Origin of the sequence: Herbaspirillum frisingense GSF30 (genome assembly GCF_000300975.2) — a bacterium.
In the GTDB taxonomy this organism is placed as follows: domain Bacteria; phylum Pseudomonadota; class Gammaproteobacteria; order Burkholderiales; family Burkholderiaceae_D; genus Herbaspirillum; species Herbaspirillum frisingense.
Window position 1 is genome coordinate 1 of sequence record NZ_AEEC02000035.1, and the last position, 56607, is coordinate 56607.

Annotated in this window: 54 protein-coding genes, 1 tRNA gene and 1 pseudogene (1 of these 56 only partly in view); 39 read left to right on the forward strand and 17 right to left on the reverse strand. The window is 63.9% G+C overall.

Annotated features, from left to right (window positions below; genetic code table 11):
- The 10 genes and pseudogenes from HFRIS_RS19570 to lpxC all read left to right on the forward strand — a co-directional run.
- The coding region (locus HFRIS_RS19570) for a glutamate ligase domain-containing protein (protein ID WP_006713153.1) at window positions 1-629 on the forward strand (629 nt) is incomplete at its 5' end.
- Entirely contained in the window at window positions 626-1891 is a 1266-nt protein-coding gene (gene ftsW, locus HFRIS_RS19575) for a putative lipid II flippase FtsW (RefSeq protein ID WP_006713154.1), read from the forward strand. The genes HFRIS_RS19570 and ftsW, both read left to right, overlap by 4 nt.
- The gene (gene murG, locus HFRIS_RS19580) at window positions 1888-2970 is read left to right on the forward strand and encodes an undecaprenyldiphospho-muramoylpentapeptide beta-N-acetylglucosaminyltransferase (protein WP_006713156.1); all 1083 of its coding nucleotides are present in this window, start codon (window positions 1888-1890) and stop codon (window positions 2968-2970) included. Before ftsW ends, murG begins: the two co-directional genes overlap by 4 nt.
- Complete coding sequence (gene murC, locus HFRIS_RS19585) at window positions 2967-4394, forward strand: UDP-N-acetylmuramate--L-alanine ligase (protein WP_006713158.1); 1428 nt, start codon at window positions 2967-2969, stop codon at window positions 4392-4394. Before murG ends, murC begins: the two co-directional genes overlap by 4 nt.
- Window positions 4391-5395: a D-alanine--D-alanine ligase gene (locus HFRIS_RS19590; RefSeq protein ID WP_006713161.1), complete on the forward strand. Its 1005-nt coding sequence runs from the start codon at window positions 4391-4393 to the stop codon at window positions 5393-5395. The genes murC and HFRIS_RS19590 overlap by 4 nt, the downstream gene beginning before the upstream one ends.
- Before the next feature lie 30 nt (window positions 5396-5425).
- Window positions 5426-6196 (forward strand): cell division protein FtsQ/DivIB, encoded by a 771-nt coding sequence (locus HFRIS_RS19595; RefSeq protein ID WP_006713162.1) that lies wholly within the window; start codon window positions 5426-5428, stop codon window positions 6194-6196.
- A gap of 10 nt (window positions 6197-6206) precedes the next feature.
- Window positions 6207-7443 (forward strand): annotated as a pseudogene (ftsA, locus tag HFRIS_RS19600) (cell division protein FtsA).
- Window positions 7444-7787: 344 nt separating this feature from the next.
- A complete protein-coding gene (gene ftsZ, locus HFRIS_RS19605; protein WP_006713164.1) occupies window positions 7788-8975 on the forward strand; it encodes a cell division protein FtsZ in 1188 nt (395 codons plus the stop codon).
- 182 nt (window positions 8976-9157) lie between these two features.
- The gene (locus HFRIS_RS19610) at window positions 9158-9664 is read left to right on the forward strand and encodes a peroxiredoxin (RefSeq protein ID WP_006713165.1); all 507 of its coding nucleotides are present in this window, start codon (window positions 9158-9160) and stop codon (window positions 9662-9664) included.
- A gap of 179 nt (window positions 9665-9843) precedes the next feature.
- Window positions 9844-10779, forward strand: a complete 936-nt coding sequence (gene lpxC / locus HFRIS_RS19615) for a UDP-3-O-acyl-N-acetylglucosamine deacetylase (protein WP_006713168.1) — start codon at window positions 9844-9846, stop codon at window positions 10777-10779.
- A 130-nt stretch (window positions 10780-10909) separates the two neighbouring features.
- On the opposite strand, the gene HFRIS_RS19620 is transcribed toward lpxC, so the two are convergent.
- Window positions 10910-11464, reverse strand: coding sequence for a DciA family protein (locus HFRIS_RS19620; RefSeq protein WP_039876583.1), 555 nt, complete (start codon window positions 11462-11464; stop codon window positions 10910-10912).
- 53 nt (window positions 11465-11517) lie between these two features.
- Between HFRIS_RS19620 and HFRIS_RS19625 the strand changes: the two genes are divergently transcribed.
- The 7 genes from HFRIS_RS19625 (at window position 11518) to mutT (ending at window position 19980) form a co-directional block, all read left to right on the forward strand.
- A complete protein-coding gene (locus HFRIS_RS19625) occupies window positions 11518-12495 on the forward strand; it encodes a M23 family metallopeptidase (protein WP_006713171.1) in 978 nt (325 codons plus the stop codon).
- A 244-nt stretch (window positions 12496-12739) separates the two neighbouring features.
- Window positions 12740-15493 (forward strand): preprotein translocase subunit SecA, encoded by a 2754-nt coding sequence (gene secA / locus HFRIS_RS19630; protein ID WP_006713173.1) that lies wholly within the window; start codon window positions 12740-12742, stop codon window positions 15491-15493.
- A gap of 166 nt (window positions 15494-15659) precedes the next feature.
- A complete protein-coding gene (locus tag HFRIS_RS19635; RefSeq protein ID WP_006713174.1) occupies window positions 15660-16460 on the forward strand; it encodes a DUF2272 domain-containing protein in 801 nt (266 codons plus the stop codon).
- A 12-nt stretch (window positions 16461-16472) separates the two neighbouring features.
- A complete protein-coding gene (locus HFRIS_RS19640; RefSeq protein ID WP_006713176.1) occupies window positions 16473-17231 on the forward strand; it encodes an SGNH/GDSL hydrolase family protein in 759 nt (252 codons plus the stop codon).
- A gap of 35 nt (window positions 17232-17266) precedes the next feature.
- Window positions 17267-18502 (forward strand): bifunctional glutamate N-acetyltransferase/amino-acid acetyltransferase ArgJ, encoded by a 1236-nt coding sequence (gene argJ / locus HFRIS_RS19645; RefSeq protein ID WP_006713178.1) that lies wholly within the window; start codon window positions 17267-17269, stop codon window positions 18500-18502.
- Between the two features lie 189 nt (window positions 18503-18691).
- Window positions 18692-19567 carry an ATP-binding protein gene (locus tag HFRIS_RS19650; protein ID WP_006713179.1) on the forward strand — a complete coding sequence of 292 codons (876 nt, stop codon included), beginning with the start codon at window positions 18692-18694 and terminating at the stop codon, window positions 19565-19567.
- Window positions 19567-19980 (forward strand): 8-oxo-dGTP diphosphatase MutT, encoded by a 414-nt coding sequence (gene mutT, locus HFRIS_RS19655; RefSeq protein ID WP_006713181.1) that lies wholly within the window; start codon window positions 19567-19569, stop codon window positions 19978-19980. Before HFRIS_RS19650 ends, mutT begins: the two co-directional genes overlap by 1 nt.
- Before the next feature lie 87 nt (window positions 19981-20067).
- Here the strand turns inward: mutT and yacG are convergent, their stop codons facing one another.
- From yacG to HFRIS_RS19700, 9 genes are all read right to left on the reverse strand, one after another.
- Window positions 20068-20253 carry a DNA gyrase inhibitor YacG gene (gene yacG / locus HFRIS_RS19660; RefSeq protein ID WP_006713182.1) on the reverse strand — a complete coding sequence of 62 codons (186 nt, stop codon included), beginning with the start codon at window positions 20251-20253 and terminating at the stop codon, window positions 20068-20070.
- Between the two features lie 29 nt (window positions 20254-20282).
- On the reverse strand, window positions 20283-21038 hold the full coding sequence (zapD, locus tag HFRIS_RS19665) for a cell division protein ZapD (RefSeq protein WP_006713184.1): 756 nt from the start codon (window positions 21036-21038) through the stop codon (window positions 20283-20285).
- 191 nt (window positions 21039-21229) lie between these two features.
- Window positions 21230-21850, reverse strand: coding sequence for a dephospho-CoA kinase (gene coaE, locus HFRIS_RS19670; protein WP_006713186.1), 621 nt, complete (start codon window positions 21848-21850; stop codon window positions 21230-21232).
- 9 nt (window positions 21851-21859) lie between these two features.
- The gene (locus tag HFRIS_RS19675; protein ID WP_006713188.1) at window positions 21860-22723 is read right to left on the reverse strand and encodes a prepilin peptidase; all 864 of its coding nucleotides are present in this window, start codon (window positions 22721-22723) and stop codon (window positions 21860-21862) included.
- A gap of 80 nt (window positions 22724-22803) precedes the next feature.
- Window positions 22804-24048: a type II secretion system F family protein gene (locus tag HFRIS_RS19680; RefSeq protein ID WP_006713191.1), complete on the reverse strand. Its 1245-nt coding sequence runs from the start codon at window positions 24046-24048 to the stop codon at window positions 22804-22806.
- Window positions 24035-25180, reverse strand: coding sequence for a GspE/PulE family protein (locus tag HFRIS_RS19685; protein ID WP_051110944.1), 1146 nt, complete (start codon window positions 25178-25180; stop codon window positions 24035-24037). The genes HFRIS_RS19680 and HFRIS_RS19685 overlap by 14 nt, the downstream gene beginning before the upstream one ends.
- Window positions 25181-25292: 112 nt before the next feature.
- Window positions 25293-26585, reverse strand: coding sequence for an HlyC/CorC family transporter (locus HFRIS_RS19690; RefSeq protein ID WP_006713195.1), 1293 nt, complete (start codon window positions 26583-26585; stop codon window positions 25293-25295).
- Between the two features lie 157 nt (window positions 26586-26742).
- Window positions 26743-27699, reverse strand: a complete 957-nt coding sequence (locus HFRIS_RS19695; protein WP_006713196.1) for a 2-hydroxyacid dehydrogenase — start codon at window positions 27697-27699, stop codon at window positions 26743-26745.
- A complete protein-coding gene (locus HFRIS_RS19700; protein ID WP_006713197.1) occupies window positions 27696-28553 on the reverse strand; it encodes an IclR family transcriptional regulator in 858 nt (285 codons plus the stop codon). Before HFRIS_RS19700 ends, HFRIS_RS19695 begins: the two co-directional genes overlap by 4 nt.
- Window positions 28554-28821: 268 nt before the next feature.
- On the opposite strand from HFRIS_RS19700, the gene HFRIS_RS19705 reads away from it, so the two are divergent.
- From HFRIS_RS19705 to HFRIS_RS19745, 9 genes are all read left to right on the forward strand, one after another.
- The gene (locus HFRIS_RS19705; protein ID WP_006713198.1) at window positions 28822-29907 is read left to right on the forward strand and encodes an ABC transporter ATP-binding protein; all 1086 of its coding nucleotides are present in this window, start codon (window positions 28822-28824) and stop codon (window positions 29905-29907) included.
- Window positions 29904-30821: an ABC transporter permease gene (locus HFRIS_RS19710; RefSeq protein WP_006713199.1), complete on the forward strand. Its 918-nt coding sequence runs from the start codon at window positions 29904-29906 to the stop codon at window positions 30819-30821. Before HFRIS_RS19705 ends, HFRIS_RS19710 begins: the two co-directional genes overlap by 4 nt.
- Window positions 30822-30824: 3 nt before the next feature.
- Window positions 30825-31619, forward strand: coding sequence for an ABC transporter permease (locus HFRIS_RS19715; RefSeq protein ID WP_006713200.1), 795 nt, complete (start codon window positions 30825-30827; stop codon window positions 31617-31619).
- Complete coding sequence (locus HFRIS_RS19720; protein ID WP_006713201.1) at window positions 31616-31930, forward strand: (2Fe-2S)-binding protein; 315 nt, start codon at window positions 31616-31618, stop codon at window positions 31928-31930. The genes HFRIS_RS19715 and HFRIS_RS19720 overlap by 4 nt, the downstream gene beginning before the upstream one ends.
- The gene (locus HFRIS_RS19725; protein ID WP_039876591.1) at window positions 31927-33378 is read left to right on the forward strand and encodes an FAD/NAD(P)-dependent oxidoreductase; all 1452 of its coding nucleotides are present in this window, start codon (window positions 31927-31929) and stop codon (window positions 33376-33378) included. The genes HFRIS_RS19720 and HFRIS_RS19725 overlap by 4 nt, the downstream gene beginning before the upstream one ends.
- Window positions 33375-34583, forward strand: a complete 1209-nt coding sequence (locus tag HFRIS_RS19730) for an NAD(P)/FAD-dependent oxidoreductase (protein WP_006713205.1) — start codon at window positions 33375-33377, stop codon at window positions 34581-34583. The genes HFRIS_RS19725 and HFRIS_RS19730 overlap by 4 nt, the downstream gene beginning before the upstream one ends.
- A complete protein-coding gene (locus tag HFRIS_RS19735; RefSeq protein WP_006713207.1) occupies window positions 34580-35632 on the forward strand; it encodes an ABC transporter substrate-binding protein in 1053 nt (350 codons plus the stop codon). The genes HFRIS_RS19730 and HFRIS_RS19735 overlap by 4 nt, the downstream gene beginning before the upstream one ends.
- 532 nt (window positions 35633-36164) lie before the next feature.
- On the forward strand, window positions 36165-36428 hold the full coding sequence (infA, locus tag HFRIS_RS19740) for a translation initiation factor IF-1 (RefSeq protein ID WP_006713209.1): 264 nt from the start codon (window positions 36165-36167) through the stop codon (window positions 36426-36428).
- Window positions 36429-36529: 101 nt separating this feature from the next.
- On the forward strand, window positions 36530-36787 hold the full coding sequence (locus tag HFRIS_RS19745) for a hypothetical protein (RefSeq protein ID WP_006713211.1): 258 nt from the start codon (window positions 36530-36532) through the stop codon (window positions 36785-36787).
- Between the two features lie 118 nt (window positions 36788-36905).
- Here HFRIS_RS19745 and HFRIS_RS19750 read toward each other — a convergent pair.
- Window positions 36906-36982, reverse strand: a tRNA-Pro gene (locus tag HFRIS_RS19750).
- 17 nt (window positions 36983-36999) lie between these two features.
- A complete protein-coding gene (ispB, locus tag HFRIS_RS19755; RefSeq protein WP_310011971.1) occupies window positions 37000-37950 on the reverse strand; it encodes an octaprenyl diphosphate synthase in 951 nt (316 codons plus the stop codon).
- Between the two features lie 360 nt (window positions 37951-38310).
- Between ispB and rplU the strand changes: the two genes are divergently transcribed.
- The 4 genes from rplU (at window position 38311) to proB (ending at window position 41489) form a co-directional block, all read left to right on the forward strand.
- On the forward strand, window positions 38311-38622 hold the full coding sequence (rplU, locus tag HFRIS_RS19760; RefSeq protein WP_006713215.1) for a 50S ribosomal protein L21: 312 nt from the start codon (window positions 38311-38313) through the stop codon (window positions 38620-38622).
- A 48-nt stretch (window positions 38623-38670) separates the two neighbouring features.
- Entirely contained in the window at window positions 38671-38928 is a 258-nt protein-coding gene (gene rpmA, locus HFRIS_RS19765) for a 50S ribosomal protein L27 (RefSeq protein WP_006713216.1), read from the forward strand.
- 220 nt (window positions 38929-39148) lie between these two features.
- The gene (cgtA, locus tag HFRIS_RS19770; RefSeq protein WP_006713217.1) at window positions 39149-40258 is read left to right on the forward strand and encodes an Obg family GTPase CgtA; all 1110 of its coding nucleotides are present in this window, start codon (window positions 39149-39151) and stop codon (window positions 40256-40258) included.
- A gap of 112 nt (window positions 40259-40370) precedes the next feature.
- Entirely contained in the window at window positions 40371-41489 is a 1119-nt protein-coding gene (gene proB / locus HFRIS_RS19775; protein ID WP_006713218.1) for a glutamate 5-kinase, read from the forward strand.
- A gap of 112 nt (window positions 41490-41601) precedes the next feature.
- Here proB and HFRIS_RS19780 read toward each other — a convergent pair whose 3' ends face one another.
- The gene (locus tag HFRIS_RS19780; protein ID WP_006713219.1) at window positions 41602-42180 is read right to left on the reverse strand and encodes a CNP1-like family protein; all 579 of its coding nucleotides are present in this window, start codon (window positions 42178-42180) and stop codon (window positions 41602-41604) included.
- Window positions 42181-42185: 5 nt separating this feature from the next.
- Window positions 42186-42776, reverse strand: coding sequence for an RNA pyrophosphohydrolase (locus HFRIS_RS19785; protein ID WP_006713220.1), 591 nt, complete (start codon window positions 42774-42776; stop codon window positions 42186-42188).
- Window positions 42777-43003: 227 nt separating this feature from the next.
- Between HFRIS_RS19785 and HFRIS_RS19790 the strand changes: the two genes are divergently transcribed.
- Window positions 43004-44731 carry a proline--tRNA ligase gene (locus HFRIS_RS19790; protein ID WP_006713221.1) on the forward strand — a complete coding sequence of 576 codons (1728 nt, stop codon included), beginning with the start codon at window positions 43004-43006 and terminating at the stop codon, window positions 44729-44731.
- A gap of 93 nt (window positions 44732-44824) precedes the next feature.
- Here HFRIS_RS19790 and HFRIS_RS19795 read toward each other — a convergent pair whose 3' ends face one another.
- The 3 genes from HFRIS_RS19795 to ffh all read right to left on the reverse strand — a co-directional run bounded on the left by HFRIS_RS19795 (window position 44825) and on the right by ffh (window position 47906).
- Window positions 44825-45232, reverse strand: coding sequence for a hypothetical protein (locus HFRIS_RS19795; RefSeq protein ID WP_006713222.1), 408 nt, complete (start codon window positions 45230-45232; stop codon window positions 44825-44827).
- Between the two features lie 380 nt (window positions 45233-45612).
- Window positions 45613-46116 (reverse strand): SWIB/MDM2 domain-containing protein, encoded by a 504-nt coding sequence (locus HFRIS_RS25000; RefSeq protein ID WP_077235781.1) that lies wholly within the window; start codon window positions 46114-46116, stop codon window positions 45613-45615.
- Window positions 46117-46535: 419 nt separating this feature from the next.
- Window positions 46536-47906 (reverse strand): signal recognition particle protein, encoded by a 1371-nt coding sequence (gene ffh / locus HFRIS_RS19810; protein ID WP_006713226.1) that lies wholly within the window; start codon window positions 47904-47906, stop codon window positions 46536-46538.
- A 334-nt stretch (window positions 47907-48240) separates the two neighbouring features.
- Between ffh and HFRIS_RS19815 the strand changes: the two genes are divergently transcribed.
- The 8 genes from HFRIS_RS19815 to HFRIS_RS19850 all read left to right on the forward strand — a co-directional run.
- A complete protein-coding gene (locus tag HFRIS_RS19815; protein ID WP_006713228.1) occupies window positions 48241-49200 on the forward strand; it encodes an ABC transporter substrate-binding protein in 960 nt (319 codons plus the stop codon).
- A 15-nt stretch (window positions 49201-49215) separates the two neighbouring features.
- Entirely contained in the window at window positions 49216-50037 is an 822-nt protein-coding gene (locus HFRIS_RS19820; protein WP_006713230.1) for an ABC transporter permease, read from the forward strand.
- A 1-nt stretch (window position 50038) separates the two neighbouring features.
- Window positions 50039-50848 carry an ABC transporter ATP-binding protein gene (locus tag HFRIS_RS19825; RefSeq protein ID WP_006713231.1) on the forward strand — a complete coding sequence of 270 codons (810 nt, stop codon included), beginning with the start codon at window positions 50039-50041 and terminating at the stop codon, window positions 50846-50848.
- 125 nt (window positions 50849-50973) lie between these two features.
- The gene (locus tag HFRIS_RS19830; RefSeq protein WP_006713233.1) at window positions 50974-51786 is read left to right on the forward strand and encodes a cytochrome C assembly family protein; all 813 of its coding nucleotides are present in this window, start codon (window positions 50974-50976) and stop codon (window positions 51784-51786) included.
- Window positions 51783-52073, forward strand: a complete 291-nt coding sequence (locus HFRIS_RS19835; RefSeq protein WP_006713235.1) for a PP0621 family protein — start codon at window positions 51783-51785, stop codon at window positions 52071-52073. The genes HFRIS_RS19830 and HFRIS_RS19835 overlap by 4 nt, the downstream gene beginning before the upstream one ends.
- Window positions 52074-52076: 3 nt before the next feature.
- Complete coding sequence (gene ampD / locus HFRIS_RS19840) at window positions 52077-52727, forward strand: 1,6-anhydro-N-acetylmuramyl-L-alanine amidase AmpD (protein WP_006713236.1); 651 nt, start codon at window positions 52077-52079, stop codon at window positions 52725-52727.
- Between the two features lie 385 nt (window positions 52728-53112).
- Window positions 53113-56097, forward strand: coding sequence for a ribonucleoside-diphosphate reductase subunit alpha (locus HFRIS_RS19845; RefSeq protein WP_006713238.1), 2985 nt, complete (start codon window positions 53113-53115; stop codon window positions 56095-56097).
- A 215-nt stretch (window positions 56098-56312) separates the two neighbouring features.
- Window positions 56313-56607 carry the 5' portion of a ribonucleotide-diphosphate reductase subunit beta gene (locus HFRIS_RS19850; RefSeq protein ID WP_006713240.1) on the forward strand. The gene runs 881 nt beyond the window's last position, so only the first 295 of its 1176 coding nucleotides appear in the window; it begins with the start codon at window positions 56313-56315; the stop codon falls past the right edge of the window.

The window sequence follows — 56607 nt, forward strand, 5'->3', positions numbered from 1 at the left end:
AGGACATGCTGCCGCCGCCGGTCACCCTGAAGCGCCTGATGCCGGCTGATGCCCTCAAGATCCGCGGCGCCCACAACGCCATGAATGCACTGGCCGCGCTGGCCCTGTGCCGCGCCATCGACCTGCCGATGGCGCCGCTACTGCACGGCCTGCGCGACTACACCGGCGAGCCGCACCGGGTGGAGCTGGTCGGCGTGATCCAGGAAGTGGATTACTACGACGACAGCAAGGGCACCAATGTCGGCGCCACCGTGGCGGCCCTGAACGGACTGGGCCTGGGTGGTCGTCCGAACCGCATCGTGCTGATCGCCGGTGGCGATGGCAAGGGCCAGGACTTTTCGCCGCTGGACCTGCCGGTGCAGAAATATGCCCGCGCCGTACTGCTGATCGGCCGTGACGCCCCCGCCATCCGGGCAGCGCTGGCCGACAGCGGTGTCGATCTGATCGATTGCGCCAGCCTGGAAGCGGCCGTCGAAAAAGCTGGCGAGATCGCGCGCGCCGGCGACATCGTGCTGCTGTCCCCGGCCTGCGCCAGCCTGGACATGTTCCGCAACTACGCCCATCGTGCCGAGGTCTTCGTGGATGCGGTGCGTGAGCTGGCGCTCTCGCGTGGCGAGGTACTGGCATGAAACTGAACCTGTCCTCGATGCGCAGCTTGCTGGGTGGCCTCAAGGAGGCTGCGCCGGTAGCAGCCGGCCGGGTCCGTGCCGGTCGTGGCAGCGCATCGGGCAGCATCGGTCTGGAGCAGCGTTCGCGCATGATGGAATACGACCAGCCGCTGATCTGGGTGGTCTTGCTGCTGATGCTGTTCGGCATGGTGATGGTGTATTCGGCCTCGGTGGCCTTGCCGGATTCGCCCAAGTACGCGTCCTATTCGAATTACCACTTCCTGATCCGCCAGGCGATCTTCATCGTGGTCTCCATCATCGCTGGCGCGCTGGCCTTCCGCGTGCGTATCGAGACCTGGCAGAAGTGGGCACCCTACCTGTTCGGCATCACCCTGATCCTGCTGCTGATGGTGCTGGTGCCGGGCGTGGGCAAGGGCGTCAACGGCGCCAAGCGCTGGCTCTCGCTGAAGATCATCAACCTGCAGCCTTCCGAACTGATGAAGCTGTTCATCGTCCTCTATGCGGCCGACTACACGGTGCGCAAGCAGGCGGTGATGCACAAGCTGGTCAAGGGTTTCTTCCCGATGGCCGCGGCCGTCGGCCTAGTGGGTCTGTTGCTGCTGCTGGAACCCGACCTGGGTGCATTCGGCGTGATCGTCTGCATCGCCATGGGCATCCTGTTCCTGGGCGGTATCAATGGTGTCTGGTTCGGCGGCATCGGCGCCACGCTGGTGGGCGTGTTCTCGCTGGTCATCGTGACCTCGCCCTGGCGGCGCGAGCGCATCTTCGCCTACCTCAATCCCTGGGAAGAAGAAAATGCACTGGGCAAGGCCTACCAGCTGTCGCACTCGCTGATCGCCTTCGGGCGGGGCGAGCTGTTCGGCGTGGGCCTGGGCAGCAGCGTGGAAAAATTGCATTACCTGCCGGAGGCGCACACCGACTTCCTGCTGGCGGTGATCGGCGAGGAACTCGGTTTCGTCGGCGTGCTGGTGGTGGTGCTGCTGTTCTACTGGCTGGTCAAGCACGCCTTCGAGATCGGCCGCCAGGCCATCGCGCTGGACCTGACCTTTGCCGGCCTGGTGGCCAAGGGCATCGGCATCTGGCTGGGCGTGCAGGCTTTCATCAACATGGGCGTGAACCTGGGTCTCTTGCCCACCAAGGGCCTGACCTTGCCGCTGATGAGCTACGGGGGATCGGGCGTGCTGTTGAACTGCGTCGGCCTGGCCATCCTGTTGCGCATCGATTACGAAAACCGGGTCCTGATGCGCGGAGGTCGCCTATGAGCGCGCCGCGCAAGTTGCTGATCATGGCGGCCGGGACCGGTGGTCATATCTTCCCCGGCCTGGCCATTGCCGAGACCATGCGCGCGCGTGGCTGGCAGGTATCCTGGCTGGGTACCACCCACGGCATGGAGCGCGATCTGGTGCCGCGCCACGGCGTGGAGATGGACAGCATCGTCTTCGCCGGTCTGCGCGGCAAGGGCCTGATGCATACGGTCAAGGGCGTGTGGCGCCTGGCGGCCAGCTTCTTCCATTGCTTCAGCATCCTCGGTCAGCGTCGCCCGGACGTGGTGCTGGGCATGGGGGGCTACGTCACCGTGCCGGGTGGTGCGATGGCGCGCCTGCGCGGCAAGCCGCTGGTGCTGGTCAATGCCGACGCGGCGCTGCTGCTGTCCAACAAGACCTTGACGCCGCTGGCCGACAAGGTGCTGTTCGGTTTCCCCGCCGATTTCGGCCGGGCGGCCGGCAAGGCCGAGGTCACCGGCAATCCGGTGCGCAAGGAAATCATCGCCCTGCCGCAACCGGGCGAGCGTTATGCCGCGCGCACCGGCCCGCTGAAGATCCTGGTGGTGGGTGGCAGCCTGGGTGCCAAGGTACTGAACGACAACGTGCCTGCCGCACTGGCCCGGCTGCCTGCCGAGTTGCGCCCGCAAGTCACGCATCAGTCCGGCAAGCAGCATATCGTCGCGCTGCGCGCGGCCTATGACGCTGCCGGTGTACAGGCCGAGGTGCTCGATTTCATCGACGACATGCCGCGTCGCTACGCCGAGGCCGATCTGGTGATCTGCCGCGCCGGCGCGATCACGGTCTCCGAGCTGACCGCCGCTGGCGTGGCCAGCGTGCTGGTACCGCTGGCGGTCTCGACGACCTCGCACCAGATCGACAACGCCAGGTGGATGGCTGCCAACAAGGCGGCGATCCACCTGCCCCAACGCGAACTGACGCCGGAACACCTGGCCGGTTTGCTGCAGAAACTGGACCGCGCTGCATGCCATGAAATGGCGCAGGCGGCATACGAACAAGGCCGGCGCGATGCCAACGAGGCAATCGCGCGCGTGCTGGAAGGACTGGTAACACCATGAAGCATCGCGTCAAGAACATCCACTTCGTCGGTATCGGCGGCTCCGGGATGAGCGGCATCGCCGAGGTTCTGCTGAACCTGGGCTATGGCGTCTCCGGCTCCGATCTGGGCAGCAACGCCGCCACCCAGCGCCTGGCGCAACTGGGTGCCTGCATCCGCTACGGCCATGCGGCCGAGAACATCGAGGGCGCCGACGCCCTCGTCACTTCCACCGCCGTCAAGGGCGACAATCCGGAAGTGCTGGCAGCGCGCAAGAAACACATCCCCATCGTGCCGCGTGCGGTGATGCTGGGCGAGCTGATGCGCCTGAAGAAGGGCATCGCCATCGCCGGCACCCACGGCAAGACCACCACCACCAGCCTGGTGGCCAGCGTGCTGGCGCAGGGCGGGCTGGACCCCACCTTCGTCATCGGCGGTCGTCTCACCAGTGCCGGCGCCAATGCCAAGCTGGGTACCGGGGAATTCATCGTGGCCGAGGCCGACGAGTCCGATGCCTCGTTCCTGAACCTGATGCCGGTCATCGAGGTGATCACCAACATCGACGCCGATCACATGGAGACCTACAACCATGACTTCGCGCGTCTGAAGCAGGCCTTCGTCGAATTCACCCAGCGCCTGCCGTTCTACGGCGTGGCCGTGCTGTGCCTGGATGATCCGCATGTGCGTGAGATCATGCCGATGGTCTCCAAGCCCATCCTCACCTATGGTTTCCATGAAGATGCCGATGTGCGTGCCATCGACGCCAAGGCGGTGGACGGCAAGATGGAATTCACCGTGATCCAGGACGGCTATGCACCCATGCAGGTGAGCCTGAACCAGCCCGGCATGCACAACGTGCAGAACGCCTGCGCCGCCATCGCCATTGCCCGCGAGCTGGACGTGGATGACGCCGCCACCCAGAAGGCGCTGACCGAATTCAATGGCGTCGGTCGCCGCTTCACCCGCTACGGCGAAGTGCCGATCACCGATGCCCAGGGCAAGCCGGCCGGCCACTTCACGCTGGTGGACGACTACGGTCACCATCCGGTCGAAACCGCCGCCACCATCGCCGCCGCCCGTGGCGCCTATCCGGGCCGCCGCCTGGTGCTGGCCTTCCAGCCGCACCGCTATACCCGCACCCGCGATCTTTTCGAGGACTTCGTCAAGGTGCTGTCTTCGCCGGACGTGCTGGTGCTGGGTGAGGTCTATGCGGCCGGTGAATCGCCCATCGTGGCCGCCGACGGCCGCTCGCTGGCGCATGCCCTGCGTGCTGCCGGCAAGGTGGAGCCGGTATTCGTCGATGACATCGGCGACATGCCGGAGACCATCCGCAACGTGGTACGCGATGGCGATGTGGTCATGACTATGGGTGCGGGATCGATTTCCGCCGTACCGGCGCGCCTGGTGGCACAGGCCGGTGGCAAGAACGAACAGGGGGGCGCATGATCAGCCAGGACCAGATCAAGGCCTTCGGCCGCGTCGGCGTGCTCTTCGGCGGCCGTTCGGCCGAACGTGAAGTGTCGATGATGTCGGGCAATGGCGTGCTGCAGGCCCTGCGCAGCAAGGGCGTGGATGCGCACCCCTTCGACCCTGCCGTGCGCTCGCTGGGCGAACTGCAGGCCGAGAAGTTCGATCGTGTCTTCATCGCCCTGCATGGCCGCTATGGCGAAGACGGCACCCTGCAGGGTGCGCTGGAACAGATGGGCCTGCCCTATACCGGCCCCGGTGTGATGGCTTCGAGCATCGCCATGGACAAGGTCATGACCAAGCGCATCTGGCTCTCGCACGGCCTGCCCACGCCGCGCTTCCTGACGCTGGACGCCAAGGCCACCAACCGCGAGCAGCTGCGCCTGGTGCCGGACGAACTGGGCCTGCCGCTGATGCTCAAGGCCCCGCACGAAGGCTCGACCATCGGCATCGCCAAGGTCAACGGCTATTCGGACATGCAGGAAGGCTTCGACCTGTGCGCCCGCTACGACAGCGTGGTGCTGGCCGAAGAATTCATCCGCGGCCGCGAGTTGACCGTGCCGGTGCTGGGAACGGGCCGTGAGGCGCGTGCCTTGCCGGTCATCGAGATCCGCGCACCGGAGGGTAACTATGATTACCAGAACAAGTATTTCACCGATGACACGAAATATTTGTGTCCGGCCCCGCTTGACGAGGAACTGACGCGCCATCTGCGTGATCTGGCGGTACAGGCTTTCAATGCGCTGGGTTGCCGCGGCTGGAGCCGGGTCGATTTCATGTTGCGCGAGACCGATGGCAAGGCCGAACCCTATCTGCTGGAAATCAACACCTCGCCCGGCATGACCGGTCATTCGCTGGTGCCGATGGCGGCCAAGGCGGTGGGCATGAGCTATGAGGACCTGTGTTGCGAAATCCTGCAGATGGCGGCGCTGGACATGACGCCTTCCAAGGATTGGACGCCGCAGGCGGGCCAGTCGTGATGGTTCGGGTCTAAGGGAGCGCGCGCGTCGATGTGGCAGGACGTCAAGATGCTCAACGCCATCAGCAGTGCGCTCATTGCGCTGGTGCTGCTGGCCCTGGTGGCATCCGGTTTGTGGTGGGTGGCGCAGCGGCCGATGTTTACGCTGCACACGATACGTATCGAGTCCGCCGGCGAGTTGCCGCTGGAAAAGGTCAATGCGTTGACGGTGCGGGCGACGGCGGTGCCGCGCATCCACGGCAATTTCTTCACCGCCGACCTGACGGCGGTGCGGGCGGCCTTCGAGGCCGTGCCCTGGGTGCGCAAGGCCATGGTGCGGCGCGAATGGCCGGACCGGCTGGTGGTGAAGATCGAGGAACACAAGGCCCTGGGTACCTGGGGTGAAGATGGCAAGTTGTTGTCGCAGAAGGGCGATGTGTTTACCGCCAACCTGGCCGAGGCCGAGGACGACGGTGACCTGCTGGAATTCGATGGCCCGCCCGGCAGCGAGCAGCAGGTAGTGGCGCGGCTGGCGCTGTTCCGCCAGTGGTTCGCACCGATCAAGCTGGAGCCGGAGTCGCTGGTGCTGTCCAATCGCTATGCCTGGACGGTGCGCCTGGACAACGGCATGACGGTCGAACTGGGGCGTGATCAGGGCGATGCGGTCCTGAAGGAACGTGTGGCAAGGCTGGTGGCGGTGTATCCGCAACTGCTGGAAAGATTGCAGGGCAAGATAGAAAGTGTCGACTTGCGCTATCCCAACGGGATGGCGTTGAAGGCGGATGGCATGGTGCTGGCGGCAATGAACGGGAAAAAGAAATAAGCGGAACGCTATGACAAAAGACGCAAAAAATCTGATCGTCGGCCTGGACATCGGCACCTCGAAAGTGGTGGCGGTGGTGGCCGAGGTGCTGCCCGACGGCCGCCACGAAGTGATCGGGCTGGGCCAGTCCGAATCCAAGGGGCTCAAGAAGGGGGTGGTGGTCAATATCGAAGCCACCGTCGAATCCATCCAGCGCGCCCTGGAAGAGGCCGAGCTGATGGCCGACTGCAAGATCCGCAATGTCTATACCGGCATTGCCGGCAGCCACATCCGCAGCTTCAACTCCAGCGGCATGGTGGCCATCAAGGACAAGGAAGTCACGGCGGCCGACGTCTCCCGCGTGCGTGATCGAGACTGCCAAGGCGGTCAACATCCCGACCGACCAGCAATTGCTGCACACGGTGCCGCAGGAATTCATCGTCGACAACCAGGAAGATGTCCGTGAGCCCATCGGCATGAGCGGCATCCGCCTGGAAGTGAAGGTCCACATCGTCACCGGCGCCGTCTCGGCCGTCCAGAACATCGTCAAGTGCGTGCGCCGCTGCGGTTTGGAAGTATCGGACCTGATCCTGCAACCGATGGCCTCGGCCGATTCGGTGCTGACCACCGACGAGCGCGAGCTGGGCGTGGTGCTGGTCGATATCGGCGGCGGCACCACCGACGTGGCGGTGTTCACCGAAGGCGCGATCCGGCACACCGCGGTGATTCCGATTGCCGGCGACCAGATCACCAACGACATCGCCATGGCCCTGCGCACGCCGACGCTGGAGGCCGAAGAGATCAAGCTGCGTTATGGCGTGGCCAAGCAGATCCTGGCTGATCCGACCGAGACCCTGGAAGTGCCGGGCCTGGGCGACCGCAATCCGCGCACGCTGTCGCGTCAGGCGCTGGCGGCGGTCATCGAGCCGCGTGTGGAAGAGCTGTTCGCGCTGGTGCACCAGGTGGTGCGCGAGTCGGGTTACGAAGAGGTGCTGTCCTCCGGCATCGTCCTCACCGGCGGCTCGGCGATGATGCCGGGCATGACCGAACTGGCCGAGGACATCTTCTTGAAGCCGGCCCGCCTGGGGACTCCCGAATACAGCGGCCAGCTGGCCGACGTGGTGCGCAGCCCGCGCTACTCGACCGTCCTGGGCCTGCTGCAGGAAGCCAAGAAGCAATACCTGCGCGGCTACATCGTGACCCGCCAGGAAGGCTCGGTGAAGGCGGTCTGGCAGCGCATGAAGGAATGGTTCCTCGGCAACTTCTGAGGACCGCGTCCCGCGGGCTATACGGGCGGGCTGTGGAATGCATCAGGATGTAAAAGCATTGGTGGGCGCTGGCGTAACGGCTGTAGGGTTCAGGCAGTCGACATGGACGGGACGCCAGCAGATGGGCAGGACGGTTTTGTTGGGATAGCGGTAGCAGGCATGACTCGCGACATTCATTCGTAGCATTCGTAGCATTCGTGGCATCGGCAGTATTGGTTTCAAAAGTTAAAGCAGCAACAACAGGGAATTGAACGTATAGACAGCAGTGATCAGTTGCTAGTCGTCACACCGCGTGATGCCTATCAACTGCCAGCTGCAGGACACATATATTTAAAGGAGTCATCATGGAAATCGATATGGTCGACAATGCGACGCTGGGGACGATCATCAAGGTCGTTGGCGTTGGCGGTGCTGGCGGCAATGCCGTGCAGCACATGATTAACAAGGGTGTCTCTGGCGTCGAATTCATCGCCGCCAACACGGATGCCCAGGCGCTCAAGCAATCCAAGGCGCATAACGTCATCCAGATTGGTGATACCGGTCTGGGCGCCGGCATGCAGCCTGACGTCGGGCGCCGTCTGGCCGAGGAAACCCGTGCCCGCATCGAAGATTCCCTGCGCGGTGCGCACATGGTCTTCATCGCCGCCGGCATGGGTGGCGGCACCGGCACGGGTGCTGCACCGGTGGTGGCGCAGGTGGCCAAGTCGCTGGGCGCGCTGACCGTAGCCGTGGTCTCCAAGCCGTTCTCCTACGAAGGCCAGAAGTGCATGGACATCGCCGACGCCGGTCTGGAAGAGCTGACCCAGCACGTCGATTCGCTGATCATCATCCTCAATGAAAAGCTGGAAGAGATCTACGAAGACGACAGCATGATCGAATGGCTGTCCCATGCTGACGACGTGCTCAACAACGCCGTGGCCGGTATCGCCGAGATCATCAATGTCCCGGGTCACATCAACGTCGACTTCAACGACGTCAAGACCATCATGGGCGAGCAGGGCAAGGCCATGATGGGTACCGCCACCGCTGCCGGCGTGGACCGCGCCCGCGTGGCCGCCGAGCAGGCTGTGGCCTCGCCGCTGCTGGATGGCATCGACCTGTCGGGCGCCCGCGGCGTGCTGGTCAACGTGACCGCCAGCCGTGGCCTGAAGGGTAAGGAAATCAAGGAAGTGATGGCGACCGTGCGTGCCTTCGCTGCCCCTGACGCTTCCATCGCCCAGGGTATCGCCTACGACGACAGCATGGGCGACGAGATCCGCGTCACCGTGGTGGCCACCGGCCTGGGCCGTGCCCGCAAGGCCGTGCAACTGGTGCAGACCCCGGTCATGCGTACCGGTACCCACAACGAACCGATGATGGCCGTCGGTGGCGTCATGCCGCAAGGCGCAGCGCAACCGGCTGCGGCCTTCGGTGGCCTGAAGGCCCCGGCCGTGTGGCGTCGCGAGTCGGCTTCCGACACCGTGCGCGCGCTGGAAAAGAACGGCATGGAAACCTACGACATCCCGGCCTTCCTGCGCAAGCAGGCGGACTGAGTCGGGTGTTCGCCGCTGACCTGCGCAGTCGAAGCAGGCCGGCCGGTTCCGAGGCATACTAACGCCGCGCCTGGTGCGCGGCGTTTTTTCGTGCGTCGCCTGCGGGCAACTCATCTGTCCGATCGATCAATCGGGCCAGATTCATCACCTAGATCACTTATACAACCAGACGAGGAAACACCATGACCATCAAGATCGGCGACCGCCTGCCCGAAGGCACCCTGACCGAATTCATCGAGACCGAGACCGAAGGCTGCAGCCTGGGCCCCAACGCCTTCAAGGTGTCCGACCTGGTCAAGGGCAAGAAGATTGCCCTGTTCGCCCTGCCCGGCGCCTTCACCCCGACCTGTTCGGCCAAGCACGTGCCGGGCTACATCGCCCTGGCGGATCAGTTCAAGGCCAAGGGTGTGGACGAGATCTGGTGCCTTTCGGTCAACGACGCCTTCGTCATGGGCGCCTGGGGCCGCGACCAGAAGGCCACCGGCATCGTGCGCATGTTCGGCGACGGCAGCGCTACCTTCACCAAGGCACTGGGCATGGAGTTCGACCTGACCGAACGCAACATGGGCGTGCGTTCGCAGCGCTATTCGATGCTGCTCGAAGATGGCGTGGTCAAGCAGCTGAACCTGGAAGCACCGGGCAAGTTCGAGGTGTCCAACGCCGAGACCCTGCTGGGCCAACTTGGCTGATTTCCTCCGGGAATCCTGCAACGGCATGCTGCGGCATGCCGTTTTGCTTTGTGGAAATGGCAAGTCCTGCAAGAAGTCGTTGCGAGACCACACCGGCGGGTCTTTGCAGATGGGAACGATTTGCAACAAAGCCGCGCCGTGGCGGGGCGGGGGGAGGGCATCTTGGCTATAATGGCCGGATGTTGAAACAGCGCACAATCAAGAATCTGGTCAAGACCACGGGCGTCGGTCTGCACTCCGGCACCAAGGTCGAGCTGACCCTGCGCCCGGCCGCGCCCGACACCGGCATCATCTTCCGTCGCGTCGACCTGGACCCGGTGGTCGAGCTGCCGATGATGGCCACTGGCGTGGGCGACACCCGCATGGCCTCGACCCTGACCAAGGATGGCGCCAAGGTTTCCACCGTCGAACATCTGCTGTCGGCCTGCGCCGGCCTGGGCATAGACAACCTGTATATCGATCTGACCGCCGAAGAAATCCCCATCATGGATGGCTCGGCCTCGTCCTTCGTCTTCCTGCTGCAGCAGGCCGGCCTGCAGGAACAGAATGCGGCCAAGAAATTCATCCGCGTCAAGAAGCCGGTGGAAGTGCGCGAAGGCAGCGGTGACAAGGAAAAATGGGCGCGCCTGGAACCCTATGACGGCTTCCGCCTGAAGTTCTTCATCGAATTCAACCACCCGGCCGTGGATGGCACCGGCCAGGTCGCCGAGGTCGATTTCGGCATCGACTCCTACGTCAAGGAAATCGCCCGCGCGCGTACCTTCGGTTTCATGCAGGACGTCGAAACCCTGCGCGGGATGGGCCTGGCGCGGGGCGGTTCGTTCGAGAACGCCATCGTCATGGACGAATACCGCATCCTCAACGCCGATGGCCTGCGCTACGACAACGAGTTCGTGCGCCACAAGATCCTGGACGCCATCGGCGACCTCTACATCATCGGCCATCCCTTGCTGGCCAGCTACGACGCCCACAAGTCCGGCCACGGACTGAACAACCTGTTGCTGCGCGAACTGCTGTCGCAACCCGACGCCTATGAAATCGTCAGCTTCGACAAGCTGGAACAGGCGCCGCAGACCTACGTCATGCAGGCCAAGCAGGAGTGGGCGCTGAACTGATCGCTTAACCGCACAGCAGCAGCCCTGAATGCAGACGCCCCGGCCTGGACCGGGGTGTTTCTTTTTGGCGCTGCAGAGTGGGCTGGTAAAAAATCTTGTAAATCTTTTATCAGGACAGGGGCGGGCGGGTCTAGCTTCCCTCGGGAAATGGCGACGATTCCCCTGCCTGCTTGGACGATCTGCGCCCGTCACGACGCCGTATCATGGCATCGATCGCATCCTTCAGACCTTGACTGCGGGGGTCGCTGGCCAGCGTACTGCTGAGCTCGGCGAAGGAGGAGAGGGCGCCCTCGGTCAGCTCCAGCACCCGTTTGGGCGGAGGCGGAGGGGCAGTTTTGCCAACTTGCACTTTGATTCGGATTGAATTAACCTGCCATCCGTCCTTCAGCAGGCGGTCCTGCAGCCTCGGGGTTTGCTGCTTCAACCGGGCCGCCAGCGCTGCATTGGGCGCGCTCATGACCAGCACGCCAGCTTCGAACTGCAAGATCTGACACGCGGCAAACATCGCCGGCAACGACGCGGCGACCGACTGCTGCAGCGTGCCCATGCGAGCCAGGGCGGGCAAGAGCGCCGCCATCGTCGAATTCGACCGCAAGAAATCCGCGGCTCCCTTCGTGCTCTTCGCCATGCGTTGGGCGCTCGTGGGGGCAGGCCGATAAGGGGTGAACGTAGATGGGTACTTCATCTTTAAACCTTATCACATCCGGTGTCTGACCGGCCGGAGACCAAGGAGCAAAGATGCAAATTATCCTGCTGCACCCCCGTTTCACCAAAGCCCGTTCCGTCACGCTGGGCAGCAAGCACCTGTTCATCCTGATGTTCCTGCTGGTCGGCCTGATCGCCGGCTCCTCGACACTGATCACCTACTTCCTGCTGCGCCAGGCCGGAGACCCCGATGCCTCCCCGCTGCTGCACAAGCTGGCGGTATCGATGAGCCAGGAAGAGGACGGCCGCAACGAAAAATTCCTCAAGGAAAACCTGGCCATGATGGCCGTCAAGGTCGGCGAGATGCAGGCCCAGATGATGCGCCTGGATGCGCTGGGCGAGCGGGTGCAGGGCCTGGCCGGCATCCGTCCCGAGGAATTCAACTTCAAGGAGTCGCCCGGTCGCGGTGGCGCCGAAGTCTCCAGCCTGGCCGGTCCGGGCCGCGATGTCGGCCTGGACGAGTTGCGCCGCATGCTGGACAACCTGGCCGTGGATGCCGGGCATCGCACCGATTACCTCAACGCCGTCGAATCCACCCTGATGGGTGACAAGATCAAGTCGCGCCTGTTGCCGACCAACCAGCCGGTCAACGTCGCCTACAATTCGTCCAGCTTCGGCTGGCGCCTGGATCCTTTCACCGGCCACAACGCCTTCCATGAAGGCCTGGACTTCCCCGCTGCGGTCGGTACGCGCATCGTCGCTGCGGCGGCCGGCGTGGTGATTGCCTCGGAATATCATTACCAGTTTGGCAACATGCTGGAAATCGACCACGGCAACAACATCATCACCCGTTACGCCCACGCCTCGCGCCTTTATGTGAAGGTGGGTGACATCGTCAAGCGCGGCCAGCATGTGGCCGATGTTGGCTCCACCGGCCGTTCCACTGGCGCCCACCTGCATTTCGAGGTGCGCATCCGTGGTATCGCCCAGGACCCGCGCAAGTTCCTGGCGCTGGGCGCCAATGGTGGCAACCAGCCCAAGCAGATGCCGGTGTTCGTGGCCGGTCGCTGAGCCCTGGCCTCCGGCCGGGCGCGCCGGCATGAATATTTCTTCACGCGCCCCTTCCACCTTGAAACCTTGCAAACCTGCCCGATCTAAGGCTTTACCGCCCCGGGCCGGGCCGTAAAGCCATTGGCGCGGGCCTGCGTGCTAAAATCCATGGTTTATTTTCGGGCGTTGTCGGCCGGAACCCCACGGCCGGGTGCCAAACGTCTATCTGCCGGATCATTCATCGGCGCTTTTATAGAATCCAAGCATGTCATTCCTGACCAAGATTTTCGGCAGCCGTAACCAGCGTCTGCTCAAACAATATCAAAAAATCGTCCGCCAGATTAACGCGCTGGAGCCCTCGGTCGAGAAGCTGACCGATGCTGAACTGCAAGCCAAGACGCCCGAATTCAAGCAACGCATCGCCGGCGGTGAAGCGCTCGACGCGATCCTGCCGGAAGCCTTTGCGGTCTGCCGCGAAGCCAGCCGTCGCGTGCTCAAGATGCGCCACTTCGATGTCCAGCTGATCGGTGGCATGGCCCTGCACTTCGGCAAGATCGCCGAAATGCGTACCGGCGAAGGCAAGACCCTGATGGCGACCCTGCCGGCCTACCTCAATGCCCTGGCCGGCAAGGGCGTGCACGTGGTGACCGTCAACGACTACCTGGCCCAGCGCGATGCCGAGGACATGGGTCGCCTGTACAGCTGGCTGGGCCTGACCACCGGCGTGAACCTGTCGCAGATGGAACACGACGTCAAGCAGGAGGCCTATGCCGCCGACATCACCTACGGCACCAACAACGAATTCGGCTTCGACTACCTGCGCGACAACATGGTCTTCGATGCCGACGACCGCGTGCAGCGCGCCCTGAACTTCGCCATCGTCGACGAAGTGGACTCGATCCTGATCGACGAAGCGCGTACCCCGCTGATCATCTCCGGCCAGGCCGAGAACCACACCGAGCTGTACCACAAGATGAACGCCGTGCCGCCGCTGCTGACGCTGCAGATCGGCGAGGAAACCCCCGACGGCAAGGGCAAGATCGAAGTCCCGGGTGACTACACCAAGGATGAGAAGAGCCACCAGGTGCTGCTGACCGAAGCCGGTCACGACAAGGCCGAGGAAATCCTCACCCAGATGGGCTTGCTGGCTGAAGGCGCCTCGCTCTACGACGCCGCCAACATCACCCTGATCCACCACCTGTACGCCGCCCTGCGCGCCCACACCCTGTACCACCGCGACCAGCACTATGTGGTGCAGAACGGCGAAGTGGTGATCGTGGACGAATTCACCGGTCGTCTCATGACCGGCCGCCGCTGGTCCGACGGCCTGCACCAGGCGGTGGAAGCCAAGGAAGGCGTGAAGATCCAGAACGAGAACCAGACCCTGGCCTCGATCACCTTCCAGAACTACTTCCGCATGTACGGCAAGCTCTCCGGCATGACCGGCACGGCCGATACCGAAGCCTACGAATTCCAGGAAATCTATCACCTGGAAACCGTCGTGATCCCGCCCAACCGTCCCAATGCCCGCAAGGACCGCCAGGATCAGGTCTACAAGACCGCGCAAGAGAAGTACATGGCGATGGTCAAGGACATCCAGGACTGCTACGAGCGCGGCCAGCCCGTGCTGGTGGGCACCACCTCGATCGAGAACTCGGAACTGCTGTCGGGCATCCTGACCAAGGCCAAGCTGCCGCACAACGTCCTGAACGCCAAGCAGCACGCTCGCGAAGCCGAGATCGTGGCCCAGGCCGGCCGTCCCAAGATGATCACCATCGCCACCAACATGGCCGGTCGCGGTACCGACATCGTGCTGGGTGGCAACATGGGCAAGCAGATCCAGCTGATCGAGGCCGACGAGTCCCTGTCGGACGCCGACAAGGCCGCCAGGTCGCAGCAGCTGCGCGATGAATGGCAGTCCCTGCACGACCACGTGGTCAATGCCGGCGGCCTGCACATCATCGGTACCGAACGTCACGAATCGCGTCGCGTGGACAACCAGTTGCGTGGCCGTTCCGGCCGCCAGGGCGACCCGGGTTCCTCGCGCTTCTACCTGTCGCTGGACGATGCGCTGCTGCGCATCTTCGCTGGCGACCGCGTGCGCGCCATCATGGACCGCCTGAAGATGCCCGAAGGCGAACCGATCGAGGCCGGCATCGTCAGCCGCTCCATCGAATCGGCCCAGCGCAAGGTGGAAGCCCGCAACTTCGACATCCGCAAGCAACTGCTGGAATACGACGACGTCGCCAACGACCAGCGCAAGGTGATCTACCAGCAGCGTAACGAGCTGCTGGAATCGGTGGAAATGGCCGAGATGATCGCCTCCCTGCGCGATGGCGTCTTCACCGACCTGTTCCGCCAGTACGTGCCGGCCGAGTCGATGGAAGAGCAGTGGGACATCCCGGGCCTGCAAGCTGCGCTGACCGGCGAATGGCAGCTCGACGTCTCGCTGGAAGCGATGCTGGCAGCCGAGCCCGATCTGTCCGACGAAGACCTGCTGGAGCGCCTGCTGACCGCTGCCAAGGACGCCTACGACGCCAAGGTCGCCGTGGTCGGCGTGGAGGCCTTCGCCGGTTTCGAGCGCAGTGTCATGCTGCAGAGCATCGACAACCACTGGCGCGAACACCTGGCCGCGCTGGATCATCTGCGCCAGGGTATCCACCTGCGTGGTTATGCGCAGAAGAACCCCAAGCAGGAATACAAGCGCGAAGCCTTCGAACTGTTCGCCCAGATGCTGGACCTGATCAAGAACGAAGTGATCAAGGTGGTCATGACGGTCCGCATCCAGAGCCGCGAGGAAATCGAAGCGGCCGAGGAAAGCATGTCCGGTGGCTCGCCCATCAACGTCAACTACCAGCACGCCGACTTCAATCCCGAAGCCGCGCCCGAGGAACTGCTGGCGCCGACGGCCCTGGCCGACAGCGACGATGGTTCAGAGTACCCCAAGGTCGGTCGCAACGACCCCTGCCCATGCGGCAGCGGCAAGAAGTACAAGCAATGCCACGGCAAGCTGGCCTGATCACCTGATCGTCCGCCCGCTGTCGAAGAGAAGGCCGTTCCCCCGCCCGGGTGAACGGCCTTTTTGCTGGTGGCTGTCGCTACGCGCTGCTGTGCTTCAGGCCTTATGATGAGCGCACCGGCCGCCAGGCCCCGCCAGATTGTCAGCCCTCCAGGAGAACAAGAAGATGATATCCGCCACGTCTTTCCGTCCCGCCCTTTGCGGCGCGCTGGCTGCAGCCCTGCTGCTGGCCGGCTGCGCCTCGTCGCCGCTGCCGCAATGGCGCGACAGCGACAACGCCGGCTATGCCCCGGTCACGCCCTCCATCCCCATCACCAACACCGGCGTGCCAGCGGTGGCCATCAGCACTGCCGCGCCCACCCGCGCGGCGCTAGTGGCGGCGGCCAGGGCCGAGTGGGATTTCTTCGGCAACCAGCAGATCGACATGCGCCACGATCCCTTCAGCGCGCCGCGCCTGGGCCTGCTGGAAGATGAAGGCGAGGCGGTGCAGCGCGTGGCCGAATACTGGCATGCGGTCGGCAAGAACCTGACCGGTGCCGACTGCCAGCAGGCCTGGTCGGCGGCCTTCATTTCCTGGCTGATGGTCAGCAGCAATGTGGCGCCGCAGGACTTCGCGCCCAACGAAACCCATTTCAACTACCTGAGCTTCCTCAAGGACCGCCAGTCGCGTCCCTCGCCGCAATTCGTGCTGCGCCCGCCCGAGAGTGAACCGCTCACGCCCGGCGACCTGATCTGCGCTCCACGCGGCAACAACAATGCGACCTCCATCGACGAGATACGCCCCGGCCTGGCAGGGCATTGCGACATGGTGGTGGAAGTCCATGCCGAGGACGGCTGGGCCGGGGTGATCGGCGGCAATGTCTTCAACTCGGTGTCCGAATCGCTGATTCCGGTCGATGACCAGGGCCGGGCGCAGCCGATCGCGCAGCGGCCCTGGCTGGTGGTGGTCAAGAACCTGCTGCCCTGATCGGCACATCGCATGTTGATCCTGGCCAAGATCCTGCTCGGACCGCTGCTGTTGCTGCAGGGCAGGCGCCTGCGCAAGACCGCATTGCGCCTGCCCGAGGCCAGCGGCCCGCGCAGCGGCGTGGAGATACCGGCCAGCTATGTCAGCGCCAGCGCTGCCACCGCGCCGCTGCGGGTGCTGGTGGTCGGGGATTCCTCGGCCGCCGGTGTCGGTGTGGAACATCAGGAGCAGGCGCTGGCCCAGCCGCTAGCGCGCCAGCTCGCCACCCGCAGCGGCCGGCCGGTGGCCTGGCAACTGGTGGCGCAGAGCGGCGTCAATTCGCTGGAAGCCCTGGACCTGCTGACGCGTCACGAGATCGGCCCGGCCACCGTGCTGGTGGTAGCGCTGGGCGTCAATGACGTGACCTCGCAGATGTCGGCCCGCCGTTATGTCGCCAACCTGCGCCAGCTGAGCGAGCGCCTGATGGCGCAGGCCGGTGTGGAACACATCGTCTTTTCCGGCTTGCCCCCCATGCATCTGCTGCCGTTGGCGCCGCAGCCGCTGCGCTGGTACCTGGGCCGCTGCGCCCGCAAGCTGGATGGCGCATTGCGCGCCTGGATAGGGCGCGACCCGGCGTTGCGCTACTGTTCGCTGCAATGGACGCTGCCGCACGACATGGCGCTGGACCGCTTCCACCCCGGCCCCGGCCAGTATGCCCAATGGGCAATGATGTGCGCCGAGATCGTCGAAACCGGCTTCCTGCGTCATCAGCCGGTGACGGAAAGTGTTTAAAATACGCGTTCCGATTTTTACGCTGAAAGCTCGCCATGGCCGTCAATTCCCCGATCCCCGTCCCTTCCGACCTCAAAGCCGTTGCCGGCATCGAACTCGGCCATGCCGAGGCGGGCGTGCGCAAGGCCAATCGCAAGGACGTGCTGGTCATGAAGCTGGCCGAGACCGCCACCGTGGCCGGCGTATTCACCAAGAACCGCTTCTGCGCTGCACCGGTGCAGATCTGCCAGGCCAACCTGGCCCAGTTGAGCGCCGCCAAGCCCATCCGTGCGCTGGTCATCAATACCGGCAATGCCAACGCCGGCACCGGTGAAGAAGGCCTGCAGCGCGCCAGGTCGGTCTGCGCCGCCCTGGCCCAGCAGATGGGCGTGGAGCCGCAGCAGATCCTGCCGTTTTCCACCGGCGTGATCCTGGAGCCGCTGCCGGCAGAGCGCATCATCGCCGGCCTGCCGCAGGCCATCGGCAACCTCAAGGCCGATAACTGGTTCAACGCGGCTGAGTCCATCATGACCACCGACACCCAGCCCAAGGCCGCTTCGCGCACCCTGAGCATCGGCGGCAAGCAGGTGGTGATGACCGGTATCAGCAAGGGCGCCGGCATGATCAAGCCCAACATGGCCACCATGCTGGGCTTCCTGGCCTTCGACGCCAAGCTGCCGCAGGCGCTGCTGAACCAGCTGGTCAAGGACGCCGCCGACCACTCCTTCAACTGCATCACCATCGATGGCGACACCTCGACCAACGATTCCTTCATCCTGATGGCCACCGGCGCCGGCGAACTGGAGATCACCAGTGCCGACAGCGACGACTACAAGCAACTGGCCGCCGCCGTCACCGACCTCTCGCAACACCTGGCGCACCAGATCGTGCGCGATGGCGAAGGTGCCACCAAGTTCATCGAAGTGGCCGTGGAAGACGGCAAGAGCGTCGAGGAATGCCGCCAGATCGCCTATTCCATCGGCCACTCGCCCCTGGTCAAGACCGCCTTCTTCGCCTCCGATCCGAACCTGGGCCGCATCCTGGCTGCCATCGGCTATGCCGGCATCGACGACCTGGATGTGTCCAGGATCAACCTCTGGCTGGACGATGTCTGGGTCGCCAAGGACGGCGGCCGCAACCCTGACTACCGCGAGGAAGACGGTCAGCGCGTCATGAAGAAGGCCGAAATCGTGGTCCGTGTGAAGCTGGCGCGCGGCACGGCCAAGGCCTCCATCTGGACCTGCGACCTGTCGCACGATTACGTGTCGATCAACGCCGACTACCGTTCCTGATCTCCTGACAGGACCTGTCACCGCGCGCCCGCCAGCCCACCATCCCCGGGCTGGCGGCGTGCCCGGGATGGTGGCGGCAACATGAATGCCCGCGCCCTCGGAACAATTTAATTCACGCCGGCCGCTGCCGTGTTGCGCCACAATGTGGCGTCGCATCTACTCTCAAGCCCATCCCAAGCACTGATCACCATGACCCAGTTAGACCAATTCCTGCAGCGTGCCGAAGCCTTGCTGGCGCGCGTCGAAGCCATCCTGCCCAATGCCGCCGCCCGCGAACCGGACTGGAACGCCGCCGTCGCCTTCCGCTGGCGCGGTGCCACCGCCCAGCGTGCCGGCTACCTGCAGGCCGTGGGCCAGATTTCGCGGATCGGCCTGTCCGACCTGCACAATATCGGCCCGCAAAAGGAACAGATTGACCAGAATACCCGCCAGTTCGTCGAAGGCCGCCCGGCCAACAACGTGCTGCTGACCGGCGCGCGTGGCACCGGCAAGTCCTCGCTGATCAAGGCCTGCCTGAACCAGTACGCCGACCGTGGCCTGCGCCTGATCGAGGTGGACAAGGACGACCTGCACGACCTGCAGGACATCGTCGAACTGGTGGCGGCGCGCCCGGAGCGCTTCATCGTCTTCTGCGACGATCTTTCCTTCGAGGAAGGCGAGGGCGGCTACAAGGCGCTGAAGGTGGCGCTGGACGGCAGCATCGCGGCCCAGTCCGACAATGTGCTCATCTACGCCACCTCCAACCGCCGTCACCTGATGCCGGAGCGCCTCTCCGACAACAGCACCTATACCCACACCGAGGATGGCGACCTGCATCCCGGCGAGACGGTGGAAGAAAAGATTTCGCTCTCCGAGCGTTTCGGCCTGTGGGTGACCTTCTATCCCTTCAAGCAGGACGACTTCCTCGACATCGTCGCCCACTGGCTGCGCCACTTCGGTTGCACCGACGCCCAGATCGCCGAAGCCCGTGCCGATGCGCTGCGCTGGGCGCTGCAGCGCAGTTCCCGCTCGGGCCGCGTGGCCTGGCAGTTCGCCCGTGATTACGCCGGCAAGGCGCAGGCCTGATGAGCCAGAACGCCAAGCCGATCGACGTCGCCGTGGGCATCCTGATGCAGCCCAACGGTGACGTGCTGCTGGGCCAGCGCCCGCAAGGCAAGCCCTATGCCGGTTACTGGGAGTTCCCGGGCGGCAAGGTGGAGCCGGGCGAAGGCATCTTCGCGGCCCTGCAGCGGGAGTTCAAGGAAGAGCTGGGCATCGAGGTGCTGGACGGCGAACCCTGGTGCGGCGTCGAACACGTCTATCCGCATGCCCATGTGCGCCTGCACTTCTACATCAGCCGCCAGTGGCGCGGCGAGCCGCAAAGCCTGGAAGGCCAGGCCTTTGCCTGGCAGGGGAGCGTGGGCGTGCAGCCGCTGCTGCCGGCGACCATTCCGCTGATCCAGTGGCTGGACCAGTTGCGCTACGGCGAGCCGGCGTGAGCGTGCTCAAGCCTTGGCCCTGGCACTGCCAGCCATGCAGGATTCAAAAGCGGGGATTTGAGCAAATGTGAAGGAAAAAGCCCGTCATCACTGTACGGGCTTGCCCCCTTCGTCTTCCAGCGGCAGGTTCACTGCGGGGATGGTGTACTTTTCTTCCGCCCAGGCTCCAAGGTCGATTTGCTTGCAGCGCTCGGAGCAGAACGGCCGATACTTGTTCTTTTCACTCCACTCCACCTTGGTGCCACAGGTCGGGCAATCCACTATCGTCGCCATACGCGTTACTTCAATTCGTTCGTTACAGGTCAAAAGCCGCACAGGGCCAGTTCGAAGGGGACTTCACCCTCGAAGGAGCGTGGCTTCTCGTCGCCATCCTGCTGGGTGAAACGCACCCACAGCATGTACTTGTTGGCGGAAATCTCGGGGATCGCACCGAGCTCGATGTCCAGCGACAGGCGCAGCATCTGGTAGACCTTGCCTTGCAGCATCTGCTGGTAACTGCCGCCTTCGGCGTTGATCTTTACGGCATGGCCCGATTCGCGCAGCAGACGCATGACGATGCCGATGGCGTCGAACAAGGGGATCAGCGGGGCGAACCAGTTGGAAATGTCCTGGAAGCGGCGCTCGAAGGAATGCTGTTGCCAGGCGTAATAGGCCGGCAGGTCAAACTCGCAGGCGCCGCCCGGGATGATGGTGCGGCCACGGATGCTCATCAGCCATTCGTTGTCGCGGATGTTCTGGCCGGTCTTGCCTTGCGCGGCCGAGAGGGCAGTGCTGGCCTGGTCCACTTCGGCCAGGATGGCGTTGAGCATCTCCGGCTCGACATTGGGATTGGACTGATAGGCCAGCAGGATCTGTTTCTGCCGTTCCAGCTCTTGCAGCAGGTCGGACTTGAGATCGGCGCGTCCGGCTACCTCCAGCATTTCGAAAATGGTGGCCAGGGCGATGTGATGCTGATGCGGGCTTTCCTGGTGCAGGAAGAAGACGAATTTCTCGTAGAGGTCTTCCAGTCGCAGCAGCGTGCGAATACGCTCATTGAAAGGGTATTCGTAGACGATCAAAGCATGATCCCTTTATCGGTGAACCGGACTTGTTGAAGGCCGCTGACAGGCGCGCTGGTGCAAAATACCTCGTCAACATTGCAATGTTTGTGATTCTGACCCATGCAGCAGAAAATTACAAATGCAGGCCTCATCAAATGAAGCCTTAGGTAACGTGGCGCCGCTGCTGCCGCCACCACCCCCGCCATCAATCACACCGCGCCCGCCAGGGCCAGGTAGCGCGCATGCAGCGCATTCACCTGTTCGGGCAGCGCGGCATTGTCACCACCGTTGTCGATGACGTCGTCCGCCACCGCCAAACGCGCCTGGCGGCTGGCCTGGGCGGCCATGATGGCTTCCACCTCGTCGCGCTGCAGGCCGTTGCGCTGCATGACGCGGGCCATCTGTACCTGTTCCGGGCAATCGACCACCAGGATGCGGCTGGCGCGCCCGACCCAGGTGCCGGATTCCACCAGCAGCGGCACCACGAAGATGACGTAGCTGCCGGTGGCAGCCTCGGCCTGGCGCACCGTCTCGCTGCGGATCAGCGGGTGCAGGATCGCTTCCAGCGCATGGCGGGCGTTGGGATGGGAAAACACGTGATGGCGCATCCGCGCGCGGTCCATGGCGCCTCGCGCATCGATGAATTCGTCGCCGAAATGGGCGCGGATGGGGGCGATGGCCAGGCCCTCGGGCGCGGTCAGGGCATGGGCGATGGCATCGGTATCCACCAGCGAGGCGCCCAGTTCACCGAAGAGATTGGCCACCGTGGTCTTGCCGCTGCCGATGCCGCCGGTCAGGCCGATGGTGAAGCGTTCAGTCAAGGAAGTCATGGAATAGGTTCAGTAAGCGAAGTGAGTCAGGTTCAGCCAGGTTCCATCCAGCAGCAGGGCCAGCAGGCCGGCGCCGGTCAGGCAGGGGCCGAAGGGAATGGCCTGGCCGCGCTGGTGGCGCCCGCCGACCATCAGCGCCAGGCCCAGCAGGGCGCCCATCACCGAGGCCAGCAGCAGCACCAGCGGCAGCGCCTGCCAACCCAGCCAGGCGCCCAGGGCGGCCATGAGCTTGAAGTCGCCATAGCCCAGGCCGTCCTTGCCGGTGGCCAGCTTGAAGATCCAGAAGATCAGCCACAGCACGCCATAGCCGGCGGCCGCGCCCAGCACTGCATCGGGCAGCGCCACCAGGCGATGGTTCAGGTTCACCAGCAGCCCCAGCCACAGCAGCGGCAGGGTCAGGTCATCGGGCAGCAGCATGGTGTCGGCATCGATGAAGGCGAGCGCAATCAGGAAGGCGCTGCAGAGCATGACGGCCAGCCCGGTGGCGCCCAGTCCGAAGCGCCAGGCCACCAGGGCGAACAGGAGCGCGGTCAGCAGCTCCACCAGCGGATAGCGCGCGCTGATCCTGGCCTGGCAAAAACTGCAGCGGCCGCGCAGCAGTACCCAGCTCAGCACCGGCAGCTTGTGCCACGGCGCCAGCGGCCGGGCGCAGTGCGGGCAGGCGGAATGGGGCAGCCAGAGGTCGTAGCGATCCTGATGCGGCAGGGCTTCGCCGCGCTCCATCGCCACAAAATTGGCGGTCTCGCGCAGCATCATGATGGGCAGGCGGTGGATCACCACGTTCAGGAAGCTACCCACCAGCAGGCCCAGCAGGGCCGCCAGGCCGGCCAGGGCGGGATTGCCGGGGAGGGCGTAGGCTTCCAGGAAATGCATCGTCGGGTTCAGTCGTATCGGGTCGTGAAGTCAGGCCGCAGGGGGGAGTAGCCGCAGCAGGCCGGTCGTGCCGTCTACCGTCACACCACCGAACCCATGCGAAATACCGGCAGATACATCGCGACCACCAGCCCGCCGATGACCACGCCAAGCACCGCCATGATAACGGGTTCCATCAGGCTGGTGAGGGCGCTGACGGCTTCGTCGACCTCGCGTTCGTTGAGTTCGGCGATCTTGCCCAGCATGGCGTCCAGCGCGCCGGCCTCCTCGCCCACGGCGGTCATCTGCACCGCCAGGTCGGGGAAGACGCCGGTGGCCTGCATCGCCCCATGCAGGGATGCGCCATTACGCACCGCATCACGCACCGCCAGCGAGGCCTCGGCGAAGACCACGTTGCCAGCCGCGCCGGCGACGGTCTCCAGCGCTTCCACCAGCGCGATGCCGGCCCCGAAGAGTGTGCCGAAAGTGCGGCTCCAGCGCGCCAGCGCGGCCTGTCGCAACAGCCTGCCGAAGATCGGCAATGACAGGCTCAGCCGCTGCGCCCGCGCCCGCAGCGCCGGATAGCGGCGCCAGGCATGCAGGGCCAGCAAGCCGCTCACGGCCAGGCCCAGCAACAGCACGGGCCAGTAGCAGCCCAGCGTACGCGCCAGGGCCATCACGATACGGGTAGGCAGCGGCAGTTCGGCGCCGAACTGCTGGAACATCTGCTCGAAGGCCGGCACCACCCACAGCAGGATGACCGCGGTCACCACGATCGCCACCAGCACCACCGCGCCCGGATAGGCCAGCGCCGCCCTGACCTTGCCCCGCAGCGCCAGCGACTTCTCCCGATAGAGGGCGATGCGCTCCAGCATGCTGTCGAGCATGCCGGCCTCCTCGGCGGCGCGCACCAGGTTGCAGAACAGGCCATCGAAATGGCGCGGATGGCGCTGCAGCGCCGCGTGCAGGCTGTCACCGCGTGACACCTGTTGCCGCACCTCGCCCAGCAGGCCGGCCAGTGGCCCCTGGCCGGCACCGCGGATGGCGATGTCCAGCGACTGCAGCAGCGGCAGGCCGGCCTGCAGCATGGTGGCCAGCTGGCGGGTGAAGAGCGCGATCTGCTTGTCGCTGATGCGGGCGCGGGAGGGCTTGCGTGGAGTGACCGGGATGGCAGTGCTGCTACCGACACTACCTGCTTCTCGCCGCAGGCGCGCCACCCGCAGTCCCTGGCGGCGCAGTTGGGCGCGTGCCTGGGCTTCGTCGCTGGCCTGCAGGACACCGCGCTGTGGCTGTCCGTGCCGATCCAGGCCTTCCCAGCGGAAGTGTTTTGGTTCAGGTGCCGGCAAGGATCTCTCCCATGCTGGTTTCGCCGCGCAGGACCTTGAGCAGGCCGGCGCGACGCAGGTCGATGATGCCCTCGGCCTGCGCCTGGCGCGCCAGCTCCAGCGTGCCGGCCTGGGCCAGGATCAGCGCCTGCATGGCGGCGCTGACCGGCATCACCTGGTAGATGCCGGTGCGGCCGCGATAGCCGCTCTGGTTGCAGGCCTGGCAGCCTTGCGGGATATAGGTGGATGGCTTGCCCGGCGCCGGACGCCGGCAGCGGCACAGCTTGCGTACCAGCCGCTGTGCCACGATCAGGCTCACCGACGCAGCGATGTTGTAGGCCGGCACCCCCATGTTGAGCAGGCGCGTGAGGGTCGAGGGGGCGTCGTTGGTGTGCAGGGTGGAGAGCACCAGGTGCCCGGTCTGGGACGCCTTGACCGCGATGTCGGCGGTTTCCAGGTCGCGGATTTCGCCCACCATCAGCACATCCGGGTCCTGGCGCAGGAAGGCGCGCAGCGCCGTGGCGAAGTCCAGCCCGGCGCGTTCGTTGATGCCGACCTGGTTGATGCCGGGCAGGTTGATTTCCACCGGGTCCTCGGCAGTGGCGATGTTGACCCCGGGGCGGTTGAGCCGCTGCAGGCAGGCGTACAGGGAGACCGTCTTGCCCGAGCCGGTGGGGCCGGTCATCAGCACCAGCCCATGCGGTCGGGCGATGGCTTGCAGCAGCGCTTCCTGCTGGGCCGGTTCATAGCCCAGTTCGGCGATGGAGAAGCTGGCCTGGGCGGTATCGAGGATGCGCAGGACGATCTTTTCGCCGAACTGGGTGGGCAGGGTGGAGACGCGCAGGTCGATGCTGCGCTGGGCCAGTGCCAGGCGCATCTTGCCGTCCTGGGGCAGGCGCTTTTCGGCGATGTCCAGACGCGCCAGGATCTTCAGGCGGGTAGCCAGCTTGTCGCGCAGTGTCAGCGGTGGCTGCGCCAGTTCGTGCAGCACGCCATCGACGCGCAGGCGCACGCGGAAGAAATGTTCGAAGGGTTCGAAATGCAGGTCGGAGGCGCCCATGCCGACGGCGTCGGCCAGCAGCTTGTGCAGCAGGCGTACTACCGGGACATCGTCATCGGCCACCGCCGGGGTTTGAGCTTGCATGACTGGCATGGGACTCCTCCGCGCAAAGGGGAGCCAGTCTCCCACGCAAGCTTGCGCGCGGCCAAGCGGGCTGGCCGATTGCCTGCGTCAAAGTCGGCAGAGTTCGATACAGGAACAGGCCCTAGTCGCCCCGCGTTTGCGACTGCGGCATGGCGATCAGCTTGACCATGCGGATCGCCTGGTTCTGGACCTGCACGATTTCGATCACGCAGCCCTCGAACTTCACGGCCACGCTGGCTTCGGGGATGTCCTGCAGGGTTTCCAGCAGCAGGCCGTTGATGGTCTTGGGGCCATCCAGCGGCAGCGTCAGGCCCAGGCGCTTGTTGATGTCGCGCAGGGTGGTGCTGCCTTCGAGCAGGCAACTGCCGTCCTTGTCCCAGCCAAAGCCTTCACCCGAGGAGCCGGGCGAGGAGGTGGTGAATTCGCCGATCATCTCTTCGATGATGTCTTCCAGGGTCACCAGGCCCTGCACCTCGCCGTATTCATCGACGACGATGCCCAGGCGCTCGTGATTCTCCTGGAAATACTGAAGCTGCGTGAAGACGTCGGTTTCCACCGGCACGTAATACGGTACCGACAGCAGGGCACGGATATCGTCGTGGCTGATGTCCTCTTCCTGGCGGAACAGCGACACCGTCTTGCGCACATGCAGGATGCCGACGATGTGGTTGATTTCCCCTTCGTAGACCGGCAGCTTGTTGTGATAGCAGGTGGCCAGCTGGTGCAGGATCTCTTCCACCGGTGCGGCCAGGTTCAGGGCCTCGACCTGGGCACGCGGCGTCATCACGTCTTCCACCGAGATCTTTTCCAGGTCGAACAGGTTCAGCAGGATGCTCTTGTGTTTCTGCGGGATGAAGCTGCCGCCTTCGAGCACGATGGAGCGCAGTTCTTCCGGCGAGATGCGCTGTTCGGCCGCCCGCGCCCCGGTCTTGATGCGCAACAGCTTCAGGATCGCCGAGACAAAGATGTTGACGAACCAGATCAGCGGCTTGGCCAGCCGCATGAGCGGCTTGAGCACGAAACTGGTGAACAGGGCAATGCGTTCGGGATAGGTGGCGCCGATCACCTTGGGGACGATTTCGGCAAAGATGATCAGCAAGGCCGCCACGAAGGCGGTGGCGGCGGTGATCACGCGCTGGTGGTTGCCGAAGGCGGTAATGGCCAGTGCCGTCACCAGCGCGGTGGCCAGTGCATTGATCAGGGTATTGGCGATCAGGATCAGCGACAGCAGCCGTTCAGTGCGATCGAGCAGCCACAGGATGGTGATGGCGGCACGATTGCCCTGTTTGGCCAGGTGCCGCAGGCGATGGCGGTTGGCGGCCATCAGCGCCGTCTCGGTCATCGAAAAGAAGGCCGAGAGCAGGATCAGGATCAGGAGTGCAAGAGCTTGCACCCATATGGGTACGGTATCCAAACGTTGCCGTCAGGTTGATTGCCCTCGCGCACGGGAGGGATTCGGCGGACCTGCTTGCCTGTGGCCAGGGCGGGCAGGGCGGCCAGCGAGCGCCAAAGTCTAGACGATGGGGGCCTATCCCGCAAGCCGGGCCGGCGCGGAAGGGAGCGCTTGCCCCTCAGTAACCCCGCACACGGTCATACAGATGCGGTGGCGGCAGCCCACCCAGCATGGCCGAGATCGCTACCGCCGCCTGGCGGGCGCGCTCCCGCCGCGACGGCGTCGCCGCCGCATGCGGCGTCACCAGCACGCGGGGGTGGCGCCAGACCGCCGCGTCGGCAGGCAAGGGCTCTTCATCGAACACGTCCAGCACGGCGCCCGACAGCTGGCCCTCGTCCAGCGCGGCCAGCAGGTCGGGCAGGCACAGGTGGCTGCCGCGCCCGACGTTGATGACGGCCGCGCCGCGTGGCAACTGGCGCAGCAGGTCGGCGTCGAGCAGGTGGCGGGTGTCCTCGGTTTCCGGCAGGAGGCAGATCAGGATATCGGTGCGCGCCAGGAAGGCAGGCAAATGGTCGGCACCGGCATAACAGCTCAGTCCCTTTTCGCTGCGCGGCGAGCGCGCCCAGCCGGCGGTGTCGAAACCGATGGTGGCGTGCATGCGCGCCGTGGCCAGCCCCAGCGCCCCCAGGCCGAGCACGCCCACCCGGGTTTCCAGGGCGGTGCGCGGGGTGGAGAACTCCAGCCATTGCGCCCTTGCCTGCTGGGCAACGATGCGCGGCATGTCCTTCAACAGCATGAGGCTGCTCATGACGGTGAATTCGGCCATGCGCTGCTGGGTTTCGGGCGTGACCATGCGCACGATGGGCAGGTCCGGCAAGTGCGGATCGGCCAGGATGTGGTCGACCCCGGCCGCGCTGCTGATGATGGCCTTCAGGTTGGGGAAGCGGGCCAGGCGCCCCGCTTCGGGTTGCCAGACCAGGACATATTCCACCCGGGCCGGATCGACTTCAGGGTCGTCCCAGGCGCACACCTCCAGTCCCAGTCCGGGGGCGAACTCATGGAAACTGGCGCGCCACTCCGGTAGCGCGGCGGCACCGCCGGACTTGACCAGCAGTACGGGGGAGGAAGAACTCATGGGCGGGGCTCCACAGGATTGGCCTGATGCATGGGACGGCGCAATGCCGGATCGAAGGGATTGATCTGGCGCGACAGCGCCGCGGCTTCCCGTTGCAACATCTGTACCACGGTCGGCAGGCGCTCCTCGGTCAGGCGCGAGGTCAGCGTGCCCACGCTGAGCGCACCGACGATGGCGCCGCTGCAGTCGAACAGTGGCACGCCCAGGCCGGCCATGCCGTCGAGCAGACCCGCCTGGCGTGCCGCGTAGCCGGTTTCACGCACACGCTCGATTTCGGTGCGCAGGTAGACCTCGTCATAGACCCCGAACTCGCGCAGGCGCGGCACGTTGTAGCGGATCACTTCCTCGCGCTCCTGCTCCGGCAGGAAAGCGAGGATGGACAGCGCACCCTGGCCCACGCCCAGTGCCACCCGGCCGCCGATGTCCCCGGTGAAGGCACGGATCGGGAAAGGGCCGTCGACCCGGTCCACACAGACCGCGTCGAAGCGCGAGCGTACCAGCAGGAAGACAGTGTCGCCCAGGCTGCCGCACAGGCGCAGCAGCGCCGGCCGGCACAGGCTGCGCAGGTCGGAGGCATTGCCGGCGCGGGCGGCCAGCGCGAACAGGTCCATCCCCAGGCGGTACAGCTTGCTGCGTTCATCCTGCTCCACCACGCCTTCGCTGACCAGGGCCTGCAGCAGACGGTGCGTGGTGCCTTGCGTGAGGCCGATGGCCTTGGCCACCTGGGTCACCCGCATGCCTTGCGGTGGTGCATCGGCCAGTGCGCGCAACACCGCGAAGGTGCGCTGGATGCCGTTGACCGGCAGGGTGGCCGGGGCGGTGGTCGAGGAGGCCTCGTCGTTGTCGTCGTTCATGAGGGGGCTGTTGTCTGCTGGGTGGAATCGGTGGCGTCCTGCCCTCCGAGTTATTCCAGCTGACGAAATAATTATTAAAAATTTCCTGTCTGTCGAAATACGATAGCAGAATTGGCACCGAAATTGCATCAATAACGAAACAGGAGACGCGCATATCACCCCAGTCCTTGAGGTGGATGCGACTTTACAGATGAATGCATCGGAGTGCCCGCCGGCCGACAAGCCCGCCAGCCGCGCAGCGCCCGAACTTTGCGACAGGGAGCTTGCAATGTCATTTCTCACGCTGACCAATGTCAGTAAGTTCTACGGCGATACCCAGGCGGTATCGGGCTTCAACCTGACGGTGGAGAAGGGGGAATTCATTTCCCTGCTGGGACCCTCCGGTTGCGGCAAGACCACCACCCTGCAGATGATTGCGGGCTTCGAGAACGTCAGCGGCGGCCGCATCGAACTTGATGGCCGCGACATCACCCATGCCAAGCCCAATACTCGTGGCCTGGGCATCGTGTTCCAGACCTATGCGCTGTTCCCGCACATGACGGTGGAGCAGAACGTGGCCTTCGGCCTGGAGATGCGCAAGTGCGCGCCCGCCGAGAAGCGCGACCGCGTGGCGCAGGCGCTGGCCCTGGTGCACCTGGAAAAGCATGGCGCCCGTTATCCGCGTGAACTGTCCGGCGGCCAGCGTCAGCGCGTGGCCCTGGCGCGCGCGCTGGTGATCGCACCGCCCGTGCTGCTGCTGGACGAACCCCTGTCCAACCTGGACGCCAAGCTGCGCGAGGAAATGCAATTCGAACTGCGCGACATCCAGCGCAAGGTCGGTACCACCACCATCATGGTGACCCACGACCAGAGCGAGGCCATGTCCATCAGCGATCGCGTGGTGGTGATGGAGGCCGGGCATATCACCCAGGTGGGCCGTCCGATCAATGTGTATGAACATCCGGCCAATCGCTTCATCTCCACCTTCGTGGGCAAGGCCAACCTGCTGGAAGGCCAGGTGGTGGGCGCCGCCGGCGAGCGCGCCGATATCGCCGTGGGCGGCATGATGCTCAGCCTGGAGAGCAACGACAGTGGCCTGCGTGGCGGTGGTCGCGTGGTGCTGGGCCTGCGTCCGGAAAAGATCCGCTGTACCGAGCCCGGCCAGGGCCGCTGCAATGGCGAGGTGGTGCGTCGCTTCTTCCTGGGCAGCCAGTGGATGTACGAGGTGCAGACGCCGCTGGGACTGTTGTCCGTGCTGGCCCCCAACGATGGCGCCGAGGCGCTGGAGCAGGGCGCGACGCTGGGCCTGGTCTGGAGCGACTTCAACCTGCGCCTGGTCTCCACCGCCCGTAGCGACGAACGGGTGCCGGCATGAGTGCGGCCGGTACCTCGCCGGCGGTGGCACCCGTCGTGACGGCACCGCAAGGCGGCAAGGCCCCCGGCCAGCGCAGCCTGCCCTGGCTGATGTCGGCCCCGGCCATCCTGCTGTGCACGGTGATGCTGCTGGTCCCGCTGCTGCTGACCTTCGTGCTGTCCTTCAATGCCTATGACGCCGAGACCGGTCCCAAGGCCGGGACGTTCACGCTGGAGCATTACCAGGCGGTGCTCACCGATCCCTACTACTACGCCATCTTCTGGCGCACGCTGTGGATATCGGGCCTGGTCACGCTGATCTGCATCGTGCTGGGCGCGCCGGAAGCCTACATCCTCAATCGCATGCGCAAGCCCTGGCGCTCTGTCATGCTGCTGGTGGTGCTGGCGCCGCTGATGATTTCGGTGGTGGTGCGGGCCTTCGGCTGGAGCATGCTGCTGGGACCGGAAGGTTTGATCAACAGCTTGCTGATGGCGCTGGGTTTCAGTCGCGTCAAGCTGCTCTATACCGAGACGGCCATCGTCATCGCCCTGGTGCACGTGATGCTGCCCTTCATGGTGATTCCGGTATGGACCTCGCTGCAAAAGCTCGATAGTGGTGTGGCCAATGCCGCGCTGTCGCTGGGCGCCTCGCCCATGACGGTGCTGCGCCGTATCGTGCTGCCGCAGATCATGCCGGGCATCCTCTCGGGCAGCCTGATCGTCTTTGGCCTGTCGGCCAGCTCCTTTGCCATTCCAGGTCTCTTGGGCGGACGTCGTCTGAAGATGATGGCCACCATCATCTACGACGAATACCTGCACGAACTGAACTGGCCCCTGGGCGCGGCCATCGCGCTGCTGCTGCTGGTGGCCAACCTGGTCATCATGCTGGGCTGGAACCGCATGATCGAACGTCGCTACAAGAAAGCGCTGGGCTGAACCATGAACAAGAACGGACCGATTGCATTGCTGTTCAATGCGCTGGTGATCCTCTTCACGCTGGCGCCGATCCTGGTGGTGTGCGTGATCGCCTTCACCCCGGAAAACACCCTCACCATGAACGGGCCGGAATTCTCGCTGCGCTGGTTCAAGGCGGTATTCGAATTCCCCGATTTCGTCAGCTCCTTCTGGAACAGCCTGTGGCTGGCGCTGGCGGCGGCCACCATCTCCACCGTGCTGGCCATTCCGGCAGCCATGGCGCTGGTGCGCTATCCGCATCGCTGGTCGGGTGCCTTGCAGGGCCTGTTCCTGTCGCCGCTGATCATTCCCCACCTGGTGCTGGGCGTGGCCTTGCTGCGCCTGTTCTCGGTGGTGGGCGGTGCCGGCAGTTTCGGCTGGCTGGTGCTGGCGCACTCGCTGGTGGTGACGCCCTACACCATGCGCCTGATCATGGCCGCGCTGATCGGTTTCGACCGCAGTGCCGAACAGGCCGCGCTGTCGCTGGGGGCAAGTCGCTCCACGGTGTTCCTGCGCATCACGCTGCCGATGATCCTGCCGGGCATCACCGGTGGCTGGCTGCTGGCCTTCATCAACAGCTTCGATGAAGTCACCATGTCCATCTTCGTGACTTCGCCCTCGACGGTGACGCTGCCAGTGCGCATGTACATGTACGCCACCGAATCCATCGATCCGATGATGGCGGCGGTGTCGGCCCTGATGGTGGCCATCACGGCGGTGGCGATGATCATTCTGGATCGGGTCTACGGCCTGGACCGCGTACTGGTGGGGCGCACATGAGCGATTTCGCTTCTCCCCAGGATGCGCAGCTGGTGCGGCTGGCCGAGCAGGATCGCGCCACCGTCAGCTTCACCCTCGATGGTCGCGCCGTCACCGCGCTGGAAGGCGATACCGTGCTGACCGCCGTGCTGACCTGCGCCGGCAGCCTGCGCCGCAATGAATTCAGCGGCCAGCCTCGCGCCGGCTTCTGCATGATGGGCGCCTGCCAGGATTGCTGGATCGCCACCGACAGCGGTGAACGCCTGCGTGCCTGCTCCACCTTCATCCGCGCCGGCATGCAATTGCGCAGCGGCCAGGGGGAGGGCATATGAGTCGACTTCCTCCCGTGATCGTCGGCGCCGGACCGGCCGGCGTGCGTGCGGCGCAGACACTGCTGGCCCATGGCCTGCGGCCGGTGCTGATCGACGAGGCGGCCCAGGCGGGCGGCCAGATCTATCGTCAGCCGCCCGGCGGGTTCCGGCGCAGCCGCAAGACGCTCTATGGTTTCGAGGCCGGGCGCGCGCAGTCGGTGCATGCCGCCTTCCATGCCTTGCGCGAGGCCATCGATTATCGTCCGCAGACCCTGGTGTGGAATGCCCAGCCCGGCCTGCTCGACCTGATGGATGGCCAGGCCCAGTCCGCGGCCACCCTGGCCTGGGAAGACATCATCGTCGCCACCGGCGCCACCGACCGGGTCCTGCCTTTTCCGGGCTGGACCACGCCGGGCGTCTATACGCTGGGTGGCGCGCAGGTTGCGCTCAAGTTCCAGGGATGCGCCATCGGCCGCTCGGTGGTGTTGGCCGGCAATGGCCCGCTGCTGTATCTGGTGGCCTATCAATACGCCAAGGCCGGTGCCCATGTGGCCGCCGTGCTCGACAGCAGCAGCCTGGTCGACCGCATCGCGGCCCTGCCAGCCATGCTGGGCCAGCCGGCCTTGCTGGCCAAGGGCATCTACTATCTGGCCTGGCTGAGGCTGCATGGCGTGCCCGTCCACACCCATGCCGAGGTGCTGCGGGTGGAGGGCGAGTCGCGCGTGCAGAGCGTGGTCTGGCGTCGTCACCAGCCTGCCCGCGCGGGCGTCAGGGCAGGTGCCGAGCGGCGCATCGATTGTGATGCCGTCGGCTTCGGTTATGCCCTGCGCTCCGAAACGCAACTGGCCGACCTGCTGGGTTGCCGCTTCCGGTTCGACCCGCTGCAGCGGGCGCATCTGCCGGTGCGCGATCGCGCTACCCGCAGCAGCGTGCCGGGCGTATATCTGGCCGGAGACGGCGCCGGCATCATGGGTGCGGACGCTGCCGAACTGGCCGGTGAGCGTGCCGCGCTGGCGCTGTTGCAGGATCGCGGCATTACCGTCGATGGCGCCCGGGTGGCGCAGATCGAGGCCACGCTCGCGCAGATCGGCGCCTTCCGCGTGGGGCTGGAGCGGGCCTTTCCCTTCCCGGAGCACTGGGCAGCCAACGCCCCCGATGATCTGGTGATCTGCCGCTGCGAAAACATCCGCGCCGGAGAATTGCGCGCAGCCGTGCGCGAAAAAGGCGCAGCTGAAATGAATCGCCTGAAGGCCCTGACCCGCGTGGGCATGGGGCGCTGTCAGGGGCGCATGTGCGGTGCCGCAGCAGCGGAGATCCTGGCCCATGCGGCTGCGATACCGGTGGCCGAGGTCGGTCGCCTGCGCGGTCAGGCGCCGATCAAGCCCATTCCCATGGGCATGCATGTGCCGGCGGCTGCGTTGCCGTCGGCGCAGGTCATTGCCCTGCATGCCGGGGAGGATGCATCGTGAATACCGTTTCCACTGAAGTGCTCATCATCGGCGGCGGCATCGTCGGCGCATCGGCTGCGCTGGTGCTGGCCAAGGCCGGCCGTCGCGTGACGGTGCTGGAGCGCGATCTCTGTGGTTCGCGTTCCAGTGGCGTGAACTATGGCGGCGTGCGTCGCCAGGGTCGTCCCGAGGTGCAGTTGCCGCTGTCGCAGCGTGCGCACCAGATCTGGGGCGAGCTGGAGTCGCTCATCGGCACGACCGGCGAATATAAACGCAGTGGCCACTTCAAGCTGGCCCGTAGCGCAGCCGACATGCAGGCCCTGGAAGCCTACGCCGAACTGAGCCGGCCTTATGGGCTGGGCATCGAGCTGATCAGCGGCGAGCGCCTGCGTGAGCAATGCCCCTGGCTGGGCGGCGCGGCGGTCGGCGGCTCCTTGTGTCCGGAAGACGGCCAGGCCAATCCGCGTCTGGTATCGCCGGCCTTCGCCCGCGCTGCGCAGGCGGCCGGGGCGCGCATCATCGAGGGCTGCGAAGTATTGCAGGTGGGCCATGACGGCCAGAGTTTCGTGGCCGAAGCACGGCACGGCGAAGCGCCTTTGCAGTTGCGCGCCGAGGTCTTGATCAACTGCGCCGGCGCCTGGGCCAACCGGGTGGCGCAAGCCTTCGGTGAGGCCGTGCCCCTGACCAGCGGTCATCCCAGCATGGTGGTGACCGAGCCCATCCCGCATTTCCTGCCCTGGAGCCTGGGCGTGGAAGGGGGATCGATCTACTGCCGCCAGGTGGCCCGTGGCAACGTGGTGCTGGGCGGTGGTCGCGGCTACGTGCTGGATGAACAGCGCGCCCGCGCCTCGCACGACTCCATCCTCGGCCTGCTGCCGCAGGCGGCGGCCTTGCTGCCGGCGCTGCGGCACGTCCACATCATCCGCACCTGGAGCGGGGTGGAAGGCTACCTGCCGGACCACCACCCGGTGATCGGCCCCAGCAGCACGCAGCCGGGCCTGCTGCATGGCTTCGGCTTCTGCGGCGCCGGTTTCCAGATCGGCCCGGCTGCCGGCGAAGCGCTGGCCGAGCTGGTGCTGCATGGCCGCAGCAATATCGACCTGGATGCATTCTCGATTGCCCGTTTTACGCCGAGGCCTGCCGTCTCCACTATCTCCGTGGTCGGCACCGATGGCACAGATACCTCCGACCTGCTGTCCTCCCACCCTGAAAGGAAGATCTCATGATGTCGCTTTCCCGTCCCGGCGCGCTGGCCGCCGCCCTTGGCATGACCTTGCTGGCCTGTGGCGGCGCTCAGGCACAGACCCGCACGCTCTACATCGGCATGAACGGCGGCAACATGGAAAAGACCTTCACGCAAGCGGTCTTTGGCCCCTTTGAGCAGAAGTACAACGTCAAGATCGCCGTGGTGCCGGGCGGTTCCGCCGATATCCTGGCCAAGGCCCAGGCCGCCAAGGACAAGCCGCAGATGCACCTGATGTTTCTCGATGATGGTGTGATGTACCGGGCCGTCGGCATGGGCCTGTGCGAGAAACAGAAGCCCAATGCCAACCTGGCCAACCTGCTGCCGGTGGCGCACATCAAGGACGACATGGCCACCGGCGTGACCATCAGCGTCACCGGCCTGGCCTACAACACCAAGGTCTATGCAGAGAAGGGCTGGGCGCCGCCGACCTCCTGGCTGGACCTGGCCGATCCCAAACTGAAAGGGCGGGTGGTGTTCCAGTCGCTGCCTTCCTCGACCTTCGGCCTGCATGCCTTCCTTGCCTTCAACCAGCTCAAGGGCGGCACCGATGCCAACGTCGATCCGGGCTTCAAGGCATGGCCATCGACCATCGGCCCCAATGTGCTGGAGTACATCTCCAACTCGGCCAAGATCTCCGAGATGGCGCAGACCGGGGAAGCCGCCTTGTTCCCTTACACCCCGACCCAATCCACCATCCTCAAGAGCAAGGGCGTGCCGGTGGAATATGTGCAGCCCAAGGAAGGCGCCATCGTGCTGATGGTGGCGCAGTGCGTGATCGCCAACAACACCGAGCCGCAACTGGCCCAGGAACTGGCGGCCTACCTGCTCTCGCCGCAGGCGCAAGCCCTGGCGCTGGAAAACGGCAACTACAACCCGACCAATACCAAGGTCCAGGTCAGCGGCCCGGCAGCGACCGAACAGGCCCGCATGAATGGCTTCGTGAAGGCGGCGCGGGCGGTGGACTGGGATGAGATCAACAAGAACCGTGCCGTCTGGAATACCCGCTGGAGCCGCACCATCGAACGATGATTCGCCGTGCAGGCGAGGTCGGCGGGTGATCTGCTCCTATGGCGCAGCCGGATCATCTGGCCGATTGCAGCCAATGACAGAACCTCTGGCAGTCTTTGGCGCCACCCTTCGCGGTGGCGTTTTTTTCTGGTCGGCAGGGTGAGCTGACGGCAGCCTCATGGTGGCTTATCTGCCGGATGAATCAATCGGCGCCGATTCTGCTGTGGCGCAGATGAGCGCAGCGCCGGGGACTGATTGGCCTTCAAGGCAAAATTCGCGTATAATGAGGGGATCGCTCAAGAAAAGAGCGGAAATCCTGATCTCCACGCGCCTTGCCGCAGTCCGATCCCTGCAATCCGCGTGATCCGCATCTTCATCCGCTTCCCCGAGTAAAGAACCAACGCTATCGGTCTCACCGCAAGCGCGTTCGCCTGTCCTCCGACCTTAACGCTCCCGGCCGCCTGTTTGCGTGGCCAGTCGTCAAAGCCAGAGATTGCAAATCCCCGAGCCCTTCCTCGCTGGAGGTCGCGCGCTCATGCACAAGAAAGAGAAAATGGCAAAAGAAGAACTGATTGAAATGCAAGGACAAGTTTCCGAAGTCCTCCCTGACTCGCGCTTCCGTGTCGCGCTGGACAACGGCCACTCGCTGATCGCCTATACGGCTGGTCGCATGAAAAAGAACTTCATCAAGATTCTGGCCGGTGACAAGGTCACCCTGGAACTGTCGCCCTACGACCTGAACAAGGGCCGCATCATCTTCCGTCACCTGGAGCAGCGCGGCCCCTCCGGCCCCCGTCCGGGCTTCCGTCGCCGCTGATCGCTGGCGCGACGCTTCGCGTCGCCTGGATATGCCACCACGCCATCCGGCGTGACTGGCGAGCACGCGCTCATGGATCGGTTTTGCGAAAGAAAAAGAATATGCATCTTCCGGTCGATCATCTGGAGCAGTACAAGGGTTTCCGCGTGTCGCTGAGATGCAGTGGACGGCATGGCCAGTGGGAAGTGAGTACGGTGCACATTGTCGACATCAGTGGCCTGGCGCCTGCCTTGTTTCCCCGTCGTCATCTCCCTGGACGTTCCGACAGCGCTGCGCTCGCCATAGTGCGCGGCATGGCCTGGGCCAGGGCAGTCATCGACAATCTTGACCCCGCACTGGATCGCCCGATGCCGTCGTGATGAAGTATTGTGGAGGTAGAGGTGTGATGCGTGGAGGTGGGTAGCGATACTGCGATCTGCCGAGCGCACAAACAAAAACAGCGAGTCGTTTGACTCGCTGTTTTTGCATGGGAATTCCTGGTCGGGGTGAGAGGATTCGAACCTCCGGCCTCTACGTCCCGAACGTAGCGCTCTACCAGGCTAAGCTACACCCCGTCGAGTGAGATCTAATGTCAGTGATTTCGATCTACTGCGAAAGCCGATAATTCTAACAGGGATTTTTTGAATTGGCTATCGGGAAGTGAAATAATCGCGTCTGATGCGCGGCGGGCGGCGATCTCCGCCTGTTCACGCGTGTAGGCCAGTGCGCCCGAATGGGTGATGGCCGAGAGCACTTCGTCGAAATGCTGTTCGTCACCGTTCTCGATGCAGGTACGGACCAGGTCGCGCTGCTGCGGCGTGCCGTGCTGCATGAGCCAGATCAGCGGCAGGGTGGGCTTGCCTTCGCGCAGGTCGTCGCCGACGTTCTTGCCGATCTCGGCGCTGTTGCCCGAATAATCCAGCACGTCGTCGATCAGCTGGAAGGCGGTGCCGATGGAGCGGCCATATTCGCCCGCGGCTTCAATGCCGGCTTCGTCGGCACCTGCGATCAGGGCGCCGATCTGGCTGGCGGCCTCGAACAGCTTGGCGGTCTTGGAGCGGATCACCTGCAGGTAGCCGTTTTCGTCCACGTCGGGATTGTGCATGTTGAGCAACTGCAGGACTTCGCCCTCGGCGATGACGTTGGTGGCGTCGGCCACGATTTCCATCACGCGCGGATTGCCCACCGTCACCATCATCTGGAAGGCGCGCGAGTAGAGGAAGTCACCCACCAGCACCGAGGCGGCATTGCCGAACATGGCGTTGGCGGTCTGCTTGCCACGGCGCAACGAGGATTCGTCGACGACGTCGTCATGCAGCAGGGTCGCGGTGTGGATGAACTCGATCACCGCGGCCAGCGTGTGGTGATGCTCGCCCTTGTAGCCGAAGGCATTGGCGATGAGCACCACCAGCACCGGGCGCAGGCGCTTGCCGCCGGCGCTGATGATGTATTCGGCGACCTGGTTGACCAGCGGCACCTCCGAATACAGCTGCCGACGGATGACTGCGTTGACCGCCTCCATGTCGGAGAGGATCGGTTGCATGATGGTTTGTTGCGAAGCGTTTTGTACGGCGGCAGACAAGGCGGAACCTGTGGAAAATGGTTATTCCCGGGATTATACGACGACAAGGCGGGCGCACGCCAAAGACCATGCTCGCCCGCGCGGCAGATGAGCATTGTCGGCAGGGAAACACCGGGGCTTGTGGTCCTCTCTCTGGGGACGGGTGGTGGTCATTGTCCTGGCGGAAACTCTGTTGTTCATCAGCCCGCCAAAGTGTCAAGCCTTTTGACCCTGCAGCTAAGTGCATGTATAATTTGGGGTTTTCCTGTTTCGCCAAGGGGTTTTGTGTCCCGGGCGCGTCAGGGGAAAATCGTTCTTATTCATTCATTCGTGAGGTTTCACATGTACGCGGTCATAAAAACCGGCGGCAAACAATACAAAGTTGCTGCTGGCGAAAAACTCAAAGTAGAACAGATACCGGCTGACATTGGCTCCGAAATCACTTTGGATCAAGTGCTCGCAGTGGGCGCAGGCGAAACCGTGAAGTTCGGTGCGCCGCTGGTCGCAGGTGCTACGGTGCTGGCTACTGTGGTAGCACAAGGTCGCCATGACAAGGTCCGCATCTTCAAGATGCGTCGTCGCAAGCACTACCAAAAGCGTCAAGGCCATCGTCAGAACTACACCGAACTGCAAATCGTCTCGATCAACGCCTAAGCGTTGAACTGGTCGAACTGCTCATCCAAAGTCATCAAGGAGTTTTAAATGGCACACAAAAAAGGCGGCGGCACTACGCGCAACGGCCGTGACTCAGAATCGAAACGCCTGGGCGTCAAGGTTTATGGCGGCCAAGTGATCAACGCTGGCGGCATCATCGTCCGTCAACGCGGCACCCGCGTCCACGCTGGCGAAAACGTCGGCGTCGGCAAGGACCACACCCTGTTCGCCCTGAAGGACGGCAAGGTCAAGTTCGTTGTCAAGGGCCTGCAACAGCGTCAATACGCAACCGTCGTTACGGCGTAAGCGTTCCTGTCATCCGGGTTCGCCCGGAAACCAGGCATAAAAAAGGCTCTGCCGATGGTGGAGCCTTTTTGGTTTTTTGAAGAGCCGTCAACAAAGCGCCGAGCCTTGTCTCCTCTCGGGGATGCCGGGGTTGGTCAGGCTGAAGATCCACCCGTTGCTGTGGCAAGGGTGCATCGACGCATCGACGTTTTGTTAGCGGCTCCCACGAGGCGTCAATATCATGAAATTCATCGACGAAGCACGCATTGAAGTCGTGGCGGGGGATGGCGGCAACGGTGTCGCCAGCTTCTGCCGCGAGAAATTCCGCCCCTTCGGCGGTCCCGACGGCGGCGACGGCGGCAAGGGCGGCACCATCTGGGCCGTGGCTGATCGCAACGTCAATACCCTGATCGACTACCGCTACGCCAAGCTGCATCGCGCTGGTCGTGGCGAAAATGGTCGCGGTTCCGATTGCTACGGCAAGGGCGCCGACGACGTCTATCTGCGCATGCCAGTAGGCACCCTGATCGTGGACATCAACACCGGCGAGCACATCGCCGACCTGACCTTCCACGGCCAGACCGTGATGCTGGCCAAGGGTGGCGAGGGCGGCTGGGGCAACATCCACTTCAAGACTTCCACCAACCGCGCTCCGCGTCAAAAGACCGAGGGCAAGGAAGGCGAACGCCGCGAACTGCGCCTGGAGCTGAAGGTGCTGGCCGACGTCGGTCTGCTGGGCATGCCCAATGCAGGCAAGTCGACCTTCATCACGGCCGTCTCCAACGCCCGTCCGAAGATCGCCGACTATCCTTTCACGACGCTGCATCCCAACCTGGGTGTGGTGCGCGTGAGCCACGAAAAGAGCTTCGTCATCGCCGACATCCCCGGCCTGATCGAGGGTGCGGCTGACGGTGCTGGCCTGGGGGTGCAGTTCCTGCGCCACCTGCAGCGCACCGGTCTGCTGCTGCACATCGTCGATCTGGCGCCCTTCAACGAGGAAGTCGATCCGGTCAAGGAAGCCAAGGCCATCGTCAAGGAACTGAAGAAGTACGACCAGTCCCTGTTCGACAAGCCGCGCTGGCTGGTCCTGAACAAGCTGGACGTGGTGCCCGAGGCCGAGCGCGCCAAGCGCGTGAAGGATTTCGTCAAGCGCTTCGGCTGGAAGGGCCCCGTGTTCGAGATCTCTGCCCTGAACCGTGACGGTTGCGAAGACCTGATCAACGAGATCTACAGCTACCTCGAAACCAAGCGCGCCGAGGAGCATCGCTCCGAAGAGACGCAGATGACCGAGGAAGCACGCGCCATCTCCAGCATCGATCCGGACGATCCACGCTTCAAGGTCCTGGACTGATTCCGTCGCTGCGTGGCCTCTAGCGGGGCTGCGCAGCGGGGGCGGTTCGGGCTATCATCTCTGCCTGTCGGAATTTCCGACTCCCCCCAGAAGAATCAGAATCCGGAACACTATGCAATCGGTCATTCAAAGCGCCAAGCGGCTCATCATCAAGGTCGGTTCCTCGCTGGTTACCAATGACGGCAAGGGCCTGGACGCCAACGCCATCGCCCGCTGGGCCGAGCAGATCGCGCAATTGCGCGCACTCGGCAAGGAAGTGGTGCTGGTCAGTTCCGGCGCGGTCGCCGAGGGCATGCAGCGCCTGGGCTTCGACAAGCGTCCCACCGGCATCCATCATCTGCAGGCCTGCGCTGCAGTGGGCCAGATGGGTCTGGCGCAAATCTACGAAACCAGCTTCCGCAAGCACGACCTGCACACCGCACAGGTGTTGCTGACCCATGCTGACCTGGCGGATCGCGAGCGCTATCTCAATGCCCGTTCCACCCTGTTTGCCTTGCTGCAACTGGGCGTGGTGCCGGTCATCAATGAAAACGACACGGTGGTCACCGATGAAATCAAGTTCGGTGACAACGATACCCTGGGTGCCCTGGTCGCCAACCTGATCGAAGCCGATGCGCTGGTCATCCTCACCGACCAGCCCGGTCTCTTTACCGCCGATCCCCGCAAGGATTCCAAGGCCACCCTTATTGCCGAGGCACGTGCTGGCGACCCGTCGCTGGAGCTGATCGCCGGCGGCACCGGGACCGGCATCGGTCGCGGCGGCATGCTGACCAAGATCCTGGCGGCCAAGCGCGCGGCCACCTCCGGCGCGCATACGGTCATCGCCTGGGGCCGTGAAGACCAGGTCCTGACCCGTCTGGCAGCCGGTGAAGCCATCGGTACCCAGCTCAACGCCGAGACTGCACAACTGACGGCGCGCAAGCAGTGGATGGCCGATCACCTCAAGACCGCCGGGCGCGTGGTATTGGATGCCGGCGCGGTGCAGAAGCTGAGCCTGGAAGGCAAGTCGCTGCTGCCCATCGGCGTGGTGGAAGTGGCCGGGGAATTCGGCCGCGGTGATGTCATCACCTGCGTTGATGAAGCCGGACGCGCCATTGCGCGTGGCATGAGCAACTACAACAGCTCGGACGCGCGTCGCATCATTCGTCATCCGTCTTCCGAAATCCAGGCCATCCTGGGCTTCGTGGAAGAGCCTGAACTGGTGCATCGGGATAACCTGGTCCTGCTCTGAGTGGCGGGTCACTCGGTGGGCAGGATATAAACGATATAAATCCTGTAAAAGATATGAAAAAACGCGGCCTGGCCGCGTTTTTTCTTTGTTGCTGCTGCTTGTGCCGTCGCGATCAACGACGCACCGGGTCAATACGGGTCTGGGTCTTGAGCCGATTGACGATGCTCTTCAGGTTTTCGTTGTCGGCGATCATCTTGCCGTCGCAGAAATAATCCCGGAACAGGGCGCCATCGATACGATTGGCGCCGATATCACGGATCGGCTGCCATTTGTCGCGACGCGAGCGCGACCATTTGCCGTCAGGGTGGCCGAAGGCATAGGTCTTCTTCTCCCAGGTTTCGCAGCGCATGCCTTCGTACATCACGTTCACGGCACCGCCCTCGGTCTTGGTCAGTACCGTGTAGCGCACCACCTTGTCAGTGCCGATGGAGACCGAGTTGAGGTCCACGTACGCCTTCATGGTGGCGTTCGGGCTGAGGTAGAACTCGGCCAGGTTCTGCTGTTGCGGTGTGGGCGGCAGCTGTACGGCGATCTCCTGCCAGGGCTTTTCCTCGTCGTCGAATTCCTCGTCGAAGCTCTGTGCCAGGGCACCGGCGCAAACGGCCAGCAGCGAGCAGGCCAGTACCGCCTGGCGCAGGCCACGCAGGGTGATCGGAGGACGTTGTGGTGCGTTCTGCAGGGAAGAGGGCATGGGGCTCACTTGGATTCGGGCGTGGAGGCGCCGTTGAGGGGCTGGGCCTGCGTGGCCGGGCCGGTTTTCTTGTGGGGAGGCAGGGGACGGCCGGGTGGCTCGCCGCGTCGCACGGCATGGCCGGCGCGATTCAGGAAGCGCGACAATTCCTGCAGCGCCTGCTGATAGACCTCGCGCTTGAACTCGATGACCACGTCCAGCGGCACCCAGTAGTCATGCCAGCGCCAGGCATCGAACTCGGGATGCGAGGTGCCGCGCAGGTTGACGTCGCAATCGCGCCCGACCATACGCAGCAGGAACCAGATCTGCTTCTGGCCGCGATAATGGCCGCGCACTTCGCGCTTGATGAAATGGTCGGGGACTTCGTAGCGCAGCCAGTCACGGGTGCGACCGATGATCTTGACGTGCTCGGCCCGCAGGCCGATTTCCTCTTCCAGTTCCCTAAACATCGCCTGTTCGGGGGTCTCGCCGTGCTTGATGCCGCCTTGCGGGAATTGCCAGGAGTGCTCGCGTACGCGCTTGCCCCACCACACCTCGTTATTGGCGTTGAGCAGGATGATGCCGACGTTCGGGCGGAAGCCTTCTCGATCCAGCATGGTGATCCTCAAACTTTCTGCGGCTGGAAGTGCCTTTCGGGCAGGCTCATGCGACTGCGGGCGCGCCGATGGAAATCGGTGCGCCAGGCGGGTCAGGAGCAATCACATCGATGCACGGATGTCATTGAAACTAGGAGCAAATCTGCAAAGAAAGGGCGCATCAGCCAGCTAATCCTTTAAAATTAGAACGATTATAACCCTCCTCTTTTTAAAAAGAACCGACCGTCATGCGCGCCTCACGTTTTTTTATTTCCACCCTGAAAGAAGCCCCTTCCGACGCTGAAATCGTCAGCCACAAGCTGATGATGCGGGCCGGGATGATCAAGCGTCTGGGTGCCGGCATCTATACCTACATGCCGATGGGGTTGCGCGTGATCCGCAAGGTCGAAGCCATCGTGCGCGAGGAAATGAACCGTGCCGGCGCCGTCGAGCTGTTGATGCCGGTGGTGCAGCCGGCCGAGCTGTGGCAGGAGACCGGGCGCTGGAACAAGATGGGCGCCGAGCTCATGCGCGTGAAGGATCGCCATGGTCGCGATTTCGCCATCCAGCCGACCTCCGAGGAAGTGGTCACCGACGTGGCGCGCTCCGAACTGCGCAGCTACAAGCAGCTGCCGGTGAACTTCTATCACATCCAGACCAAGTTCCGCGACGAGCGTCGCCCGCGCTTCGGCCTGATGCGCGGGCGCGAATTCACGATGAAGGATGCCTATTCCTTCGACCGCGACATCGACGGTCTGAAGAAGTCCTACCAGGCCATGTATGACGCCTACGTGCGCATCTTCACCCGTTTCGGACTGCAGTTCCGCGCGGTGGCGGCCGACAACGGTGCCATCGGCGGTTCCGGTTCGCATGAGTTCCACGTGATCGCCGCCACCGGCGAAGATGCACTGGTCTATTGCCCCACCTCGGATTACGCCGCCAACATGGAAGCGGCCGAAGCCCTGCCGGTGGACAGCGCCCGTGGCGCCGCTACCCAGGCGCTGGAAAAGACCGCCACGCCCGGCAAGTCCAAGTGCGAGGCGGTGGCCGAGTTGCTGGGCCTGCCGCTGGCGCGCACCGTCAAGTCCATCGTCCTGGCCGTGGACAACGATGATCCTGCCAAGAAGGAAATCTGGCTGCTGCTGCTGCGTGGCGACCACGAGCTCAACGAAGTGAAGGCCAGCAAGATCCCTGGTCTGGCCACCTATCGTTTCGCCAACGAAGCCGAGATCGTCGAATGGTTCGGCACGCCCCCAGGCTATCTGGGCCCGATCGGTACCAAGAAGCCGGTCAAGGTTGTGGCCGACCGTACCGTCGCCAACATGGCCGACTTCGTCTGCGGCGCTAACGAGGCTGATTTCCACTACACCGGCGCCAACTGGGGCCGTGACTTGCCCGAACCGGTGGTGGCCGATATCCGCAACGTGGTCGAAGGCGACGCCTCGCCGGATGGCCAGGGTGTGCTGGCGATCCAGCGCGGCATCGAAGTGGGCCACGTGTTCCAGCTGGGTACGACCTATTCCGAGGCGATGAAGGCGACCTATCTGGATGAGGCCGGCAAGCCGCAACCGCTGGTGATGGGTTGCTACGGCATCGGCGTGACCCGCATCCTGGGCGCGGCCATCGAACAGAATTTCGACGAGCGTGGCATCATCTGGCCGACTTCGATTGCACCGTTCGAGGTCGTGCTCTGCCCGATGGGTTATGACCGCAGCGAAGCCGTCAAGACCGAGATCGACAAGCTGTATGCGCAATTGACCGAGGCAGGCGTGGATGTGGTGCTGGATGATCGTGGCGAACGCCCCGGCGCGATGTTCGCCGACTGGGAACTGATCGGCGTGCCACATCGTATCGTCGTCGGTGATCGTGGCCTCAAGGATGGCAACATCGAATACCAGGGCCGTCGCGACAGCGAAGCCACCCAGGTCCCGCTGGCTGAGGCGCTGGCCTTCATCCAGGGCAAGCTGGCAGCTTGAGCCACCCTGGTGCTGCGGTGACGCAGTAATGAAAAAGGCGGACGCCACGGCGTCCGCCTTTGTTTTGGTCGCAGCTGGAGCAGCTGTGCCGTCTTACTTCGCCGGAACGATGGTCACCGTTTCGCGCAGGATCCCGCCGTCGGCAACGCTACCTTCGGTACGCCCCTGGCCATTGACGCGCTTTTCGCAATCGATGCGATCGGATTGCGGCAGGCCTTCGCAGCGGCGCAGCGCGTTTTCCTTCAGCTGGCTCGCGCCCGGATCGGTCAACGTGCCGCGCGCGGCCGCCTGTTGCGCGGCGCCTGCTTCACGCAGGCAGGTCGCACGGTCTTCGGTGGAGCTACCGTTCTTGCAGGCAGCGATCTGTTGCTGGTACTCCGTATTGCCTGCCTTGCCGGCAGCCAATACATGCGAGGCGCCGCCCAGGGCGGCCAGGCCGATCACGAGCGCGCTGGCCGAGCGCAGGACCTGGTGACGCAGGCTGTGGGTGTGGTTTGGCATGGTCATTTCCTTTCTCTTGGTAATGAGCTTCCAAGCTCATCAGTGGATGGCATATTGATAGACCCGGCGTTGCTTGTTCAGTTCTGCGGGATGGGAGGTGAGAGTGAGCAAGAGGTCAGCAAGAGCTCCTTGCCACGCGCACCAGTGCAGAACATGCATCCTATGGGATCGCTACGGTGACTGCCATCAGAAAAGCCCGCCAACGGGCGTCGGAAAAGCGGAAGCGTTGAGATTGTCCGAAGCGGATCGCTGTCTGCCAAGCCTGCCTGCGACCGCGCTGCGTGGAAGTGGGCCGTTCTGAAACATCCAGAAACAAAAACGCCCGCATGATTTCTGCGGGCGTTTTTGTTTGCAAGTCGCTTGCAAACCGCGGGCGTCGATCAGCTCAGGTGAGCCGAGATCAGCTTGGTCATTTCGAACATCGTGACTTGCTTCTTGCCACCGAAGATCGCCTTGAGCTTGTCATCAGCATCGATGTTGCGCTTGTTCTCGGCGTTCTGCAGCTTGTTCTTCTTGATGTATTCCCACACCTTCTTGGTCACTTCGGTGCGCGGCAGCGGCTTGGCGCCGACCACTTCGCCCAGTGCTGCCGACGGCGTCAGCGGCTTCATGAAGGCGGCGTTGGGAGTACGTTTTGCAGCGGGCTTCTTGGCGGCGGGCTTGGCAGCCGGTTTTGCTGCGGCTTTCTTGGGGGCTGCCTTGGGTGCGGCTTTCGGAGCTGCCTTGGCCGCCGGCTTGGCTGCGGGCTTGGCCGCTGCCTTTGGCGCTGCCTTCGGTGCTGCGGCTTTCGCGGCAGGCTTAGCTGCCGGTTTTGCTGCCGGCTTGGCGGCGGGTTTTGCTGCTGGCTTCTTTACTGCGGCTGCTGCTTTTTTTGCTGTGGCCATCTGAAAGACTCCTCACAAGAATGAGATGAATGCGTCAATTTACGCACCGCTAATAGTGGTGCTCTTTGCACGGCCATGCAAGTATTTTTTGGCAGATTTCCGGATGAAATAACCAGGAAACAACGAGCCGCCCCGATCCGGCGTCAAGCCGCGCCGGTAAAGGGATCGCGGCGGATGCCGGCGGGTCGTGGAAGGACCCCTCGCGTGCGGTTTGCGAGGCCGCCCGGAAGATGAAAAAAGGACATGACCGCAGCCGCGCGCGAGGGCATCTGCCAGTGATCCGGAGAGGGGGGAAATGCGGGGGGAGGAATACAGCGGGGGAGGGGCAGGGCAGCGGGAAAAGGCAGCAGGAAGATCGTGCGGAAAATGCCTGGTGCCAGCCGCAAAGCCAGCACCAGCAAGGGATTCCGGTGATCCGGTCAGCGCATGCCGCCAGGCAGCATGCCCTTCATGCCGCGCATCATCTTCATCATGCCGCCACCCTTGAGCTTCTTCATCATCGATTGCATCTGCTCGAACTGCGACAGCATGCGATTGACTTCCTGCACCTGTACGCCGGCGCCGGCGGCGATGCGGCGCTTGCGGGTAGCCTTGATCAGTTCCGGCTTGGCGCGCTCCTGCGGGGTCATGGAATTGATGATGCCTTCCATGCGACGCACCTGCTTCTCGGCCTGGTCCATGTTGGCGTTGCCGGCTGCGGCCTGCATCTGCGCCGGCAGCTTGTCCAGCAGGCTGGTGAGTCCGCCCATCTTCTTCATCTGCGACAGCTGGGCCTTGAAGTCATTGAGGTCGAACTTGCCGCCGCCCTTGATCTTGTTGGCCAGGCCTTCGGCGGCTGCCATGTCCACGCCCTTGCGGGCTTCCTCGACCAGGGCCAGGATGTCGCCCATGCCCAGGATGCGGTTGGCCATGCGCGAGGGGTCGAAGGCTTCCAGACCGTCCAGCTTTTCGGCCACACCGGCAAACTTGATGGGCTTGCCGGTGATGTGACGCACCGACAGCGCCGCACCACCGCGCGAATCACCATCCAGCTTGGTGAGCACCACGCCGGTCAGCGGCAGGGCGTCGCTGAAGGCCTTGGCGGTGTTGATGGCGTCCTGGCCCAGCATGGCGTCGACCACGAACAGGGTTTCGATGGGCTTGATGGCGGCGTGCACGGCGCGGATTTCGTCCATCATGGCCTGGTCGATACCCAGACGGCCGGCGGTGTCGACGATCAGCACTTCGTGGTGATGCTTCTTGGCGTAGTCCAGCGCCGCCAGGGCGATATCGACCGGCTTGTCGGTCGCCTGGCTGGGGAAGAAGTCGGCGCCGGCCTGGCCGGTCACCGTCTGCAGCTGGCCGATGGCGGCCGGGCGATAGACGTCGGCCGATACCGTCAGCACCTTCTTCTTGGTGGTTTCGCGCAGGTATTTGGCCAGCTTGCCGACGGTGGTGGTTTTACCGGCACCCTGCAGGCCTGCCATCAGGATGATCGCCGGCGGCTGCGTGGCGAAGTTCAGTTGCGAGGCTTCCGGGCCCAGATCGGCGCCCATCAGGCTGGCCAGTTCTCGCTGTACCACGCCCACCAGGGCCTGGCCGGGAGTCAGCGAGCGGATGACTTCCTCGCCCAGGGCTTTTTCCTTGACCTTGGCGATGAATTCGCGCACCGCCGGCAGGGCCACGTCGGCCTCCAGCAGGGCCAGGCGCACTTCGCGCAGCATCTCGGCGGTATTGGATTCGGTCAGTCGCGCCTCGCCGCGCATGGTTTTGACGACTTTGGCGAGGCGTTGGGTCAGGTTGTCTAGCATGGTGATATCTGCAAATGAGTGGATGGCCGCGGGCCAGGACTTGAGCGGCAAGGTGGCGCCGCAGGCGACGGGCAATCCTGCATTTTAACCGAAGAGCCCTGCCGCGCCCGCGTCGGCAAGCCGGCCTGCAGGCCCAGATGGGGCTGCTACGTAAAATTAACAGCTTGTACAGGCCGTCCTCTTTGTGTATACATGGGCGCTGAATTTCCGAGCGCAAATAATAATCAAGGCCAGCCGCCATGCAGCGGCGGCCAACGCCATCGAGACAGCCGGTCCGGCATCGCCGCCGCCGGCCCGCCACATCAAGAACGATATACACAAGAGGAGAGAGGAAATGCACAAGAAACTGATCGCCCTGGCCCTGCTGGCAAGCGCCGGCTTTGCGACCGCCAGCCATGCCGCAGACGATGTGATCCGCCTGGGCAACCTGAAGTTCGCCCATTATGGTGCGGTGTCCTACATCAAGGAGATCGCGCCCAAGTGCGGCATCAAGGTCGATGAAAAGGTCTTTGCCAAGGGTCCCGACGTGATGCAGGGCATCCTGGCCGGCGAGCTCGACGTGGGTACCACTGCCTCGGAAGCTGCCATCTCGGGCCGCGCCAACGGCGCACCGATCTATGTGGTGGCCGGCTTCGCCAAGGGCGGTGCGCGTCTGGTGGCGGGCAAGGACTCGGGCATCAAGTCGGTCAAGGACCTGAAGGGCAAGAAGGTCGGTGTGACCCGCGGTGGCATCCATGAAGTGCTGCTGGATGCCGAGCTGGGCCAGAACGGCCTCACGCCCAAGGATGTGACCATCGTCTACCTGGCCTTCGCCGACCTCAACCAAGCCCTGCTTGGCAAGAACATCGACGCCATGATGCAGAGCGAACCGCAATCCTCGCAGGCCATCAACAAGGGTTTCGGCGTGGAAGTGATGAAGCCCTACGACACCCCGATCGGCGAACCCTACCGCACCATGGTGATGACCGAGAAGTTCTACACCGAGAAGCGCCCGCTGGCCGAGAAGTTCATGCGCTGCTTCCTGGAGGCGACCAAGACCTTCATCGACAAGCCTGAAGTGGCCGAGAAGTACGTGCGTGAAGTGATCTTCAAGAACCAGATCAGCAAGGAAGACTTCTACGACGCCATCGGCAATTCGCCCTACGCCTACGACATCACCGTCGAGCACATCCAGGTCACCACCGACACCATGGCCAAGTACGGTACCGGCAAGATGGCCAAGCCGCCCGTGGCCAAGGATTGGGTGAAGACCGATCTGCTGGAGCAGGCCAAGAAGAGCATGAACCTCAAGTAAGAAGGGGAATCCTGCATGGCAAAGAACAAGAATGGCAGCTTCCTCCAGGGGTTGCTGGTGCCGCTGGTGGTGATCGCCCTGTGGGAGGGGGCCTCCCGCGCCGGCTGGATCAACCCGCAGATCCTGCCCTCGCCCTGGGCGGTGCTCAAGAAGTGGGGCGAATACGCCTCGCCGCTGAAGCCCTATGACCCCGAGGCCGGCAGCTGGCTGGCCTGGGTGTTCTCGGGTGAACTGGTGATGGACGCCATCGGCAGTCTCTATCGCGTGGTGGCAGGCTTCCTGATCGGCGCCGGCCTGGCCTTGCCGCTGGGCCTGCTGATGGGGTCGAGCCAGCGCATCTATGGCCTCATGAACCTGACGGTCCAGGTGATCCGCCCGATTCCGCCGATTGCCTATATCCCGCTGGCCATCCTGTGGTTCGGGCTGGGCAATCCGCCGGCGTTGTTCCTGATCTCGCTGGGGGCCTTCTTCCCGGTGCTGATGAACACCATCGCCGGGGTGCGCCAGGTTGACAGCATCTACCTGCGTGCAGCCCGCAACCTGGGCGCCAGCCAGTCCACGCTGTTCCTGCGGGTGATGTTGCCGGCAGCCGTGCCCTACATCCTCTCGGGGGTGCGTATCGGTATCGGCACGGCCTTCATCGTGGTGATCGTGGCCGAGATGATCGCCGTCAGCAATGGCCTGGGTTTCCGCATCATGGAAGCGCGTGAGTATTTCTGGTCGGACAAGATCATCGCCGGCATGATCACCATCGGCCTGCTGGGCCTGGCCATCGACCTGGGCATGAGCCGCCTCAACAATTACATGCTGCGCTGGCATCGCGGGCTGGAGAACTGACATGAACCAAGCCAATTCTTCGCCCCGCATCCGCGTGCAGGGCGTGCACAAGGTCTTCAAGACCGATGACCGCGAAGTCGTCGCCTTGAAGGATATCAACCTGGACATTCCCGACGGTCAGTTCGTCTGCCTGCTGGGACCCTCCGGCTGCGGCAAGTCTACCTTGCTCAATGCCATCGCCGGCTTCGCCCTGCCGTCCACCGGGGAAATCCTCACCGATGGCAAGGTGGTCAGCGAGCCGGGGCCGGATCGTGGCATGGTGTTCCAGGAATATGCGCTCTTCCCCTGGATGACGGTGGAGCAGAACGTCGCCTTCGGTCTGCAGATCAAGGGAACGCCCAAGGCCGAGATCGTCCAGCGCGTGACCCAGTTGCTGGACAAGCTGGGCCTGATCGACTTCCGCACCCGTTTCCCCAAGGACCTGTCGGGCGGCATGCGCCAGCGGGTGGCGATTGCCCGGGTGCTGGCGCTGGATTCGCCCATCATGCTCATGGATGAGCCCTTCGGTGCCCTGGATGCGCTGACCCGTCGCAACCTGCAGGACGAATTGCTGCGGATCTGGGACGAGTTCAAGAAGACCATCGTCTTCGTCACCCACAGCATCGAGGAAGCGATCTACCTGGCCGACCGCATCGTGGTCATGACCTACCGTCCCGGTACGGTCAAGCGTGACATGCTGGTGAACCTGCCGCGGCTGCGCGATCCGGCCGATCCCGACTTCAATGCCTTGAAGCGTGAACTGGGCCAGTTGGTGATGGAAGAGCAGCAGCGCCATCACAATGCCGAGATGAAGGCTGCGGCCGTCGATTGAGGGTCGAGGTACTCCTCTGGACACGGCAGGCCAGTCCTGCCGTGTCGCATTTGCGGGGACCATCCGCACGGTTTGTCTGACCAGGCGCAACCGGGTCGTCGGCCGAGATAGTGTAAACTTGGGCGATGCAAACTTATTTTTTCATCCTGGCTGCGCTGCTCTACCTGGCATGCGCCTTCATGCCCTCGCAGCGGCGCATGCCGATCTCGCTGGGCATCGTGGTTGGCTGGATGCTGCATGGTGGGGCGCTGCTGTCGGACATGTTCGCGCCCGACGCCGTGCGGGTGGGGTTTGCGGTCATGCTCTCTTCCACGCTGTGGATTTCGGTGGCCGCCTACTGGCTGGAAAATCGCAATTTCTCGCTCGACAGCATGCGCGTGCTGGTGCTGCCCGTGGCGGCACTGTCGGTGATCCTGCCCAGCGTCTTCCCCGGCAACCTGGTGGCGCTGGCCGGCAAGTCGGACTGGTTCCTGGCGCATATCGCCATCTCCATCCTGGCCTACAGCACGCTGACCATTGCTGCCTTCCATGCGGTGCTGATGGTATTGCAGGAGTCGCGCCTGCATACCCGTCCCGGGCCGACTGCCCAGGCCAGCTGGTTCGGCCTGGCGCTGGACCGGCTGCCGGCGCTGCTGACCATGGAAAAATTGCTGTTCCGCCTGATTGCCTTCGGTTTCGCGTTGCTGACGCTGACCGTGCTATCGGGCGTCGTCTTTTCCGAGCAGTTGTTCGGGACGCCATTCCGGTGGGACCACAAGACGGTCTTCACCATGCTGTCCTGGCTGCTGTTCGGCCTGCTCCTGGCCGGCCGTCGCTGGCAGGGATGGCGGGGGCGGACTGCGCTCAGCTTCACGCTGGCCGGCTTCGCCATCCTTTTATTGGCTTATGTGGGCAGCCGGTTCGTGCTTGAAGTCGTGCTGCATCGGGTACTGACATGAAATATCTGATCTGGCTGGTCGTGTTGCTGGCCGTGGTGGTGTGGTTCCAGCGCGCCAAGAAATCCATGCTGGCCGGCAATGACGCGGCCGGCGAGGGCGAGGCGGGTGCCGAACCCGGCATGCCGCGCCCCAAGCCCTCGCGTTTCCGGCGTCGCACCGACAGCAACGTCGAGACCATGGTCCAATGTGCCCATTGCGGCATCCATTTCCCCGCCTCGGAAGCGGTGGTGCATGCCTCGGGCGCCTATTACTGCTCGGAAGAGCATCGCCGCCTGGCCTCCTTCTGAGCCATGAGCGTACCCATCACCGAGGCCGATACCTGGAGTACATGGGATATCGACGACGAGGGCTGGTGCCGACAAGCCCGCCGCGAGCCCTCGCCCAACTGCGATGAGCGGCCGGCGGGCGTGGTGACGGACCTGCTGGTGATCCACAACATCAGCCTGCCGCCCGGTCAGTTCGGTGGCCCTTATATAGCAGACCTGTTCTGCAACCGTCTCGACTTCGAAGCCCATCCCTATTTCGACCAGTTGCGGCCGTTGCGGGTCTCGGCGCATTTCCTGATCCGCCGCGACGGCGAGGTCGTGCAGTTCGTCCCCGCTCACCGCCGAGCCTGGCATGCCGGGGTGTCGGTCTTCGATGGCCGTGAGCGCTGCAATGACTTTTCCATCGGCATCGAGCTGGAAGGGACCGACTTCGCACCCTTTGCCGAGGCCCAGTATCCGGTCCTGGCGAAGCTGTCCCAGGCCCTGGCCACCCGCTATGGACTCACCTCTGTCGCCGGTCACGAACACATCGCGCCGGTGCGCAAGACCGATCCCGGTCCCTGTTTCGACTGGGACCGCTATCGGGAGGAAATGATGAAAATCATTAACGGGGCGCAATTGCGCTTCCCTCTTGGGCTACACAAAAGTCAAGCTTCCACGGACGAAAAATTCTAGAAATAGCGGTTGCATCATCAAAGTGGCGCCACTAGAATTAGTCCCAATCGATGTTTTGATACTAGATGTAGTGTTCTGGTGAACTTATTTTTGTACAAGGGTCTTCATCCACAGATGGCCCGTTTCGGCAGTGCTTCAGAAGGTGAAAGACCCACGAGGCAGTAACCAAGTACGACAACGCCCGCGGTTCATCCTTCTTTTATTTCCGTCGTTCCACTCATCAGGTTCAAGCAGTTTTTGCGTCAGCATGAATGTCCACGCAAGGGATAGTCATTGTGCGGCGCTTCCGTCGTTTTCCAATCCCTGCAGCCGGGATTGAATTGTTTAGTTATTAGCAACGCAGGCGATCACCCCGCTCGTCTGCTCCATGTATCCAGGAGGCTAAGTGCGCTCAACCCAAGAAATTTCCGTCAAATCGCCTGCCCCGTTTGGCGTGTCCGCCGAGCTGGAAGGCTCCGCTGAAGGCCAGACCGTCGTATCCCAGTCCGCTGGTCTGGGCGAATACCGCATCATCCGCCGCAACGGCGCCGTGGTCGGTTTCGAGCCCTCCAAGATTTCCATCGCCGTGACCAAGGCCTTCCTGGCCGTCAACGGTGGCCAGGGCGCGGCCTCGGCGCGCGTGCGCGAGATGGTCGAGCAACTGACCGCCAACGTGGTGTCGGCGCTGGTGCGTCGCCAGCCCGCCGGCGGCACTTTCCATATCGAAGACATCCAGGACCAGGTCGAGCTGGCCCTGATGCGCTCGGGCGAGCATGACGTGGCCCGCGCCTACGTGCTGTACCGTGCCAAGCGCATGGAAGAGCGCGCCCAGCAGGGTGCCGCCAACAAGACCGAAGTGGTCGCCCCGCAACTGCACGTGACCGAAGATGGCCAGAGCCGCCCGCTGGAGATCGCCGAAGTGCGTGCCCTGATCGACGCCGCCTGCGTCGGCCTGGACGGTCATGTCGATGCGGATGCCATCCTCGCCGAGACCGTCAAGAACCTGTACGACGGCGTGCCCGTCGAAGAGCTGTACAAGTCCGCCATCCTGGCTGCCCGCGCGCTGATGGAAAAGGACCCGGCCTACAGCCAGGTGACTTCGCGTCTGCTGATGCATACCATCCGCAAGGAAGTCTTCGGCAAGGAAGTGGCGCAAGCCGATGCACCGGCCGAGTACCTGGAATACTTCCCGCAATACGTCAAGAAGGGTATCGACGCCGAGCTGCTCGACACCAAGCTGGCCCAGTTCGACCTGGCCAAGCTGGCTGCTGCCATCAAGCCCGAGCGCGACCTGCAGTTCGGCTACATCGGCCTGCAGACCCTGTATGACCGCTACTTCCTGCACATCAGCGGTACCCGCATCGAAATGCCGCAGGCCTTCTACATGCGTGTGGCCATGGGCCTGGCGCTCAACGAGATCGATCGCGAAGCCCGCGCCATCGAGTTCTACGACCTGCTGTCGTCCTTCGACTTCATGAGCTCGACCCCGACCCTGTTCAACTCGGGTACCCTGCGCTCGCAGCTGTCCTCATGCTACCTGACCACTGTGGCCGACGACCTGGACGGCATCTACGAAGCCATCAAGGAAAACGCCCTGCTGGCCAAGTTCGCCGGTGGCCTGGGCAATGACTGGACCCCGGTGCGCGCCCTGGGCGCCCACATCAAGGGCACCAACGGCAAGTCGCAAGGCGTGGTCCCCTTCCTGAAGGTGGTCAACGACACCGCCGTGGCGGTCAACCAGGGCGGCAAGCGCAAGGGTGCAGTCTGCGCCTACCTGGAAACCTGGCACATGGACATCGAGGAATTCCTCGAACTGCGCAAGAACACCGGCGACGACCGCCGCCGCACTCACGACATGAACACCGCGAACTGGATTCCCGACCTGTTCATGAAGCGCGTGATGGAAAAGGGCGAGTGGACCCTGTTTTCGCCCTCCGACACCCCGGACCTGCACGACAAGTTCGGCCGTGCCTTCGAAGAAGCCTACACCGGCTATGAAGCCAAGGCCGCCCGCGGCGAGCTCAAGCTCTTCAAGAAGGTCCAGGCCAACGACCTGTGGCGCAAGATGCTGTCGATGCTCTTCGAGACCGGCCACCCCTGGATCACCTTCAAGGATCCCTGCAACATCCGTTCGCCCCAGCAACACGTGGGCGTGGTCCACAGCTCCAACCTGTGCACCGAGATCACCCTGAACACCAACGACAGCGAAATCGCGGTCTGCAACCTGGGTTCGGTGAACCTGCCGGCGCACCTGGTCAATGGCGAGCTGGACCATGCCAAGCTGCAAAAGACCATCCGCACCGCCATGCGCATGCTGGACAACGTCATCGACATCAACTACTACGCCGTCAAGAAGGCCCGTGACTCGAACCTGCGTCACCGTCCGGTGGGCATGGGCATCATGGGCTTCCAGGACTGCCTGCACATCAAGCGCGTGCCGTACGCCTCGATGGACGCTGTCGAGTTCGCCGACCGCTCCATGGAAGCTGTCTGCTACTACGCCTACATGGCCTCCACCGAACTGGCTGAAGAGCGCGGCCGTTACGCCTCCTACCGCGGTTCGCTGTGGGATCGCGGCATCCTGCCCCAGGACTCCCTGAAGCTGCTGGCGCAAGAGCGCGGCGGCTACCTGGAAACCGACACCACCGAGACCCTGGACTGGGCTGCCCTGCGTGCGCGCATCGCCGAACACGGCATGCGCAACTCCAACTGCGTGGCCATTGCGCCGACGGCGACCATCTCCAACATCATCGGCGTGTCGGCCTGCATCGAGCCGACCTACCAGAACCTGTACGTGAAGTCGAACCTGTCGGGCGAATTCACCGAAATCAACGAGTACCTGGTACGTGACCTGAAGGCCCGTGGCCTGTGGGACGAAGTGATGGTCGCCGACCTCAAGTATTTCGACGGCAGCCTGGCCAAGATCGACCGCATCCCGCAAGACCTGCGTGACATCTACGCCACCGCCTTCGAAGTGGATCCGTCCTGGCTGGTGGAAGCCGCTTCGCGTCGCCAGAAGTGGATCGACCAAGCCCAGTCGCTGAACATCTACATGGCCGGTGCCTCCGGCAAGCGTCTGGACGAGACCTACAAGCTGGCCTGGCTGCGCGGTCTGAAGACCACCTACTACCTGCGCACCATCGGTGCCACCCACACCGAGAAGTCCACTTCCCGCGCGGGTGCATTGAACGCCGTGGCAGTCGACGGTGGCGCCGGCAGCATGGCTTCGGCCTCGGGCAATGCGGTTCCGGCCGCCCCCATCGCCTCGGCAGCCAGCGCTTCGGCGGCCTACGTGATGCCGACTCCGGGCGCTTCCATCGAAGCCGACGGTCCGGTCTGCACCATGCGTCCGGGCGACGCCGGCTTCGAAGAGTGCGAGGCCTGCCAGTAAGCAACCCGGGTGGGGGCCGGGATGGCCTGCCGATGAGGATGATCAAGGTCGTCCGAGATGCCGGCAGCTACACTGTCCCCCAGCCCCACCCAACCTAGTCGGCGCATCGCGGTGAACTTCACCGGATGCGCCGTTGTCACCTGATAGATACCCGGAACTCCGCCGAGCCAGTGTCACCGGCCGGCAGCTTCCGACACAGTAAAGAGGAACCACAGATGCTTTCTTGGGATGATGAAGCCAAGCCGACCCAGGCGCCGCGCACTCCGAACATGGCGCAGCCGCAGTTGCAACCTGCCTTCGGCAACGTGCAGCAGTCCAATGCTGCGCTGAACCCGGCGCTCATGGCCGGCAAGGCCGACGCGGTCGATACCACCCGTCGCGTCAACGCTGCCGACAAGCGCATCATCAACGGCCACACCGACGTGAACCAGCTGGTCCCCTTCAAGTACAAGTGGGCCTGGGACAAATACCTGGCCGGCTGCGCCAACCACTGGATGCCGCAGGAAATCA

Excerpts from the sequence above, each read along its gene's own strand:
- HFRIS_RS19820 (WP_006713230.1), top strand. The coding sequence starts at position 49,216 with ATGGCAAAGAACAAGAATGGCAGCTTCCTCCAGGGGTTGCTGGTGCCG.
- yacG (WP_006713182.1), bottom strand. The coding sequence starts at position 20,253 with ATGGCGACGATAGTGGATTGCCCGACCTGTGGCACCAAGGTGGAGTGG.
- ftsZ (WP_006713164.1), top strand. The coding sequence starts at position 7,788 with ATGGAAATCGATATGGTCGACAATGCGACGCTGGGGACGATCATCAAG.
- HFRIS_RS19650 (WP_006713179.1), top strand. The coding sequence starts at position 18,692 with ATGACCCAGTTAGACCAATTCCTGCAGCGTGCCGAAGCCTTGCTGGCG.
- HFRIS_RS19635 (WP_006713174.1), top strand. The coding sequence starts at position 15,660 with ATGATATCCGCCACGTCTTTCCGTCCCGCCCTTTGCGGCGCGCTGGCT.
- HFRIS_RS19685 (WP_051110944.1), bottom strand. The coding sequence starts at position 25,180 with ATGCCAGTCATGCAAGCTCAAACCCCGGCGGTGGCCGATGACGATGTC.
- HFRIS_RS19640 (WP_006713176.1), top strand. The coding sequence starts at position 16,473 with ATGTTGATCCTGGCCAAGATCCTGCTCGGACCGCTGCTGTTGCTGCAG.
- HFRIS_RS25000 (WP_077235781.1), bottom strand. The coding sequence starts at position 46,116 with ATGGCCACAGCAAAAAAAGCAGCAGCCGCAGTAAAGAAGCCAGCAGCA.
- HFRIS_RS19715 (WP_006713200.1), top strand. The coding sequence starts at position 30,825 with ATGAACAAGAACGGACCGATTGCATTGCTGTTCAATGCGCTGGTGATC.
- HFRIS_RS19735 (WP_006713207.1), top strand. The coding sequence starts at position 34,580 with ATGATGTCGCTTTCCCGTCCCGGCGCGCTGGCCGCCGCCCTTGGCATG.
- mutT (WP_006713181.1), top strand. The coding sequence starts at position 19,567 with ATGAGCCAGAACGCCAAGCCGATCGACGTCGCCGTGGGCATCCTGATG.
- HFRIS_RS19700 (WP_006713197.1), bottom strand. The coding sequence starts at position 28,553 with ATGAACGACGACAACGACGAGGCCTCCTCGACCACCGCCCCGGCCACC.
- murG (WP_006713156.1), top strand. The coding sequence starts at position 1,888 with ATGAGCGCGCCGCGCAAGTTGCTGATCATGGCGGCCGGGACCGGTGGT.
- coaE (WP_006713186.1), bottom strand. The coding sequence starts at position 21,850 with ATGACTTCCTTGACTGAACGCTTCACCATCGGCCTGACCGGCGGCATC.
- HFRIS_RS19825 (WP_006713231.1), top strand. The coding sequence starts at position 50,039 with ATGAACCAAGCCAATTCTTCGCCCCGCATCCGCGTGCAGGGCGTGCAC.
- argJ (WP_006713178.1), top strand. The coding sequence starts at position 17,267 with ATGGCCGTCAATTCCCCGATCCCCGTCCCTTCCGACCTCAAAGCCGTT.
- ffh (WP_006713226.1), bottom strand. The coding sequence starts at position 47,906 with ATGCTAGACAACCTGACCCAACGCCTCGCCAAAGTCGTCAAAACCATG.
- HFRIS_RS19780 (WP_006713219.1), bottom strand. The coding sequence starts at position 42,180 with ATGCCCTCTTCCCTGCAGAACGCACCACAACGTCCTCCGATCACCCTG.
- HFRIS_RS19590 (WP_006713161.1), top strand. The coding sequence starts at position 4,391 with ATGATCAGCCAGGACCAGATCAAGGCCTTCGGCCGCGTCGGCGTGCTC.
- HFRIS_RS19710 (WP_006713199.1), top strand. The coding sequence starts at position 29,904 with ATGAGTGCGGCCGGTACCTCGCCGGCGGTGGCACCCGTCGTGACGGCA.
- cgtA (WP_006713217.1), top strand. The coding sequence starts at position 39,149 with ATGAAATTCATCGACGAAGCACGCATTGAAGTCGTGGCGGGGGATGGC.
- HFRIS_RS19620 (WP_039876583.1), bottom strand. The coding sequence starts at position 11,464 with ATGAAGTACCCATCTACGTTCACCCCTTATCGGCCTGCCCCCACGAGC.
- ispB (WP_310011971.1), bottom strand. The coding sequence starts at position 37,950 with ATGCAACCGATCCTCTCCGACATGGAGGCGGTCAACGCAGTCATCCGT.
- rpmA (WP_006713216.1), top strand. The coding sequence starts at position 38,671 with ATGGCACACAAAAAAGGCGGCGGCACTACGCGCAACGGCCGTGACTCA.
- HFRIS_RS19625 (WP_006713171.1), top strand. The coding sequence starts at position 11,518 with ATGCAAATTATCCTGCTGCACCCCCGTTTCACCAAAGCCCGTTCCGTC.
- rplU (WP_006713215.1), top strand. The coding sequence starts at position 38,311 with ATGTACGCGGTCATAAAAACCGGCGGCAAACAATACAAAGTTGCTGCT.
- HFRIS_RS19705 (WP_006713198.1), top strand. The coding sequence starts at position 28,822 with ATGTCATTTCTCACGCTGACCAATGTCAGTAAGTTCTACGGCGATACC.
- HFRIS_RS19695 (WP_006713196.1), bottom strand. The coding sequence starts at position 27,699 with ATGAGTTCTTCCTCCCCCGTACTGCTGGTCAAGTCCGGCGGTGCCGCC.
- HFRIS_RS19610 (WP_006713165.1), top strand. The coding sequence starts at position 9,158 with ATGACCATCAAGATCGGCGACCGCCTGCCCGAAGGCACCCTGACCGAA.
- ampD (WP_006713236.1), top strand. The coding sequence starts at position 52,077 with ATGAGCGTACCCATCACCGAGGCCGATACCTGGAGTACATGGGATATC.
- HFRIS_RS19815 (WP_006713228.1), top strand. The coding sequence starts at position 48,241 with ATGCACAAGAAACTGATCGCCCTGGCCCTGCTGGCAAGCGCCGGCTTT.
- HFRIS_RS19790 (WP_006713221.1), top strand. The coding sequence starts at position 43,004 with ATGCGCGCCTCACGTTTTTTTATTTCCACCCTGAAAGAAGCCCCTTCC.
- HFRIS_RS19785 (WP_006713220.1), bottom strand. The coding sequence starts at position 42,776 with ATGCTGGATCGAGAAGGCTTCCGCCCGAACGTCGGCATCATCCTGCTC.
- lpxC (WP_006713168.1), top strand. The coding sequence starts at position 9,844 with ATGTTGAAACAGCGCACAATCAAGAATCTGGTCAAGACCACGGGCGTC.
- HFRIS_RS19830 (WP_006713233.1), top strand. The coding sequence starts at position 50,974 with ATGCAAACTTATTTTTTCATCCTGGCTGCGCTGCTCTACCTGGCATGC.
- proB (WP_006713218.1), top strand. The coding sequence starts at position 40,371 with ATGCAATCGGTCATTCAAAGCGCCAAGCGGCTCATCATCAAGGTCGGT.
- HFRIS_RS19745 (WP_006713211.1), top strand. The coding sequence starts at position 36,530 with ATGCATCTTCCGGTCGATCATCTGGAGCAGTACAAGGGTTTCCGCGTG.
- HFRIS_RS19835 (WP_006713235.1), top strand. The coding sequence starts at position 51,783 with ATGAAATATCTGATCTGGCTGGTCGTGTTGCTGGCCGTGGTGGTGTGG.
- HFRIS_RS19725 (WP_039876591.1), top strand. The coding sequence starts at position 31,927 with ATGAGTCGACTTCCTCCCGTGATCGTCGGCGCCGGACCGGCCGGCGTG.
- secA (WP_006713173.1), top strand. The coding sequence starts at position 12,740 with ATGTCATTCCTGACCAAGATTTTCGGCAGCCGTAACCAGCGTCTGCTC.
- HFRIS_RS19595 (WP_006713162.1), top strand. The coding sequence starts at position 5,426 with ATGTGGCAGGACGTCAAGATGCTCAACGCCATCAGCAGTGCGCTCATT.
- HFRIS_RS19720 (WP_006713201.1), top strand. The coding sequence starts at position 31,616 with ATGAGCGATTTCGCTTCTCCCCAGGATGCGCAGCTGGTGCGGCTGGCC.
- HFRIS_RS19795 (WP_006713222.1), bottom strand. The coding sequence starts at position 45,232 with ATGCCAAACCACACCCACAGCCTGCGTCACCAGGTCCTGCGCTCGGCC.
- infA (WP_006713209.1), top strand. The coding sequence starts at position 36,165 with ATGGCAAAAGAAGAACTGATTGAAATGCAAGGACAAGTTTCCGAAGTC.
- ftsW (WP_006713154.1), top strand. The coding sequence starts at position 626 with ATGAAACTGAACCTGTCCTCGATGCGCAGCTTGCTGGGTGGCCTCAAG.
- murC (WP_006713158.1), top strand. The coding sequence starts at position 2,967 with ATGAAGCATCGCGTCAAGAACATCCACTTCGTCGGTATCGGCGGCTCC.
- HFRIS_RS19675 (WP_006713188.1), bottom strand. The coding sequence starts at position 22,723 with ATGCATTTCCTGGAAGCCTACGCCCTCCCCGGCAATCCCGCCCTGGCC.